This window comes from Algibacter sp. L4_22, assembly GCF_023473045.1.
Lineage (GTDB): Bacteria > Bacteroidota > Bacteroidia > Flavobacteriales > Flavobacteriaceae > Algibacter.
In genome coordinates, this window is sequence record NZ_JAMCOK010000001.1 from 692,059 (window position 1) to 749,729 (window position 57,671).

Annotated in this window: 44 protein-coding genes (1 of these 44 running past the window's edge); 20 read left to right on the forward strand and 24 right to left on the reverse strand. The window is 33.5% G+C overall.

Annotated features, from left to right (window positions below):
* Both M4I23_RS02945 and M4I23_RS02950 read right to left on the reverse strand, forming a co-directional pair.
* Positions 1–1,243, reverse strand: the 5' portion of a protein-coding gene (locus tag M4I23_RS02945; RefSeq protein WP_249753403.1) for an OmpA family protein. Its footprint begins 152 nt before the window's first position; 1,243 of the gene's 1,395 nt are visible here — the first part of the coding sequence; the start codon lies at positions 1,241–1,243; the stop codon falls past the left edge of the window.
* A 435-nt stretch (positions 1,244–1,678) separates the two neighbouring features.
* The gene (locus tag M4I23_RS02950; protein WP_249753404.1) at positions 1,679–4,819 is read right to left on the reverse strand and encodes an exodeoxyribonuclease V subunit beta; all 3,141 of its coding nucleotides are present in this window, start codon (positions 4,817–4,819) and stop codon (positions 1,679–1,681) included.
* Positions 4,820–4,944: 125 nt separating this feature from the next.
* On the opposite strand from M4I23_RS02950, the gene M4I23_RS02955 reads away from it, so the two are divergent.
* Positions 4,945–5,553, forward strand: coding sequence for a superoxide dismutase (locus tag M4I23_RS02955; RefSeq protein WP_249753405.1), 609 nt, complete (start codon positions 4,945–4,947; stop codon positions 5,551–5,553).
* Positions 5,554–6,220: 667 nt separating this feature from the next.
* Here M4I23_RS02955 and M4I23_RS02960 read toward each other — a convergent pair.
* The 4 genes from M4I23_RS02960 to M4I23_RS02975 all read right to left on the reverse strand — a co-directional run bounded on the left by M4I23_RS02960 (position 6,221) and on the right by M4I23_RS02975 (position 10,631).
* Positions 6,221–8,119 carry an amidophosphoribosyltransferase gene (locus tag M4I23_RS02960; protein ID WP_249753406.1) on the reverse strand — a complete coding sequence of 633 codons (1,899 nt, stop codon included), beginning with the start codon at positions 8,117–8,119 and terminating at the stop codon, positions 6,221–6,223.
* A 139-nt stretch (positions 8,120–8,258) separates the two neighbouring features.
* Positions 8,259–9,185, reverse strand: coding sequence for a PfkB family carbohydrate kinase (locus M4I23_RS02965; RefSeq protein WP_158846689.1), 927 nt, complete (start codon positions 9,183–9,185; stop codon positions 8,259–8,261).
* A 189-nt stretch (positions 9,186–9,374) separates the two neighbouring features.
* The gene (locus M4I23_RS02970) at positions 9,375–10,013 is read right to left on the reverse strand and encodes a viroplasmin family protein (RefSeq protein WP_249753407.1); all 639 of its coding nucleotides are present in this window, start codon (positions 10,011–10,013) and stop codon (positions 9,375–9,377) included.
* 51 nt (positions 10,014–10,064) lie between these two features.
* Entirely contained in the window at positions 10,065–10,631 is a 567-nt protein-coding gene (locus M4I23_RS02975; RefSeq protein WP_249753408.1) for a phosphoribosylglycinamide formyltransferase, read from the reverse strand.
* A gap of 185 nt (positions 10,632–10,816) precedes the next feature.
* Here M4I23_RS02975 and M4I23_RS02980 point away from each other — a divergent pair, with 185 nt between their 5' ends.
* The 5 genes from M4I23_RS02980 (at position 10,817) to pyk (ending at position 15,118) form a co-directional block, all read left to right on the forward strand.
* A complete protein-coding gene (locus M4I23_RS02980) occupies positions 10,817–11,050 on the forward strand; it encodes an acyl carrier protein (RefSeq protein WP_007647141.1) in 234 nt (77 codons plus the stop codon).
* Positions 11,051–11,062: 12 nt separating this feature from the next.
* On the forward strand, positions 11,063–12,313 hold the full coding sequence (gene fabF, locus M4I23_RS02985) for a beta-ketoacyl-ACP synthase II (protein WP_158846695.1): 1,251 nt from the start codon (positions 11,063–11,065) through the stop codon (positions 12,311–12,313).
* A gap of 7 nt (positions 12,314–12,320) precedes the next feature.
* On the forward strand, positions 12,321–13,061 hold the full coding sequence (gene rnc, locus M4I23_RS02990) for a ribonuclease III (protein WP_158846697.1): 741 nt from the start codon (positions 12,321–12,323) through the stop codon (positions 13,059–13,061).
* A 129-nt stretch (positions 13,062–13,190) separates the two neighbouring features.
* Positions 13,191–13,676, forward strand: coding sequence for an IPExxxVDY family protein (locus tag M4I23_RS02995; RefSeq protein WP_158846699.1), 486 nt, complete (start codon positions 13,191–13,193; stop codon positions 13,674–13,676).
* On the forward strand, positions 13,676–15,118 hold the full coding sequence (gene pyk / locus M4I23_RS03000) for a pyruvate kinase (RefSeq protein ID WP_158846701.1): 1,443 nt from the start codon (positions 13,676–13,678) through the stop codon (positions 15,116–15,118). Before M4I23_RS02995 ends, pyk begins: the two co-directional genes overlap by 1 nt.
* 80 nt (positions 15,119–15,198) lie before the next feature.
* Here the strand turns inward: pyk and M4I23_RS03005 are convergent, their stop codons facing one another.
* The 3 genes from M4I23_RS03005 to dinB form a co-directional block, all read right to left on the reverse strand.
* The gene (locus M4I23_RS03005) at positions 15,199–16,539 is read right to left on the reverse strand and encodes a hypothetical protein (RefSeq protein ID WP_249753409.1); all 1,341 of its coding nucleotides are present in this window, start codon (positions 16,537–16,539) and stop codon (positions 15,199–15,201) included.
* Positions 16,540–16,554: 15 nt separating this feature from the next.
* Entirely contained in the window at positions 16,555–18,981 is a 2,427-nt protein-coding gene (locus tag M4I23_RS03010) for a TonB-dependent receptor (RefSeq protein WP_249753410.1), read from the reverse strand.
* 276 nt (positions 18,982–19,257) lie between these two features.
* Positions 19,258–20,355, reverse strand: a complete 1,098-nt coding sequence (dinB, locus tag M4I23_RS03015; protein WP_249753411.1) for a DNA polymerase IV — start codon at positions 20,353–20,355, stop codon at positions 19,258–19,260.
* A gap of 82 nt (positions 20,356–20,437) precedes the next feature.
* Here dinB and M4I23_RS03020 point away from each other — a divergent pair, with 82 nt between their 5' ends.
* The 3 genes from M4I23_RS03020 (at position 20,438) to M4I23_RS03030 (ending at position 22,337) form a co-directional block, all read left to right on the forward strand.
* Positions 20,438–20,917: a CYTH domain-containing protein gene (locus tag M4I23_RS03020; RefSeq protein ID WP_249753412.1), complete on the forward strand. Its 480-nt coding sequence runs from the start codon at positions 20,438–20,440 to the stop codon at positions 20,915–20,917.
* An 11-nt stretch (positions 20,918–20,928) separates the two neighbouring features.
* Entirely contained in the window at positions 20,929–21,465 is a 537-nt protein-coding gene (locus tag M4I23_RS03025; RefSeq protein ID WP_249753596.1) for a YciI family protein, read from the forward strand.
* Positions 21,466–21,617: 152 nt separating this feature from the next.
* Positions 21,618–22,337 (forward strand): endonuclease/exonuclease/phosphatase family protein, encoded by a 720-nt coding sequence (locus M4I23_RS03030; protein WP_249753413.1) that lies wholly within the window; start codon positions 21,618–21,620, stop codon positions 22,335–22,337.
* A gap of 18 nt (positions 22,338–22,355) precedes the next feature.
* Here M4I23_RS03030 and M4I23_RS03035 read toward each other — a convergent pair whose 3' ends face one another.
* Positions 22,356–22,703: an arsenate reductase family protein gene (locus M4I23_RS03035; protein WP_158846713.1), complete on the reverse strand. Its 348-nt coding sequence runs from the start codon at positions 22,701–22,703 to the stop codon at positions 22,356–22,358.
* Positions 22,704–22,837: 134 nt separating this feature from the next.
* On the opposite strand from M4I23_RS03035, the gene M4I23_RS03040 reads away from it, so the two are divergent.
* Entirely contained in the window at positions 22,838–23,302 is a 465-nt protein-coding gene (locus M4I23_RS03040) for a DinB family protein (protein ID WP_158846715.1), read from the forward strand.
* On the opposite strand, the gene M4I23_RS03045 is transcribed toward M4I23_RS03040, so the two are convergent.
* Positions 23,279–23,965 (reverse strand): DUF3298 and DUF4163 domain-containing protein, encoded by a 687-nt coding sequence (locus M4I23_RS03045; protein WP_249753414.1) that lies wholly within the window; start codon positions 23,963–23,965, stop codon positions 23,279–23,281. The two genes, M4I23_RS03040 and M4I23_RS03045, sit on opposite strands and share 24 nt — an antisense overlap.
* Before the next feature lie 235 nt (positions 23,966–24,200).
* A complete protein-coding gene (locus M4I23_RS03050; protein ID WP_158846719.1) occupies positions 24,201–25,004 on the reverse strand; it encodes a glutamate dehydrogenase in 804 nt (267 codons plus the stop codon).
* 201 nt (positions 25,005–25,205) lie between these two features.
* On the opposite strand from M4I23_RS03050, the gene gdhA reads away from it, so the two are divergent.
* From gdhA to M4I23_RS03070, 4 genes are all read left to right on the forward strand, one after another.
* Positions 25,206–26,549: an NADP-specific glutamate dehydrogenase gene (gene gdhA, locus M4I23_RS03055; RefSeq protein ID WP_158846721.1), complete on the forward strand. Its 1,344-nt coding sequence runs from the start codon at positions 25,206–25,208 to the stop codon at positions 26,547–26,549.
* A 207-nt stretch (positions 26,550–26,756) separates the two neighbouring features.
* The gene (locus M4I23_RS03060; RefSeq protein WP_249753415.1) at positions 26,757–29,177 is read left to right on the forward strand and encodes an ABC transporter substrate-binding protein; all 2,421 of its coding nucleotides are present in this window, start codon (positions 26,757–26,759) and stop codon (positions 29,175–29,177) included.
* On the forward strand, positions 29,177–29,896 hold the full coding sequence (gene recO, locus M4I23_RS03065; protein WP_158846723.1) for a DNA repair protein RecO: 720 nt from the start codon (positions 29,177–29,179) through the stop codon (positions 29,894–29,896). The genes M4I23_RS03060 and recO overlap by 1 nt, the downstream gene beginning before the upstream one ends.
* A 2-nt stretch (positions 29,897–29,898) precedes the next feature.
* A complete protein-coding gene (locus M4I23_RS03070) occupies positions 29,899–32,307 on the forward strand; it encodes a TonB-dependent siderophore receptor (protein WP_249753416.1) in 2,409 nt (802 codons plus the stop codon).
* A gap of 17 nt (positions 32,308–32,324) precedes the next feature.
* Here M4I23_RS03070 and M4I23_RS03075 read toward each other — a convergent pair whose 3' ends face one another.
* A complete protein-coding gene (locus M4I23_RS03075) occupies positions 32,325–34,790 on the reverse strand; it encodes a T9SS type A sorting domain-containing protein (protein ID WP_249753417.1) in 2,466 nt (821 codons plus the stop codon).
* Between the two features lie 242 nt (positions 34,791–35,032).
* Here M4I23_RS03075 and M4I23_RS03080 point away from each other — a divergent pair, with 242 nt between their 5' ends.
* Positions 35,033–35,509: a regulatory protein RecX gene (locus M4I23_RS03080; RefSeq protein ID WP_158846729.1), complete on the forward strand. Its 477-nt coding sequence runs from the start codon at positions 35,033–35,035 to the stop codon at positions 35,507–35,509.
* A gap of 84 nt (positions 35,510–35,593) precedes the next feature.
* Here M4I23_RS03080 and M4I23_RS03085 read toward each other — a convergent pair whose 3' ends face one another.
* From M4I23_RS03085 to M4I23_RS03100, 4 genes are all read right to left on the reverse strand, one after another.
* Positions 35,594–36,091 (reverse strand): DUF6646 family protein, encoded by a 498-nt coding sequence (locus tag M4I23_RS03085; RefSeq protein ID WP_158846731.1) that lies wholly within the window; start codon positions 36,089–36,091, stop codon positions 35,594–35,596.
* Between the two features lie 63 nt (positions 36,092–36,154).
* Positions 36,155–37,009 (reverse strand): cupin-like domain-containing protein, encoded by an 855-nt coding sequence (locus M4I23_RS03090; protein ID WP_249753418.1) that lies wholly within the window; start codon positions 37,007–37,009, stop codon positions 36,155–36,157.
* A gap of 236 nt (positions 37,010–37,245) precedes the next feature.
* Positions 37,246–38,406 (reverse strand): 4-hydroxyphenylpyruvate dioxygenase, encoded by a 1,161-nt coding sequence (gene hppD, locus M4I23_RS03095; protein WP_249753419.1) that lies wholly within the window; start codon positions 38,404–38,406, stop codon positions 37,246–37,248.
* Between the two features lie 26 nt (positions 38,407–38,432).
* Entirely contained in the window at positions 38,433–38,918 is a 486-nt protein-coding gene (locus M4I23_RS03100) for a CCC motif membrane protein (RefSeq protein ID WP_249753420.1), read from the reverse strand.
* A 28-nt stretch (positions 38,919–38,946) separates the two neighbouring features.
* Here M4I23_RS03100 and M4I23_RS03105 point away from each other — a divergent pair, with 28 nt between their 5' ends.
* Positions 38,947–39,138 (forward strand): hypothetical protein, encoded by a 192-nt coding sequence (locus tag M4I23_RS03105; protein ID WP_158846737.1) that lies wholly within the window; start codon positions 38,947–38,949, stop codon positions 39,136–39,138.
* A 32-nt stretch (positions 39,139–39,170) separates the two neighbouring features.
* Here the strand turns inward: M4I23_RS03105 and M4I23_RS03110 are convergent, their stop codons facing one another.
* From M4I23_RS03110 to uvrC, 3 genes are all read right to left on the reverse strand, one after another.
* Positions 39,171–40,328 carry a homogentisate 1,2-dioxygenase gene (locus tag M4I23_RS03110; RefSeq protein ID WP_249753421.1) on the reverse strand — a complete coding sequence of 386 codons (1,158 nt, stop codon included), beginning with the start codon at positions 40,326–40,328 and terminating at the stop codon, positions 39,171–39,173.
* Positions 40,329–40,563: 235 nt separating this feature from the next.
* Entirely contained in the window at positions 40,564–42,795 is a 2,232-nt protein-coding gene (locus M4I23_RS03115; protein WP_249753422.1) for a patatin-like phospholipase family protein, read from the reverse strand.
* Between the two features lie 54 nt (positions 42,796–42,849).
* Positions 42,850–44,649: an excinuclease ABC subunit UvrC gene (uvrC, locus tag M4I23_RS03120; RefSeq protein ID WP_249753423.1), complete on the reverse strand. Its 1,800-nt coding sequence runs from the start codon at positions 44,647–44,649 to the stop codon at positions 42,850–42,852.
* Positions 44,650–44,990: 341 nt separating this feature from the next.
* On the opposite strand from uvrC, the gene M4I23_RS03125 reads away from it, so the two are divergent.
* From M4I23_RS03125 to M4I23_RS03140, 4 genes are read left to right on the forward strand one after another with little or no spacing between them, the layout of a single operon-like run.
* Positions 44,991–45,416, forward strand: coding sequence for a RimK/LysX family protein (locus M4I23_RS03125; RefSeq protein ID WP_249753424.1), 426 nt, complete (start codon positions 44,991–44,993; stop codon positions 45,414–45,416).
* Between the two features lie 2 nt (positions 45,417–45,418).
* Positions 45,419–46,294: a 30S ribosomal protein S6--L-glutamate ligase gene (gene rimK, locus M4I23_RS03130; RefSeq protein WP_158846745.1), complete on the forward strand. Its 876-nt coding sequence runs from the start codon at positions 45,419–45,421 to the stop codon at positions 46,292–46,294.
* The gene (locus tag M4I23_RS03135) at positions 46,295–47,269 is read left to right on the forward strand and encodes a succinylglutamate desuccinylase/aspartoacylase family protein (protein WP_158846747.1); all 975 of its coding nucleotides are present in this window, start codon (positions 46,295–46,297) and stop codon (positions 47,267–47,269) included.
* 48 nt (positions 47,270–47,317) lie between these two features.
* Positions 47,318–47,881, forward strand: a complete 564-nt coding sequence (locus tag M4I23_RS03140; RefSeq protein ID WP_249753425.1) for a 5-formyltetrahydrofolate cyclo-ligase — start codon at positions 47,318–47,320, stop codon at positions 47,879–47,881.
* Between the two features lie 19 nt (positions 47,882–47,900).
* Here M4I23_RS03140 and M4I23_RS03145 read toward each other — a convergent pair whose 3' ends face one another.
* From M4I23_RS03145 to M4I23_RS03160, 4 genes are all read right to left on the reverse strand, one after another.
* Entirely contained in the window at positions 47,901–48,521 is a 621-nt protein-coding gene (locus tag M4I23_RS03145) for a lipoprotein signal peptidase (RefSeq protein ID WP_158846751.1), read from the reverse strand.
* A gap of 63 nt (positions 48,522–48,584) precedes the next feature.
* Positions 48,585–48,962 (reverse strand): TraR/DksA C4-type zinc finger protein, encoded by a 378-nt coding sequence (locus M4I23_RS03150; protein ID WP_158846753.1) that lies wholly within the window; start codon positions 48,960–48,962, stop codon positions 48,585–48,587.
* Positions 48,963–48,966: 4 nt separating this feature from the next.
* Positions 48,967–52,551, reverse strand: coding sequence for an isoleucine--tRNA ligase (ileS, locus tag M4I23_RS03155; protein WP_249753426.1), 3,585 nt, complete (start codon positions 52,549–52,551; stop codon positions 48,967–48,969).
* A 120-nt stretch (positions 52,552–52,671) separates the two neighbouring features.
* Complete coding sequence (locus M4I23_RS03160) at positions 52,672–57,345, reverse strand: LamG-like jellyroll fold domain-containing protein (RefSeq protein WP_249753427.1); 4,674 nt, start codon at positions 57,343–57,345, stop codon at positions 52,672–52,674.
* Positions 57,346–57,671: the final 326 nt, after the last annotated feature.

Consider the following 57,671-nt stretch of genomic DNA (forward strand, 5'->3'; position numbering starts at 1 on the left):
CTCTAGAATCAGATAATCTTTGGTTTAATTTATCGCTACCAACACTATCAGTATGACCTTCAACTGTAAATTTAGAAGTTGGGTATTCTTTTAAGATATTGATGATATCAGTCAATACAGCAGAAGATTGTGCTTTGATTGAAGATTTACCAGTATCAAATAAGATAGTTTTAGCATACTCATTCAATTGTTTTTGAACAGCAGCAGTAACTTCTGGGCAACCATTATTTGCAACAGTACCTTTTACTTCAGGACATTTATCATCTTTGTCTAAAACACCATCACCATCAGTATCAGTGTAAGGACATCCTTTGTTAGCTGCAGGACCTGCAACATCTGGACATTTATCATCAGCATCAGTAACACCGTCACCGTCAGCATCAGGACATCCACCTAAAGATTTTAAACCTGCAACAGTTGGGCAGTTATCATCTTTATCAGCAACACCGTCACCGTCAGAATCAGGACAACCGTTAAATTCAGCAGTACCTGCTTCGTTTGGACAATCATCTTTACTATCTTCGATACCATCACCGTCAGTATCAGGACAACCGTTGAAAGCTTCTAAACCAGCAACATCTGGACAAGCATCATCTTTATCAAATATACCATCACCGTCAGTATCAGTTCCACCAAATTTGATAGAGATACCAGCAGAATGTTGGAAATGAGAATCTAAGTAATCTTCAAACGCATGTTTGTAAGATGTTTGAACTGTTAAACCGATGTTATCGTTAAACCAAACGTTTAAACCGATAGTACCATTTAAAGTACCAGCACCAATTTCATCAATCCAAGTGTATCCACCACCAATTCCTGCGAAAGGATCAATTGTAGTGTTTTCTAAAAAGTTATATTTAATTGTACCATCAACACCGTAGTATGATAAATCATCAACGCTATTTTCTACATCTGGGTCAGAACTAATATCTCCCCATTTTTCAATTTTATTTAAAGAACCAGTAACTCCAAATGAGAAACCATCGCTTAAATATTTAGATACCGAAATAGTAGATAAAGAAGGTAAAATGTTCCAGTGATCAGAAGCATTAGCGAACTCATCTGCGAAAGAGTCACTCGCGAAACCACCTCCAGTAAAAAGACTACCGTCTCCAGAAGGATAAGCATCAACTGCGTTTACACCAATGGTGATTTGCCAAGGGTTGTTTTTGTCTTGCGCATTAGCGTTGCTATAACATAGTACAAGCAACATAGCGAACAATAATCTGCTAAGATTTTTCATATTCAAAATTTTAAATTTTAAGTGTTAATTGTGAACAAAAGTAAGTTGTTATATCTTATTAACAAAGACAAATATATAAAAAATATTTAGACACGTGTATTTCGTCGATTGTTCAAGTCTTTTTTTATCAAATTTAACAGTTATGTATAACGTGTCGTTGCCGTATTAACATTGTCTCGCCTTGTTTTGGAGTGTTTAATCATTCAAATTTTACTTTTTTAAAGTTTTATAAAAAAAAGCAGTGAATTTTGCTTTTTTTCAGCAAAATGAGATAGTTTGAGACAGTTAAGCGTTTAGAATTTGCAACAAAAGAAGGCGTTATTGTCTTTTTTAAGAATAAAATATTTTTATTTGTAAGAAATTACATTTAGATTAAGTGTGCTGCTATTTTTAACAATTTAACACCCTTAATTCATGTGTAATTTAACAGTTTTTCTAAAAATAAAGTTCTTTAATATTAATTTCTTGGTTAATATATACAAGGAATTTCTGTTTAACAGAGAAATTCATGCTTTCTAAAATATCTTGATAAACCTGAAGTTGTTGTTCATGTTTTTTGTCTTCAATACCAGTTTTGTAGTCTAAAATTACGGCTTCTTTATTTGCATTTACAACTACGCGGTCTGGACGTAAAATAACACCTTCTTTCGTTATAATGTCTCGCTCATTATATATGGTATTGCTTTTTGTGAAAAATGTAGCGAGTTTTTTGTGATTTACGATTTCAAAAACTAGCGGTTTAAGTTCAAAAGCTTGCTCTTGATTTATAGTGGACGATGAAACAAAATCCTTAATAACACTATCAACATCATCTTTTGTTTCAATGTGCGACATAATATCATGTATTAAATTCCCTTTTTCAATTGCTTCCTCTTGGTTGGTATCCCAAAGAAAACCAGATTTGGTAATAACTTTTATGTTGTGATGTTCTTTTGAGGTTGAAATAAATTCGTGTTGAATATTAGTTTCTTTTGAAGTTGAAGTTTCCTTTGATGTTTTTGTAATGTCGCCAAAACTGTAAATCAATTCACTATCGTTCCAAAGATTGCAATGTTGTAAATAATTGATAAGTAAGCCGGAATATTTTTTAGATTTTGCCTCTTCTTTCAAAGCGCTATCGTTTTTCGATATAATATATAGTTGTTCTACTGGGCGTGTAAGTGCAACGTAAAGCAAATTAATATTATCCAATTCTTGCTCTGCTTTATGGTTCTCAAATATTTGCTGGCCTTGTTTTCCAAAGAACTCAAAATCTTTATTGAAATTTAAAAGCGTATGCGAAAACCCATTATATTTTTCTTTATCAATTTCCAACCATTCTTTAGGTTCTATTTCTCGGTAAATATCCATATCTGCATACGGAAAGATAACTACCGGAAATTCTAGACCTTTAGATTTATGTATGGTCATTATTTGCACAGCATCTTGCCCTTTCGGGGAAATAATACTCAGGTTTTCCTTTTTCTTGTCGAAATATTCTACAAAGGCCGAAATATCCGATCCTTTTTTCTGTGAAAAGTCTAAAACAATATCTAAATAAAACTGCACATAAGCGTTTGATGTTTTTACTAAATTGAAACTTCTAACAATAGTTTCAGCTAAATCATAAAGCGGTAATTGTAGTAAAGTTTCACTATTTATTGAAATATTGAAGGCTTCAAAGCTCTTGAAAAAATCTGAAATATTAAGCGTAATATGATTTGCGAAGAAGCCATGTTTGTCTTCAATATTAAAAAGCGTCGCTAAATAATCCAAAACCTCCATTTTAAGCTCATCATTTTTAGGCTGCATTAAATAGCCTAAAACGGCATTTGTAAAAACCACTTCAGGAGCATTGTTGATTAGTAAAGTTTCCGATGATATAATCGGGATATTTTGCTGACTTAAATAATTTGCAACTGCTACACCTTCTTTTTTCTTTCTAACTAAAACGCAGATGTCTTCTAGTTTATAACCGTTTACTAAGCAGTTTTTTATGTTTTCGTGTACTTTTTTTGGGAAAACTTCGTCTTTATCATCTTCTTTTTCAAAATCTAGAAAAGAGATTTCAACATAACCTGTTTGATCTTTTTTTATGTTTTGACTTGCGTTTTCATATAAATCTTTATAATCTTCTTTTTTAAAAATTTGACTCGAAAGAAACTTAAAAAAACTATTATTGAAATCAACAATTTCTTTGAAGCTTCGGTAATTGTCTGGTAAATTGTCTACCAGTTGTTCGATTGGAAAGGGATGACTTTTTTTGTTAAACAAATCTATAAATTGTTCTGCTTTACCACCACGCCATCTGTAAATAGCTTGCTTTGCATCGCCAACTATCATGGTGCTACCGTTTTCGGAGGCTACTGAGTTTTCGAGTAACGGAATTAAATTACTCCATTGGCTTTCGGAAGTATCTTGAAATTCATCAATAAAATAATGATTAAACTTTTCACCAATACGCTCATAAATAAAGGGTGTAGGTTGGTTTTTAATTTCTTTGCTAATAATGCTATTAAATTCTGAAATCAGCATTTTGTTTTGATCCTCTTTAAGTAAAGTAAGTTCTGTGTTTATAGCATTTAAAACAGATAGTGGCGTGATGTTTTTATAAAAAGCTTTCAAAAACTTATGGTTAAATACCGCTTGCTTAGTTATGTTGAAAACGAGGTTTATCTGTGGTTGTAAACTATCAATAATTCCGGCTATTTCTGCCGTAACTCGTTTTGGGTACAATGTGCCGTTTTCAAGATTTTCTTGCCACTTATTCCCAAAGGCGACATTTAGATTGTTGTTGGCTAGTTTTTCAAAATGTTTTGGTAAATATCCGCTAGTAAAATCTTTAAATTCTAGTCCAGATGCTTCAAGCTGTACTAAAAATTGTTTTGCTTTTTCTGCAATAAAGGCTTCTTCTTGTATGATATCTTTTTTTAGCTGATTTTTCAGTGTTTTAAAATCTTCTAAAGTTTTATCTTTTATTTTTTCAAAAAAAGGGATATCGTTTTCATTAACTAATAGTTTGGCTATTTTATTAAAATCGAAAGCTACATCGTAACTTTTATCGTCGTCTGCCTTTTCAATAGCAAAATCCACCAATACCTTGGTAAGTATATCATCGGTTCCTGCTTTAGAAATTAGGCTGTCTACGGCTTCCCTTAATAGAGAATCTTGGTCCAATTCGACCTCAAAATTTAATGGTAATTTTAAATCGTGTGCAAAAGTTCTAATCAATTTATGGGTAAAACCATCTATGGTAGAAATATCGAAAGCAGCGTAATTATGTATTATACTTTCTAAAAGTGTAATAGCTTTATTATGAAGTTGTTCTGGTTTTAAATCTAATTCTTTACAAATTGATGAAAACATGGCATTGTCAGATTTCAGGATTTTTTCACTCGAAAATTCCTTTAAAGTATCTATAATGCGGCCTTTCATTTCTGCAACCGCTTTATTTGTAAAAGTAATTGCTAAAATATTCTTAAATAAATAAGGTTTATTTGAACTAAATAGGATTTTTAAATAGGCTTTTACTAGGGTGAATGTTTTTCCGCTGCCTGCTGAGGCGTTGTAAATAGTAAAAGGTTGGTTGCTTTGCATGAATTTTAATTTGCATACAAGATAAAAACTATCGATGAGTTGATAACAATTTATTATTTTTAATTAACCTGATTTATGTGTAGATTTGAAATAAATTAAATATTAATTAAATAAAAATAAAAATTATGGCTTTTGAATTACCAGAATTAGGGTACGCTTACGACGCTTTAGAACCACATATGGATGCACGTACTATGGAAATACACCATACTAAGCACCACCAAGGATATACAAATAATTTAAATAATGCTATTGCAGGAACCGATTTAGAAGGGAAATCTATTGAAGATATTCTTACAAATTTAGATATGGATAATGCAGCGGTTAGAAATAATGGAGGTGGGTTTTTTAACCACTCTTTATTTTGGAGTGTAATGAATCCTGAAGATAAAGGATATTTATCTGGAGAATTAAAAGATGCTATAGATGCAACTTTTGGATCTAAAGATGAATTTATTGCTGAGTTCAGTAAAGCAGCAGCTACTCGTTTTGGATCTGGTTGGGCATGGTTATGTGTTCATAAAGGAGGGAAGCTAGAAATCTGTTCTACGCCAAACCAAGATAACCCATTAATGCCTGGTGTAACTTGTGAAGGAACTCCAATTTTAGGTTTAGATGTTTGGGAACATGCATATTACTTAAACTACCAAAACCGTCGTCCAGATTATATTAAAGCATTTTTTAGTGTTGTTAACTGGAATGAAGTTGAAAAACGTTATGCTGAAGCAAAGTAAGTAAATAACATATAATATTTTATAAAGCCGTTTCTGTTAAAGGAGACGGTTTTTTTTTAAATAATTTCTATTCGGAAATTTAATAGATTTTATCTTCGGAAAAATATGGCGATGAAATCTAGCTTGATCGTTACTTGATTAAGATTTGTAGAATGTATTTGTTTAGTTAAAGAAACAGCATCATTAGAATTTTATATGGAAGTAGAATATAAGGGGGTTTAAAAGGAATTGATTCTACTTGAAGTTTATTTAAAGAAAACACGAGATTTTATAAAATGAAAAAGGTGAACAGATGTTCACCTTTTTGCCCCAAATCTACCATGAACTTAACCTACTTATGTTATGGTGAGACAAATATATGTTTGTATGCTTAGTTACTAAAATTTCTTAGTTAAACTACTGATATATTGGTTTAAGAGTTATATTAATTATTGTTGGGGTTTAATCGAAAATAAATTGGAAACGAAAATATTGTGCATAAAAAAAGGCGAACAGATGTTCGCCTTTTTTTGCCCCAAATCTACCATGAACTTAACCTACTTATGTTATGGTGATACTAATTTATGTGTATTTGCCGTAAATTTGTTATATTTTAGATGAAATACATTTTTTTTAGGATGAAATACGTTTTTCGTAATTAAATTTAAGAAAAATGATAATTTAAAAATTAATATGCACGTTCATTATTGCCTTCGTAAAAATTGATAAATGCACGATTAACTACACGATTTCCGCCATTGGTTGGGTAGTCTCCTGTAAAATACCAGTCTCCTAAATGTTCCGGGCAAGCTTTGTGTAAATTATCAACCGATTGGAAAATAACTTTAACTTCTGCTTTCATACTATCGTCGCTTAACAACTCTGATATTTTATCTGAAATTTGCTCATCTGTAAACGGATCGTAAACTTCTTTTACAAAGTTTTGTACGTGTTTATCTTTTAAATCAGTTTGTTCTATACATTTTTTGTAAACATCTTCGATAATATGATACTGATTGTTGTCTTTTAACAACGCTAAAGCAGCTTGAAAAGCAACTAAACTTTCTAAGTTTGCCATATCAATTCCATAACAATCTGGATAACGGATTTGTGGAGCCGATGATACAACAATTATTTTTTTAGGATTTAAACGATCTAGCATTTTTAAGATACTTTTCTTTAAAGTGGTACCTCTTACAATACTATCGTCAATAATTACCAAATTATCGGTTGGCTTTATAACCCCGTAAGTTACATCGTAAACATGAGCTACTAAATCATCACGACTGCTATCCTCCGTAATAAACGTTCTTAACTTTACGTCTTTAATTGCTATTTTTTCAACACGAGCACGTTCTGATAAAATTTCGGTTACTTCTTCTGCTGAAATAGAGCGTTTTCCGTTTAAAATAGCATCCGTTTTCTTTTTATTAATATAGTCTTCTGCAGTTTCAATCATCCCGAAAAACGATGTTTCGGCAGTATTTGGAATAAAAGAGAATACCGTGTTTTTTGTATCGTTATCAATAGCTTTTAAAACCTTCGGCATAAGTAATCTACCAAGCATTTTACGTTCTTGATAAATTTCGGCATCACTACCTCTTGAGAAATAAATACGCTCGAATGAACAAGATTTACGCTCTAAAGGCTCTAATATTTGTTTCAATCTAAATTCTCCAGATTTTTTGATAATAATAGCTTGTCCTGGTTCTAGTTCCTTAACATCTTCAAACTTCACATTAAATACGGTTTGAATTACTGGACGTTCTGAAGCTACAACAACAATTTCATCATCTTGATAATAGTAAGCTGGTCGAATTCCTGCTGGATCACGTAAAACAAAAGCATCACCATGGCCAATAAGTCCAGCCATAGCATAACCACCATCCCAACTTTTAGCAGCACGTTTTAAAATTTTACCAACTTTTAAACGTTCAGCAATTAAAGGAGAAGCTTGTTGTTTATTATAACCTTCTTTTTTTAAATCACGATATATTTTACTAACTGCATCATCAAGAAAATGACCAATTTTTTCCATTATAGTAATGGTGTCAGTATATTCTTTTGGATGTTGCCCTAATTCAATCAAGCTATTGAATAATTCTTTTACATTAGTCATGTTAAAGTTTCCGGCCATAATAAGGTTACGGTGCATCCAGTTGTTTTGTCTTAAAAATGGATGTACACTTTCGACACTGTTTTTTCCGAAAGTTCCATAACGCACATGTCCAAGTAACACTTCGCCAATATAAGGAAGGTTCTTTTTTTGCGCAGCCACATCATTCATATATTCCGGGTGTGCTTTAAACTCGGCATTAACACGGTCGTTTATTTGAGCAAAAATGTCCTGAATAGGTTGCTGAGCAATAGAACGTACTCTACTAATGTAGCGTTCACCTGGTTTTGTATCTAATTTAATACTTGCAAGCCCAGCTCCGTCTTGACCACGGTTGTGCTGCTTTTCCATCATTAAATACATTTTATTTACGCCATAAAATGCGCTACCGTATTTTTCCTTGTAAAATTCTAACGGTTTTAATAGTCTAATAACTGCTATTCCACATTCGTGTTTTAGGGCATCACTCATAGTCTAAATGTTTTCGCTTTGTTCTTTAAGTTCACTTTAAAAATAAATTTTTTAATTTCTCATCTGATAACTATCAGGCTTTGTGAGAATAACAATATCTGTTAAACTAAAAACGCGCCCAAATTTTGAGCGCGTTAGTTTATGTTAATTCTATTTCAAATTGCGTTAAATGCTTAAACTGCATCAGTCGTTGTTGTACTTCGCTATGCGATAGATTTTCCATGCGTTCTGTGCCAAATTTCTCGACACAAAAAGAAGCTAGGGCAGAGCCATAAATAACAGCATTTTTCATGTTTTCAAAAGATACATCGCCTGTTTTTGCTAAATAACCTGCAAAGCCACCTGCAAAGGTGTCTCCGGCTCCTGTTGGATCAAATACTTCTGCTAATGGTAAAGCTGGTGCATAAAACATTTGTTCGTTATGAAATAATAATGCGCCATGTTCTCCTTTTTTAATAACCACATATTTTGGTCCCATTTCATGAATTTTTTGCGCTGCAACAACTAACGAGTATTCGCCAGTTAATTGTCGTGCTTCTTCATCATTAATGGTAATCACATCAATACGTTTTATTACATTGTGTAAATCTTGGAGTGCAATATCCATCCAAAAATTCATAGTATCTAGAATTACTAATTTTGGTTTAGTAGTCATTTGATCTAATACACTAGATTGGACGAGTGGGTGTAAGTTTCCTAACATAACCACTTCGGCATCCTTATAGTTTTCTGGAACAATAGGATTGAAGTCTTCTAAAGTATTTAGCTCAGTGACTAAAGTGTCGCGAGAATTCATATCGTTATGATATTTTCCGCTCCAAAAGAATGTTTTGCCTTCTTTCACTATTTCAATACCCGAAATATCGATATTTTTACTAGAAAGTAAGTCTAAATATTTTTGTTCAAAATCGCCACCAACAATAGATACAATGGCAGAGTCTACATCAAAATTAGATGCAGATAAGCCGATGTACGTACCAGCGCCACCTAAAATTTTATCGGTTTTACCGAATGGCGTTTCAATAGCATCATAAGCTACTGTGCCAACTATTACTAATTTACCCATGAAAGTTCTTGATAATTTTCTGCAAATATATGGTTTTTTTAAGCACCATTTCCCTAATAAATTGTTAGAATTTACGTGTTTTAAATTCTTAATTTATTGGGTGTTTATTGCAAGAAAATTTAATTATTATAGATTAATTCTGTGAATCTATCAATAAGAGAAGTCCTTTAAGTTTTTTATTGAAAACAATTATTTTCGTCCAAAATCTGCTGGAATTTCTCCCCAAGCCTTAGTTTCCCATTTTACAATTACGGTTTTGTAACTATTGTTTTTCAACCAATCTATGGCACGATCTACCAAATCGAAAACGGGTTTGTTCTTGGCGCTACGTTCTAGTTTAGTATTGCATATTTTTTTGCGTACCCAACTCATCGCAGTGCGCGAATCTGTATATAAAATACGGTCGCTGTTATTTTTTTTAAGAATAGCTAAACCGTGAACTAGTGCGAGAAATTCACCTAAATTATTGGTGCCTTCCGGAAAGGGGCCTTGAATAAATAGTTGTTTTTTCGTTTTGGTATCTACACCGCGGTATTCCATAATACCTGGGTTTCCGCTAGAAGCAGCATCAACCGAAATGGAATTATAATTGGGTTGCCCTATTTTTCTAAGCTGTTCGGGAGTTAATTCGCTTTTAAAACCTTTGTTTTTTCCGATGTAATCAAAATAATTACCTTCTAATGCCGTTTCTGCTGCTTCTAATGTTGTAAAGGATTTATATTGTGCGCCATCAAAATTGGTTATTTGTGCTTTACAGTCGTTCCATTTTTTAAAAACGCCTGTTTTTTTGCCTTTCCAAACGGTATAGTATTTCTTTTTTTTAGACATGTTTGGTTATTCCCACGAAAGTGGCAATCTATATAAATTAAAGTTTAGTATTTATTTCGACAATATATCATTTATAACCTTCGGAAAGTGTTCCATTTCCAATTCATGAATTTTCGCTGCAACATCATCAGCCGAGTCTGTTTCATTCACATCGCATTTCGCTTGAAAAATAATAGCGCCTTCATCATAATGTTCATTTACATAATGAATGGTGATTCCAGTTTCCTTTTCTTTATTGTTAACAATAGCATTATGAACATGCATTCCAAACATCCCTTTTCCGCCGTAATTTGGTAATAATGCAGGGTGCACATTAATTACCTTATTAGGAAAGGCTTTTAATATGTTTTCGGGAAATTTCCATAAATAGCCCGCCAATACTATTAAATCGGGCTTTGATGCCTTTAAAATATCAAGAACGTCTTCCGTTTGAGAAATCGCAATTTTATTAAAAGAAAGTGCACTAACCTTAAGTTTTTTGGCGCGATCCAAAACTTTGGCATGAGGATTGTTAGTTAGTATCTGAATAACAGAAGCATTTTCTCTGTTGTGAAAAAACTTAATTAGATTTTCAGCATTAGTACCACTCCCGGACGCAAAAATTACAATTCGTTTCATTTACAGACATTGTGTTTAATAATTATTCAAACAAAAAAAAGAATAAATATTAACAATAAGAAGGTAAAATAGAAATACTTAAAACTTTTTTTAGTAAATTACACACACATTTTTAGAGTAAAGGTGTGTTTTAAAAATAAAGTTTTTTATTTTTGCCAACTAATAAAATTAAAAAATTAAAAATTATGTCAGACATTGCATCAAGAGTAAAAGCTATTATCGTTGATAAATTAGGAGTAGACGAAAATGAGGTTGTAACTGAAGCTAGCTTCACAAACGATTTAGGAGCAGACTCTTTAGACACTGTGGAATTAATAATGGAATTTGAAAAAGAATTCGATATCCAAATTCCAGATGATCAAGCTGAAAACATTGCAACAGTAGGTCAAGCTATATCATACATCGAAGCAGCAAAATAAGCAAAATATTTTATGGAATTAAAGCGAGTTGTAGTCACAGGATTAGGGGCTTTAACACCAATAGGCAATACCAAAGATGAATTTTGGGAAGGTTTAGTTAGTGGTAAAAGCGGTGCTGCGCCTATAACATATTATGACACCGAAAAGTTTAAAACGAAATTCGCTTGCGAATTGAAAAACTTTAACGCGACTGATTTTTTTGATAGAAAAGAGGCTCGAAAAATGGATAAGTTTGCACAATATGCTATGGTAGCAGCAGATGAAGCCATTGGAGACTCAAAATTGAATTTAGATTTAGTTGACAAGTTAAGAGTAGGTGTTATATGGGGAGCAGGAATTGGTGGATTGGAAACCTTCCAGAACGAAGTTTTAAACTTTGCTGCAGGAGATGGAACACCAAGGTTTAACCCGTTCTTTATTCCTAAAATGATTGCGGATATTGCACCAGCAAACATCTCTATAAAACATGGTTTTATGGGGCCAAACTATACAACAGTTTCTGCATGTGCATCTTCGGCTAACGCTATGTTTGATGCTTTAAACATTATTCGTTTAGGGCATTGTGATGTGGTTGTTACAGGCGGAAGTGAAGCGGCAGTAACTATTGCAGGTATGGGCGGATTTAATGCTATGCACGCACTATCAACTAGAAATGAAAGTCCGGAAACGGCCTCACGTCCATTTGATGGAACGCGTGATGGTTTTGTTCTAGGCGAAGGTGCAGGCGCACTTATTCTAGAAGAATATGAGCATGCAAAAGCAAGAGGGGCTAAAATTTATGCGGAATTTATTGGAGGAGGTTTATCTTCTGATGCTTACCACATGACAGCACCGCATCCAGATGGAATTGGAGTTGTAGCGGTTATGAAAAATTGCTTGCAAAATGCAGGACTTAAACCGGAAGATGTAGACCATATTAATACACATGGTACATCAACCTCTTTAGGAGATGTTGCAGAATTAAAGGCAATTTCAGAGATCTTTGGAAGTCACGCTAAAGACATAAATATTAATTCAACAAAATCTATGACTGGGCACTTATTAGGTGCAGCAGGCGCTATTGAAGCGATTTCGGTTATTTTGGCGATGGAAAACGGAGTTATACCTCCAACCATAAACCATACTACGGTAGACGAGAATATAGATCCAGAATTAAATTTAACCTTAAACAAGGCACAAAAGCGAGATATAAAAGTAGGAATGAGTAATACATTTGGATTTGGCGGTCACAACGCCTGTGTAGTATTCAAAAAATTAGATTAAATCCCGAATGAAATACATTCGTAACATATTAAATTCCCGTTTTAAACGCAGCGGGAATTTTTTTATGGAAATAAATCAAATTCTTGGTTTTAAACCTAAGGATATAAAATATTTCAGAAAGGCTTTTACACACCGTTCTATGAACATAAAAGATAGCGAAGGAAATGCTATTAATTATGAACGATTAGAATTCTTGGGTGATGCCATGTTAAGCGGAGTTATTGCTTCTCACTTATATCTAGAAGTGCCTAGTGGCGATGAAGGTTATCTTACCAAAATGCGCTCTAAAATAGTAAGTAGAGAACATTTAAACGAGTTAGGTAAGGATTTAAAACTTATTGATTTAGTAGAAAGCAAAATACCAAAAGGCCAATTTGGCGATAATATTCACGGTAACTTGTTTGAAGCTTTAGTAGGAGCTATTTTTTTAGACAGAGGCTATAAGTATTGCGAAAAATTTATTTATAATCGCGTAATTTTGCCTTATGTTGATATTGCGACCTTAGAAGGTAAAGTTATTAGTTATAAGAGTCTGCTTATCGAGTGGTGCCAGAAAGAAAAGAAGACTTTTGGGTATAACGTTTATGAAGATACGGGAAATGATGATGTTAGGCATTTTTCGGTTAAGCTATCTATAGATAATAAGGTTGTATCGAAAGCGCGAGCAACTTCAAAGAAAAAAGCAGAAGAAAAAGCTTCAAAGCGTGCTTTTTTCGTTTTTCAAAATAAAATTACTAAAACAGTTTAGCTAAACTTAAGCTCTACTAGAAAATAAAATTAACTATAACGTTTTAGTACCGATTCTTATTAAGATTCGTTATAAAATGTATTTAGTAATTGTTATATATACTATATTTACAAATATTAAAATGAAGTTATGGCTGTTCATAAACTGATACTTGATGATGTTTTTGACGATGTATCATACATATTAGTAGCAATGCATTGCTCGATTGAGGACTACCGTCTGGCCTTTCTTCTTAATAAACACTTAAAGATAAAACTTGCTAGAAGGTCTAAGGATTTAGATTTTAACAAGGGTAAATCTAACTATTCTATATTTGAATGGGAAGATAAAAAGCAGCTAACCACATGGAGTTTAGTGTCTAATACTTGTAAAACCGAGAGTTTTCAACAAATTAGTTATGAATCTTTATTTGATAATCAAGAAAAAATAACAAAAACAATTCATTTAATACCAGAATATAAGCGTGTTAATTATTTTTTAAAAATAGAAAACGAGTTCAGTTCAAGTAAAGAAAAATATATTTTAGATAATATTTTAGAAATATCTTTAATTGCAACTGCTTATAGTATTGATACAAATCAATTAAAATCAAAAGACAATTTAATTTTTAGCTAATGGCAACAAGAAAAAAAACCAAAATAGTAGCAACCCTAGGGCCAGCTACAAGCACGAAAGAAGTACTAAAAGCGATGCTTGAAGAAGGTGTTAATGTATTTAGAATTAACTTTTCTCATGCTGATTATAAAGATGTGACTGAGCGTATCACCATGATTCGTGAGTTAAACGAAGAGTTTGGTTTTACTGCCGCCATTTTAGGTGATTTACAAGGTCCGAAACTTCGTGTAGGAGTTATGGAAGAAGATGTTTTTGTAAACCCTGGTGACGAAATTATTTTCGCTACGGGTGAACGTTTTGTAGGAACTAAGGAGCGTGTTTACATGACTTACGATAGGTTTCCGCAAGATGCGAAACCAGGTGAACGTATTCTTTTAGATGACGGAAAATTACTTTTTGAGGTTGTTTCTACAGACGGAAAATCTGAAGTTTTAGCAAGAGTTGTTCAAGGTGGACCATTAAAATCTAAAAAAGGAGTAAATCTTCCAAATACAAACATATCTCAACCTGCACTTACAGAAAAAGATATTGAAGATGCTATTTTTGCTATAGGACTAGATGTAGATTGGATGGCATTATCGTTTGTGCGTCATGCTGAAGATTTAATACAATTACGTGATTTAATAGCAAAACATGGTACACATAAAATTCCAATTATTGCTAAAATTGAAAAACCAGAAGCTGTAGAGAATATTGATAAAATTGTTACGCATTGTGATGGTATTATGGTAGCTCGTGGAGATCTAGGTGTGGAAGTTCCTGCAGAAGAAGTACCGTTAATCCAAAAACAATTGGTTTTACGTGCTAAAAAAGCGAGAATTCCGGTAATTATTGCTACGCAAATGATGGAAACTATGATAGATAGTTTAACACCAACAAGAGCAGAAGTAAATGATGTTGCCAATTCTGTTATGGATGGTGCCGATGCTGTTATGCTTTCAGGTGAAACATCAGTTGGTAAATATCCTGTGGAAGTTATTAGACAAATGAGCAACATTTTAAAAAGTGTTGAAGATTCTGAATTAATTAAGGTGCCGCAATTACCACCGCATATTAGAACAAATAGGTATATTACAAAATCAATTTGTTATCATGCGGCGCTTATGGCAAACGAAATTGATGCTAGAGCTATTTCTACCTTAACAAATAGTGGTTATACTGCATTTCAAATTTCAGCTTGGAGACCTTCATGTCATATTTTAGTTTTTACATCAAATAAACGAATTTTAACACGTTTAAGTTTACTTTGGGGTGTTCATGCGTTTTATTATGATAAGTTCGTTAGTACCGATGAAACTATCGAAGATGTTAATGAAATAGCTTGTAAAAAAGGTCATTTAGAAGTTGGTGATATGTTAATTAGTTTAGCTGCTATGCCAATTCAAGATAAAGGTATGGTAAATACTTTAAGAGTTACAGAGATTACTTCTTGTAGCATTTAAAACTTAAATTTTTTATATTAAAAACGCCAATAGATTTAAATCTATTGGCGTTTTTTGTTTGTAATTATATGGCTTGTTTATTAGAAAGTTCCTATAAAGTGGCTTCCTTCTACATTAACTAATTCTGCACCTTTTGTTACAACACCAGTTTCGGTATCTACAACATATATGTTTCCATTTTGTCCAACAGGAGCTTGAGTTAGGTATATTTCTGTTCCATCAACTGCAAAACCTTGGTATTGGAATAAGTAGAAATCTTCGTGATATGGGATATCTTCAATTTTTTGAGCTGTTTTAGTATTTAAATCAACAAGAGCAAAAAATCCTTGAGCTCCAGCAACGCCTTCCGCAGAACCATCATGACGGTAAGCTAATACAGCTTTTCCGTTAGAGGCAGGTCTCCAAGCAAGAATATAAGCGCCTTCGATACCTAAAGCTTCATCTAAATTAAAATCATAAGAATCATCATAGGTATTATCTGCATTGATTTTTAAAATATGAGAACCTTCAGGGTCATTCTGGTTAGCTTGATAAACACTTCCGTTATAAAGAAATGCGTTAATACTACGGTATCCATTAGTGTTTCCGTGTCCTACAGTTGATGTAATTACAGTTGGATTTAAAAGTGAAGGATAATCTAAAACAATCGTTTTAGATCCTAAAATTTCATAATCGCTATCGCCTTCAGTAGTGGCAGGGTCAACTTTACTTAAACGTGCACCAATATATAATTTATCGCCAGCAGCATTTAAAGTTGGCATATCAATTCTAGAAACATAGTAACCTAGAGCTTCTTCTTCAGCTGTTAAAGGCACATCGTGCTCTTGGAAGTTGTTTATTAGCGAGTTTTCTAAATCTAAAGTTACTACACCAATAGTAGCATTAGTTCTAGTATAGTTACCATCAGCATCAGCTTCATGTTCTGTAGAAACGTAAACGGCAGCACCTGTTTGGTCGCCATCGAATAATTTAATCCATCTTGGAGCTGTTCCTACGTAAGGCGCAATACTAATTTCTGTTCCGGTTTGTGTAAAGGTTTGTCCGCCTTCTACAAGATATTTAGTATAGTTACCACCAGTATCACCGGCGTAGCTAATGTTAAAAATAGTACTACCATCTTCAGATGATTGTAAACGCGCCGTTCTGTTTGATGGTGCAATAAATCCATTTTCAAAAGCTTCAATAGATACTGTTGGGTCTTTAGCGTCTTCACTACTAACGGAGTAAATTAAAGTACCGCCATTACCATCGCCAGGTTCTTCACCCATTCTAGCGGCTGCAACTGTTATCCATCTACTTCCTTCTTCACTTATTTCGTCTATAACTTCTTTTGGAGCATCGTCATCACTACAACTAAAGGCCAATAATAAAATACTAAATAGCAAGGCTAAGGTTTTAAGGTTTAAAATTTGTTTTTTCATGTTTTTAGAGTTGATTTAAAATTTGTTGATTGTATAATTCAGTTTAAGATAAAAAGCACGTCCTGGTTTTTGTACCGAAAGGTTATCGTAAACGGGCTCGTCAAAAATGTTTTTAATATCGAAGCTCATCGTTAATCTTTTATTAGGGAAAGAGTAGGTAAGGCCTAAATCATGAACTAATTGTTCGGGTACTTTAAAGAAATCGTCACCAACGGTGTTAGAGCCTTGAGACACTAAGTATGAAAACTCGTCTGTGAAATACACAGAGTAGAAAAGATTTAATAAAGATTTTTTCTGAATAAGTTCTTTGAATGAATACCTCAAACTACCATTCATTGTGAAAAAGGGTGTGTTCGGAATATCGAATTCTGTTCCGTTGGCGGTTTCACTTGTTAAATCGAAACGAGATATATTAAAATTAAAACCTAAGTTTTTATTGTACGTGTAGCTAAGTTGTGTATCTATACCTTTAGATTTTGCATTACCCTGATTAACGTATAAAATTAATTCGTCATCTACGTTTAAAGATGTTTCTATAGGTAATCCAATTCTATCTTTTATGTCTCTTATAAAAGCATTGGTCGAAATGGTAAAAGCATGTTTTTTTATTTTGAATCTACCAAATCTAAAACCCAAGTTGAAATTGTTGCTAACCTCTGGGTTTAAGCTTGGGTTTGCAACAACATTATCACCATCGTTACCAAATACTTCCGTTTCGTTAGGTAATCTAATAGCTTTTTCGGCCGATGTTAATAAGCTAACCGTTGGTGTAATAGCATAAGAGGCTGCAAAACCAAAACCTTCGTACTTATTGTTAGCGCTTACAACTTCATCAACTACGGTATCATTTCCTTCACTATCTGTTGCAATGGTAGGATCGATACTCAAAGTTTTTTGGCTATAGTGTTTACCAAATATGCTCGTTTTTAATTGGTTGTTAATAGCAGATAACTCGTAGGTTAAAGCAAAAATATTTTTATATAAATCTCTAGTACCCATAAAGGTGTTTTCTAAAACCGTCCTTAAGGCATCGCTATCTTTTCTGTCAATACCAGAGTATGCATGGTTGAATAGTACTTTATGATGCTCGTTTATGGTATAAGATAAACCGGTTCTAACAGCGGCGACGTTCCTTTCTATTTTTGCTAGAGTTGGTCCGCCTTCTTGCTGAGAACCCCAAGTATATTCGTGTTCATCTCCTCTAAAATCTACTGCTCTTTCTCCATTCCAACTGTATGCAGCAGCGATGGTATCATTTACAGTTCGGTGTCGTTTACCGTACAAAGCATTTATATTTACATCAAAGCCTTCTGTAAAAAGGTCTCTCTTTTTGTAAATTAAATTACCTATCAATGCATCAGACTCTAAAAAACGATCTTTGTATGGTGTGATGGTCATAAAAGCGCCGTGTTGCACTTCTTTGTAATCATCGGAACTTGTTACTCCAACAAAAAATTGATCTGCCCATTTTACGTTTGTGAAACCAATTTGTGCCATGCCACCTGTAGATCTATATGCATCATTAAATCGTCTTGCAGTAATTGGGGTTTGCACACCACCTAAACCAGTAACCACAACACTGCGTCCGGAAACTTTATAATCATTGTCAGAATAATTATGAAACACAGAGGCCTTAACCGTAAAACCAGATTTTTCGAATCTATATAAACCGTTTACATTAGTTTGAAATGTATTAAATGATCCATAAGAAGCAGAAGCATTCAAGTAGTTTTGAGTAGAATTATGAAGTACAATATTAATGGCGCCACCTAAAGCATCGTCTGCTAAATGTCCAGGAACAACACCTTTGTAAACCTCTATATTTTTAATCATTGAGGCTGGAATACTGTTTAGACTAAAAGAAGAACCATACATGGTGATTGGAACACCATCAATAAAAATTCTAACAGAACTACCAGATAAGCCGTTTAAACTATATTCTACATTGGAACCTAAACCACCATTCTGGCGAATTTTTACACCAGCTGTGGTGTTCAGTAAATCGTTTGTTTGAATGTTTCTAATACTAGCTTCCTTTGTTTGAATAACATTTACAGCAAAGCCTTTATCTTCAATTTGTCTTTTTACGGTTTTACCTGCAATTTTTATTTCTTTTAAATCTTGATAAGAGGCAAATGTTAATGAAATATCTACTTTTTTTTCTGAAGTATTTATGGTAACATCTACAGTTTTAACTTTAGCATCTAAAGAATGAAATTGAAGCGTGTAATTTCCGTAAGGGATACTTTCGAAGTAAAAATCACCATTAAAATCTGAGTTTGCTTCCTTTTGAAAATTAGAACCTTTTAAAATAATATAGGCTCCTAAAACCGGCTCGTTGCTGTCAAATTTAACTTTACCATATAGATCTCCGTCTTGGCTAAAAGTAAGAATACTGAAGAAGAACAATAAGAAAGTTGAAAATATTTTTACTGATGGCATGAGTAATTTTTTTACAAAACTACTCTTATTTATATTTAGTCCAAATAAAAATAACAGATTTGATGATAATTTAATGCAATGGTAGATTTACTTTTTATTTACAAGAAATTCTATACTCTCATTAAGAATATTTGAGTTTTATCTACTTATTTTTAATTATTCTAAATAGTAAGGTGGGTTGAATTTGTGTGTTTATTCGTGTAAATACAGTTAAAACATGTTGTAAAGTGTTAAAAAAGTTAAATTTCAGCGCTTTTTAATAAAGATCTTAAATTTTTAAAATCCAAATTTTAGCTGAGCGCTAACACTTTTCGGTTCTGGGACTTTTTTGGTTTCTGTATTTAAATTAGAAAGAGAAATACCTAATAATCTCACCGAGTTACTCATTTTTTCTTGATACAGTAAATCTTTGGCTGTTTCTAGAATAATGTTTTTATCACTTATAAAGTAAGGGAGTGTTTTGCTACGTGTTTGTAAACTAAAATCGCTGTATTTTATTTTTAAAGTCACTGTTTTGCCTGCAACTTTACTTTTTAACAAGCGTTTGGTAACTTCTTCAGATATTTGTTCTAATCTTTCCATCATAAAAACTTCCGAAGATAAATTTTCACTAAAAGTACGTTCGGCGGCTAAGCTTTTTCTAATCCGGTTTGGCTTCACTTCACTAGTATGTATACCGCGAACAACGTTGTAATAATAGCTGCCCGATTTCCCAAAGTGTTCTTCTAGAAATTCTATAGATTTTTGTTTCAAATCCATGCCTGTGAAAATACCTTTTTGATACATTTTTTCGGCAGTAACCTTACCAACGCCATAAAATTTTCTAATATCTAGTGTTTCTAAAAACGGAATAACCTCTTCTGGATTTACTGTTTTTTGTCCGTTAGGTTTATTGTAATCGCTGGCAATTTTGGCAATAAATTTATTAATCGAAATTCCTGCGGAAGCTGTTAAGCCTACTTCATTAAAAATACGCGCTCTAATTTCTTCAGCAATCATAGAGGCGCTTGGATTACCTTTTTTATTTTGCGTAACATCGAGGTAAGCTTCATCTAAGGAAAGCGGTTCTACTAAATCGGTATAATCGAGAAATATTTTTCTAATCTTTTTGGAGATAGAGGTATAGCGTTCAAAATCGGTTTTTACGAAAATTAATTCCGGACAAAGCTTAATGGCCAAGTTTCCAGACATGGCACTTTTTACACCAAACTTCCGGGCTTCGTAACTGGCTGCACTAATTACGCCACGCCTGCCGCTTCCGCCAACAGCAATGGCTTTACCAATTAATTCAGGATTATCCAATTGCGCAACAGACGCATAAAAGGCGTCCATATCCACATGAATAATTTTTCTTATTGGTAAATCGGTTAACATAGTGTAAATTTATCAATTCATATTTAAGGGCAGTTCTTAAACTTAATATTTTTAAAATATTTTCGCTTTCGCGGAATTTCCTATGGTAGAAATAGAACGTAAATTTTTAGTAAAATCGGAAGCGTTTAAAGAGGAGGCTTTCAAACAAACACGAATAAGTCAGGGTTTTTTAAACACCAATAAAGAGCGCACGGTTCGTGTAAGGTTAAAAGGAGAACATGGTTTTATAACGGTAAAAGGTATATCTTCTAAAAATGGAGTATCTCGTTTTGAATGGGAAAAAGAAATTCCAAAAGTTGAAGCGGAAGCGCTATTAGATTTATGTGAACCTTCAATTATTGATAAAACCAGATATGAAATAAAAAAAGGAAACCATATCTTTGAGGTAGATGAATTTTATGGCGAAAATTCTGGTTTAATTGTTGCAGAAATAGAACTGAATAGTGAAAACGAAACGTATATAAAACCAGATTGGTTGGGAGTAGAAGTTACCGGAGATGTTAGATATTATAATTCGCTATTAAGTAAACAACCTTTTAAATCTTGGAATAAAGAACTTTAATATTATTTATGATGAAAAAAATAATACTACCATTGTTATGTGTTTTATTGTTAGGGTCTTGTAAGAATGAGACAAAACAAGGAAATCAATCTGTTGATGAAATGGGTTTAAAAGAAACTGACACCATTATTGTTGAAGTTCCTGTAGTGCCTGTTAAAAAATCAATTAAACAAATAAAAGAAGAATTAGCAGCCAAAGGTTTTAAAACTTTTGATTACGTTGATGAAAAAACAAAGGATACCATACTTATGCAACAGTATTTTATGGCATTTTTGAAAAAAAGTGAGATCCATATGCAAAACGAAGAGGAGAGTGAACGTTTGCAAAAGCTCCATCTAGAACATTTATCTAAAATGTACGAGTTGGGTTATGCAGATATTTCTGGACCTTTTGGTGATGATGGTGATATTAGAGGTATAACCATCTATAATGTGCCAACTTTAAAAATGGCAGATAGTTTAGCGAAATCCGATCCAATGGTAGAAGCGGAACGATTAGAAATTGAAATACATCCATGGTGGGCAGCAAAAGGGTACCGTTTAAGATAATACTTAGGGTTTTAAGTAAAATTCTATTTATTGGAAACATTATAACTGTTTCTGTATTATTAATACTTCATTTTATTTTAAAAGATAGTATACAAAAGTTAGAATACTGGTTTTACCTATTTCCTTTACCTATCATAATTGTTGTTATTTTAATGTTTTCTATTTTTCTTGGAAAGCGTAGAAAGTACAATTTAATCCTAGCAGGGTTACTATTATGTTTATGGTTTATTAGAAGCTTTAGTATCAGTTTTCCTGAAGATGTGATAGAGAATGATGTTGAAGTTGTGTTTTGGAATTGCGCTAGAGCTAATAGTTTTAAAACAGCTTTTTTAGAGAACGAAGGGATTCCGGATATTATGGTTTTAAATGAAGCTAAAGCAATTAGCTTAGATAGAGTAAAGAAAAAATACCCTGAATATTATTTTTATAAATCTGATTTTCAGATTGATATTTTTTCAAAAACACCTATTGATATAGAAATAGAGCAGGTATCGAAATTTAATTCAGCAGTAATTAAGTTTAGTTCTGCGGGTATTAATTTCTATGTTGTGGACATGACAGCAAGTCTAGATGTGCCTAAAACTTGGGAGTTTAAATTTGAAAACAAAATTGTAAAAAACACCGAAAACACTATTGTTTTAGGTGATTTTAATGTGCCTTACGAATCTAGGTTTTTAAATGATTTAAAAGATCATTACAATCACTTTTTTTCCAAAAAAGGTAATGGTTTTAGAGAAACTTGGCCTTGGAATATGCCGTTGTTATCTATTGACCATATTTGGGTGTCTAAAGATTTGAAAATCATAAATTCTGAAAAGATAAATACAAGAAATTCCGATCATAGTATGATTAAAACTGTGATTAGAAAATAAGGGATTTCAAATAAAATATTAAAGGCTTTGTTTTGCAGCCTCAACAGTTTTCTTAGAGTTTCCTATAAAAATAGCGGCTTCATTTATAATTACTGGGCGGCTTAAAAAAGTGTAATGCTCCAAAATGTATTGTTTGTAATCACGTTCAGTTAAGTCTTGGTTTTTTAAATCCATTTCTTTGTAAAGCTTAGCGCGTTTGCTAAATAAGGCTTCGTAACTTCCAGAAAGAGCTTCCATTTCCTCTAATTGAGTTACGGTTATAGGTTCTGTTTTAATATCTTGAAGAATATAATTGGAAGGAAGATCCAATTCTTTTAAAATTCTAATACAAGTGCTACACGTTTTTAAGTAATATACTTTTTTCATAACTTTTTATTTAAAGCAAAATAAAGCTAATTTTCAGTTTTATGCCAATTGATTTAGAAAATGTTATTGAATAAAATGAATTTATTTTAGCCTGTATTTTGTTTTAGAAGTATATTTATGCAAAAATTAAAAATATGCAATTTACATTCGGCATCTTAGCTAATATTCGTGCTATGGCACAAAAACATATTGAAAATAATACTTTAGAGGATTTAAATAAAATTCCAGAAGGATTCAATAATAATATTATTTGGAATATAGCTCATATGGTAGTTACTACTCAAGTCTTAGTTTATAAGCTTTCTGGCTTACCAATGGTTGTTAGTGATGAGATGATTGGTAAATACAAAAAAGATAGCAAACCAGAAGGTGATGTTACTCAAGCTGAGGTTGATGAAATTAATGGTCTATTAATTTCTACTATTACGAAATTAGAAGCAGATTATAAAACAGGCGTTTTTAAAAATTATACCGAGTATACAGTATCTACCACAGGAAATACATTAAGAAGTATTGATGATGCATTACAGTTTGATTTGGTTCACGAAGGGATGCATTTTGGTTATATTCTTGCACTATCTCGCGCCGTTAAAGGTTAAGTAGCTCTCAATTTCATTAAAAGGAATTTCGAATTCTATAATACCTGTTGAATATGGGGCGATTTCGTATGCATTATAAAGTAAAACAATGCCTTCGTCGTTATAACCCATGTTTTCTGGTAAATTAAAAATGTCTAATTCCGATTCAAATATATCTTTATCTTTTGTGGCTTCTTTAAAATAGGGTGAGGCTATTTGTTTAAAAGCTTCGATATCGTTTATTAAATTTTCATTAGAAATTGTTTTTCCAGTTGAAGCTTCAAAATTTAGAAATGAAATTTTTAGCATACCATGCGCACCACCTGTATTCGTATATGATGTTAGGGCAATACTTATAATATCTGGTGAAGTAAACATGATTTCACCATCAATTTGTGCTTCCCATACTTGAGTCGTTTCAGGAAAATCGGTTTGAAAGTTATCAAACTCTTTATTAAAAGTTGTAATACTTTCTTTAATAGTAGTTGTGCGAATACTTTCTGGTTCTCCAATATGCAAATCTGCTATAACCTCTTTATTAATTGCTGAGTTAATAGCATTAGAAATTGATGTGTTTCCTAGAGCTTTCGGTATGTTAACTTCAACAATGGTATTTTCTTCTGTTGTAATATTTATATCTTCAAAAGTAGTGTCTATATCGTCTTTACAGCTGAATAATAGCATGAGAGAGCAAATAAAAAAGAGTGAATTCGTTTTAAGCATGGATGGTGTTATTTAGCAACATTAAAGATAATTATTGCATTTGAATACACCGAATTAAAAGGTAATAATATTAAGAGAAACATTAGTGGGGAATATTTCAAAAATAGGTATGGAACCTTATGTTGATTCTAAAAGGGAAAAGGCAGATATTTTATTTAAATACCTGCCTTTTCCCTTTTATATAAATTGAGTTTTATTAATCTAAGTAATAAATATAACCAACGTTAAGCCAAATAAGCCAATCGTTGTTTTTATTATAGTCTAATTGATGGTTAAGTCCATCAACCCAGTCACTAAAATAAAATTGTCCTCTTAAATCTATCATTAAATCTGATACGCGATCTAGCTTATATCGTATTCCAATACTAGATACTGTAGACCAAGTGCCACCTGCTGTAGCATCTACAGAACCAGGATCCCATTGAGAATAAAAATTACTAGCATCTGTGACATCACCTATAGCTGTAGGATCTGGGTTTGCGTAAGTAGTGCTTACACTTGGTGAAAAGGCCGTATAGTGAATTCCTAAACTAACAAAAGGAGCTATTCTAGGATCAAAAGATTGAAATGAGCGTATGCTTAAAGGATAAAATTCAAGTTGGGTACCAATATCAAAATTTTCTGCAACGCCTTTATGGCCTCTTAATTGGTTGGCTTCTGCTGAGTTTTTACTCGCATCAACCCAATGTCCAACATGTTCTAAATTACTTTTGTTGTAAGATATTTCGTTTCGTAATTTGAAATGATCATTAAAATAGGTGTCTGTCGTGTAGCAATTACAATCGGCTTCGTAAGAAAAGTTTAAATAATGAACAATTCCAATTCCAAAGCCTGAATTACCAAAATTTGTACTTGAGTTATCGCGTTGTCCAAAATCCGATCTAAATTGAACTGGGCCTGCTATAACACCAATTTCGTGAGAAAATCCCAGTTGGGCAAATGCTGTTTGGTAGGTAGCAAACACGCAAATAAAACAAGCTAAACGCTTTAAGTTAAGCATAATTAATATACTGTTTTTGAGGCATTAATAAAAGCAAATATAGAAAATCTCATCGAACTAACAAATGTTTATAACCTTAGAGCTAATAAAGTGTAAACTTGTATTGCGAATTTTTAAAAAATAACACTATATTTTTAAAGATAACGTATATTTGCATCCGATAATTGTATATTATATAATTTTTAATACATTTTATATTAAATGAAAAATAACATTAAAGCATTTTTAGATCTAGTAAAAGAACGAAATGGCAATGAGCCTGAGTTTTTACAAGCTGTAGAAGAGGTTGCGGAAACTGTAATTCCGTACATTGTTAAACACGATATATATTACGGCAAAAATATTTTGTTAAGGATGGTAGAGCCGGAGCGTGTCATTACATTCAGGGTTTGCTGGGTAGATGACGCTGGCGAAATTCAAGTAAATCGTGGATATAGAATTCAAATGAATTCTGCCATTGGTCCTTATAAAGGCGGATTGCGTTTCCATCCAACTGTAAATATGAGTATTTTAAAGTTTTTAGCTTTCGAGCAAGTCTTTAAAAATAGTTTAACCACGTTACCAATGGGTGGCGGAAAAGGCGGAAGTGATTTTGATCCAAAAGGGAAAAGTGATAACGAAATTATGCGTTTTTGCCATGCCTTTATGGGTGAATTGTTTAGACATATTGGCGCAAATACAGATGTTCCTGCTGGTGATATAGGTGTTGGAGCTCGCGAAATTGGATTTCTGTTTGGTATGTATAAAAAGCTCTCAAATGAGTTTACGGGCGTGTTAACAGGAAAAGGAATGTCTTGGGGTGGATCGTTAATTAGACCTGAAGCAACAGGCTATGGCAATGTTTATTTTGCACAAAAAATGCTTGAAACTAAAAAAGATAGTTTTGAAGGAAAAACAGTTGTAGTTTCTGGTTCTGGTAATGTGGCGCAGTATGCTGCAGAAAAAGTGCTTCAATTAGGAGGAAAGGTGCTTACACTTTCTGATTCTTCTGGATATATTTATGATGAAGATGGTATAGATGCTGATAAACTAGCCTTTGTTATGAACCTTAAAAACGTTAAACGTGGCAGAATTAGTGAATATTTAGAGAGCTACCCGAACGCAACTTTTGTAAAAGGAAAAACGCCTTGGGGAGTTAAATGTGATATTGCATTACCATGCGCTACGCAAAATGAATTAAATGAAGACGATGCTAAAACTTTAGTTTCAAATGGTTGTATTTGTGTTAGCGAAGGTGCTAATATGCCATCTACAAAGGATGCTATTACGGTATTTCATGAAGCAAAAATATTATTCGCGCCAGGTAAAGCCTCAAACGCTGGTGGTGTAGCAACTTCTGGTTTAGAGATGACTCAAAATTCATTACGTTTTAAATGGACAAGAGAAGAAGTAGATAGTAAATTAAAGGATATTATGTCCGATATTCATAAATCATGTTTAGAGTTTGGAGAAGATGAAGATGGATATGTAGACTATGTTCGTGGAGCAAATATTGCTGGTTTTGTAAAAGTGGCCGATGCCATGTTAGCACAAGGAGTGGTATAAAGTCTAAAAAATAGGTTTTAAAAAAAAGCTTTCTGTTTTTGCAGAAGGCTTTTTTTGTTTTAGAATAAAAAATTTAGCTGTTAATCTTAACTTTAAGGGCTATAATATATTTTTTTGAAGCAAAACTCGTTAGTTATAAATATATTTGAATCAAATTAAATTACTAGTGGTTTTATCAAAGGATTCTATCTAAAATTAATAATTTTTTTGAAATTTCATAAATTATGGAATAATCCGATAAATATTTTGGAAAACGGAAAACCTTGTTTATACTTAAAAATGATGCTTAAAAAATTAATAATTTTTCTAATTTATATTTTGCCATTGGTGCAGTATGCTCAAGATTTTTCGAATATTTGGGATGGTTATTTTTCATACAATCAAGTCAATGATGTTGTAGTTGGAAATAATAAAATATATGCAGCTTCAGAAAATGCTATTTTTAGTTTCGACCCACAAACTAAAGAATTAGAAGAAATTACCACAATTAATGGCTTATCGGGTGAAACCATTTCAACCATATATTACAGTGATGTCTATGCGTTGTTAGTGGTTGCTTACGAAAATGGTTTAATTGAAATTGTTTTCGACGACGACGATAATGTATTAACCGTAGTAGATATTGTAAATAAATCTACTATCGGCGATGGCGATAAAAAAATTAATCATATTAATGCTTATGAAAATTTTATTTATTTGTCTACAGGTTATGGTATTTCTGTATTCGATCTAGAGCGTTTAGAGTTTGGAGATACTTATTTTATTGGAGACCTAGGAAGTCAGATAGAAGTAAGTCAAACCACTGTTTTTGGTGATTATATTTATGCAGCTTGCCGCGATGGTGGTGGTTTGAAAAAAGCTGCTATTGCTAGCCCAAATTTAATCGATTATAAAAATTGGCAGCTAGTAACTGGTGGTGATTTTTTGTCTGTAGAAGCAAACCAAAATAAATTATATGCTATAAATACAAGTAAAAGAATATACGAGGTTAATAATGATGTGTTAAATAGTTTGTTTGTGTTTACCGATACACCTTTAAAAGCGGTTACTGTAGAACAAAACTTAATTATAACAACTAAAAATAATGTTTTTGTTTATGATATCGATTTTAATTTAGTATCCCAAGCTTCAAAAAGCACAGATTATGATACCGATTTTAATGCGGCCATAGTTGCTAGTGATAATATCTATATCGGTACAGATAATTTTGGTGTTTTATCTACATCTTTATCAAATCTTGCTAATTATGAAGAAATTCATCCAGATGGTCCTTTGTTAAATGCTCCTTTTTTAATTCAATCCGAACCTAATGGTATATGGGTTACTTATGGAGAGTATTCTTTGTATTACAAGCCGCTTTCTGGTAGTAAAGGCATCAGTCATTTAAACGATGGAACTTGGATAAATACAGCTTATAGTGATTTGTTAGGAGCTACTCATTTAAATTATGTTTCTGTTAATCCTTCAAACAACAATCAAGTGTTTGTGAGTTCTTTTTTTCAAGGTTTATTGGAGTTTAATAACGACGAGCCTACTGTTTTGTATGATGAAACAAATAGTGCGTTAGAATCGCTTCAATTACCAGGGAATTCAAACTATAGAAGTATAAGAGTTGGTGGGTCTGTATTTGATAATAATGGTTTGTTGTGGACTATAACGAGTTTAGTCGAAGAACCTTTGAAATCATATAACCCGGTTGGTAATCAATGGGTTTCTTATAGTTTTGAAGATATAATTGATGATGCAATAAATGATAATTTAGGGTTTAGCGATTTAATTGTAGATGATAATGGTACAAAATGGATAGCAAGTTTTTCTAAAGGTATTATTGGTTTTAATGAAAATAACGGAAGTCCGTTAATTAAAAATATTAGTGAACTCGATGGTAATTTACCTATTAAAACAGTAAGAGCATTAGCTTTAGATAATAGAAATCAGTTATGGATAGGTACTGATATTGGTTTAAGAGTTTTATATAATACATCTGGATTTTTTACAGATGAAAATGTTGCTACCGATGAGATTATAATTATTGAAGATGGTATTGCAAAAGAACTCCTATCAGATCAATATATTTCAGATATAAAAGTGGATGGAGGAAACAATAAATGGATTTCCACTATTGGAGCCGGTGTGTTTTATCTATCTTCAGATGGGCAGGAAACTATATATCATTTTACAACCGATAATTCACCATTGCCTTCAAACGATGTCAATGATATTTCTATCGATGAGACTAATAGCCTCATTTATTTTGCTACAAGTAAAGGTTTAGTTTCATTTAAGTCGGGAGGCTCAAGTACAACGGAAGATTTAGAATCAGTTTACGCTTATCCAAACCCAGTGCGTCCAAACTTTAATATCGTTGAAAAAAAGGTAACTATTAAAAATATTTCCGATAACGTAAATATCAAAATTACGGATATAGAAGGTAATTTGGTAGCCGAAGCGCAATCTCGAATTAATCTAAGATATAATAACTACAACCTTGAAATAGATGGTGGAACCGTATTTTGGAATGGAAAAAATATGGCAAATAATATTGTGTCTTCTGGAGTGTATTTAGTTATGATTTCCGATTTAGATACTTTCGAAACTAAGGTTGTTAAACTAATGGTAGTTAGGTAATGTTAGTTAAAACCAACGCCATAGTGTTGTCTAAACTAAAATATAGAGACAGCGATTTAATAGTAAAATGCTATACCAAAGAATTAGGTGTTGTTAGTTTTTTACTTCGTGGTGTTTTAAAAAGTAAAAAGGGGAGCACCAAAGTTGCATACTTTCAATTGTTATCTCAGTTGCAAATTACTGTTAATTATAAATCAAGTCGCTCGCTGCAAAGTTTAAGCGAGGTGAGGTTAAATCATCTATATGGTAGTTTACATACGCATGTTTTAAAAAGTGCTATTGTCATGTTTCTATCCGAGGTTTTAAGCAGTGCTTTACGCGAAGAAGAATCTAATGAAATCCTATTTAGCTATTTAGAGACTACTTTATTATGGCTAGACGAACAAAGTGATTACGCTAATTTTCACTTATTATTTTTACTAAATTTAACGAAGTATTTAGGCTTTTATCCTGATGTCATCGATAGAGAATTAAATCATTTTAATTTAGTTGAAGGTAAATTTCAAATTAAGCAAGACTTCAGAAATACTATAACAGGTGAAGATTTAAACCTGCTTAAAAAACTATTGGAAACAACATTTGATACCTTACAAGACGTGAAAATTAATGCGAGGCAAAGGCAATCGTTTTTAAATATGATTTTGCTATATTTCGAACTACAATTGGGAAGTTTTAAAACACCAAAATCATTAAAGATTTTTAATCAAGTTTTTAATTAAGCATGAAATTTTTTTATAGCATATTTTTCTTTTTTTTAATTTGGGCATCCTGTGCTCAAAATGTAAAGGTGCTTAATAAAAGAACCCAAGAGCCTATTTTTGGAGTTGCTATTTATAATGTCGATAAATCGAAATCGGAAGTTACTAATTTTAGAGGCGAAGCCTCGTTGAGTGAGTTTCAAGATACCGAAGTTATTTATTTTAAACACCTATCCCACGTTTTAAAGCAAACTACCAAAGTAGAGATTGGATCGTTAAAAAAAATATTTCTTGAATCGAATACCGAAGGACTTCAGGAAATTGTTATTTCAGCTTCAAAATTCGAACAAAGCAAAAGAGATATTCCGCAAAAAATAGTAAGTCTAAACGCGGAAAACATACAATTTACAAACCCACAAACTAGTGCAGATTTATTAGAAACCACGGGGCAAGTTTATGTGCAAAAAAGCCAAATGGGAGGAGGTAGCCCAATGATTCGAGGATTTTCAACCAATAGATTATTAATTACCGTTGATGGTGTACGTATGAACAACGCTATTTTTAGAGGCGGAAATCTTCAAAATGTAATTGCAATAGATCCTTTTTCAGTACAAAACACAGAAGTAACTCTAGGCGCAGGATCGGTAATTTATGGAAGTGATGCTGTTGGTGGTGTTATGAGTTTTTATACCCGAAAACCTCAATTATCTTACACCGATTCCCTTTTAATTAAATCGAATATTGTTGCACGATACGCCTCCGCAAGTAATGAAAATACAGGGCATTTCGATATTAATTTGGGTTATAAAAAACTGGCATTTGTTACCAGTGCCAGTTATACCAATTTTGGCGATTTAAAAATGGGTAAAAACGGCCCAGACGATTATTTAAGGCCAGAATATGTTGTAACAAGCAGTGATGGCGATGTTATTGAAGAAAACTCGAATCCATTACAGCAAAAGTATTCGGGTTACAATCAATTAAATTTAATGCAAAAAGTGAGGTATGAACCTTTGGAGAATTTAAGTTTCGATTTAGGTTTGTTTTACACCACATCGTCTAATATTCCTAGATACGATCGTTTAATTCGATATAGAAGTGGCACTTTACGCTCTGCAGAATGGAATTATGGACCACAAAATTGGTTTATGTCTAATTTGCAGATCACTAAATTGAGTAGTAATTCTAATCTTTACGATAAAATAAATGCGACAATGGCGTATCAAAATTTTGAAGAAAGTAGAATGGATCGCGATTTTCAATCATCCATCAGGAGCATTCGGGAAGAAGCTGTAGACGCTTACTCATTCAATTTAGATTTAGAAAAAACTATAAACTCTAAAATGCAATTCTTTTACGGTTTCGAGTATGTTTATAATAAAGTATCATCAATTGGTTCCGAAGAAAACATAGATACAAACATATTAACATCAACAGTTTCTCGCTATCCCAATGGTGCTACTTGGCAATCTGCTGCGGTTTATTCTAGTATAAAATATAAACCAAATACCAAGTTTGTATTTCAATCTGGGTTGCGTTTTAATCATGTTATTTCTAAAGCAGATTTCACCGAAAACAATGTGTATTTAAATTTACCTTTTACAACTTCTAAAAATGAAGCTGGTGCGCTTACAGGCACAGCAGGAATAAGCTGGTCGCCAAATAATATCATACAATGGAAGCTTAATGCTTCTTCGGCCTTTAGAGCACCAAATATTGACGATATTGGTAAGGTTTTCGATTCCGAACCTGGTTCGGTGGTAGTTCCAAACAATAATTTAAGACCCGAATACGCTTATGGTGGTGAACTCGGTTTAAAATTGAATTTCGACGACACAGTTATTTTAGATTTAAACACCTATTATACGTATTTAGATAATGCTTTGGTGCGCCGAGATTATAGTTTAAATGGTGAAACCGAAATTATGTACGATGGCGAATTAAGTAACGTACAAGCCATTCAGAATGCATCAAAAGCATGGATTTATGGTTTTGAAGTTGGATTTAAATACCATATATCAAAACAGTTAAAACTAACTTCGCAATATAACGTTATTGGTGGCACAGAAGAAGATGAAGGTATTGAAGTTCCAATTAGGCATGTTGCTCCATATTTTGGAAATACGCACATTACGTGGGCTAAAAACAAGTTGAAACTAGATGCTTTTGCTAATTATAATAACGAATTATCGTATAATCAATTAGCGCCTTCAGAAATTGAAAAAGATTATATATATGCTCTGGATGCTAACGGAAACCCTTATTCTCCGGCTTGGCACACACTTAATTTAAGAGGCCAATACCAAATACATAAATCTACATCGGTTTCGGTAAGTATAGAGAATATAACCAACAAACGCTACAAAACCTATTCTTCTGGAATTGCAGCGGCTGGAATAAATGTTATTTTAGCATTAAAGTACACTTTGTAATTTCGGTGTAAACCTAATTATCTTTTTATTGCTTTCTTTGTGATTACAGCATTGTTAGAAAGTTGAACTTGAGCAATGTAAACTGCAGTATTTATGTTTGAAAGCCTAAACGTTTCAGAACTGTTTTGTCCTTCAAATTGGTATAGTTTTCTACCGTATAAATCGTAAATAATAATCGATTTAATAGTTTCGCTAGTTCCTGTTTTAAAGTTTACTTGGTCGTTATCTAATTGAATAATTTGTAACGTATTTTCGTTAGTAGCTATATCGCTTACCGAAAGCGTAGTGTCCTCTTTAAAAACAATTTGAAAACGTTCTTTAAACTCTCCTGTTTCAGATGTGAAACTATAATCACTATCCGATAAGTTATGTGAGATGTCAAGCAAATCATCTTTTAAATAGACCGTGTTATTGTCAAGAAAATCACCCTGTAGTTTGTCTATAGATATTGTGTATTCTGTTTCTACATTGATAAACGAGTTGAAGCCTAAATTGATAATCTCATCTTCACTTATACTTTCTGAAGACTTCCCTTGAATGGCGAATTTTTTAATAGAGCCTTCTATGGTAGAGTAAAGTGCAGCACCGCTAGTTGGATATTTATCAGCATCAAAGACTAAACCATCATCGTCATTAGTTGCGCCATTTACATAAGCTATTAAAATTTGATTGTAAACACCATTATCAGATGTTAAATCAAGCCATAATTTATCTGCAATAGTTGTACTGCTAGATGTGTTTTTAGAATTAGTGCCTTTAAAAAATTCGCTATTTGCCGTTATATCAGTTAATCGCATTGCATTGTTAAAAATAACTTCGCCCGTTGCAATAGCTCCAGAAACAGATGTTGTTGGAGATGAGTTTGAATAGCCTACAAAAAAGGCTTGACCCGACGGAATTGCTCTATGTCCTGTTGATGTTATTACAATTGGTAAAGTTCCATCGCCTCCAGCAGTTTCGCCAGAGCCATTTATAATAGCATAATCATTATTTGAAAAATTGAGTTGTTCGTTACCGTTAGCAGTAGAGGCAGGCGGTGTGTTGTGAGACCATAAAAATATGGCTCCACCTAAATCAGCTGTACTAGTAGTGCCATCGTTGGTTGATAAAAACAAATCGGCATCAATAGCAGAAGGATAAGGGTTTCCAATAAAATTCCAGTTTGTGTCGTTAAGTTCAGAATCATTTCTGTAAACTTCTACAGGAATAACACCATTATTAAATTCACCTTCAAAATTGTAACTAAAATTAAAAGGACCTGGAAAAGGACCAGAAAAACCTGCAGGATCGTGCATAGATGCATAACCTATACCTGCTTCCATAATCGTCGTGCCGCTTACATTAGCCCAATCGTCACCATTATCATCAATATCATCTTGTCCGGCAATAGTTGCATTGTTGTTGTTAGTTTCTGCCGTAGCATCTAGAAAATTTTCGCTAAGAAATTTATAGCGTCTGTTCGATTTAGATTCATATAAACCATTATCAATATCTTCTCCTACTACAGGCGAACTCCAAGCCGTGTATTCGTACCAATTGTTTGTTGGGGCCGTTACTTTTTCAACTTCAATGGTGCCATTGTAGGTAATAGTTCCTAAATCGTCATTTTGTACAAATGCGCCTTGAGATGCGACTAAGATGGTTCCATCTACAGTTAGGTCTGTTTCAACTTCAACAAAAGTATTGTTTGCAATGGTTAAAGTGTTTCCAGTACTAACTGTTAAGCTACAGGCCTGAAAACTACCTTCGACGCTAGTGTCGTAGTTTCCATTAATAATAACTCCTGTGGTAAGGTCTGCTGTCCCACTCCAAGTACCATTCCATGTTACGGTTGTTGGGCAAGGAACAAGTGTTCCCCAAATTTCAATATTATCTATTGCAATATCTTCATCTCCTGCTTCAAGTCTAAATACAATTTCGATATCTAAAAGAGTTCCTGTTCCAGAAATGTTTTCTGTAAATTGTGTAAAAGTGTCTGTTATTTCTAACCCATCACCAATTCCATCAAAATTAGTGTCTATAAATGGAGCTGTATTAAACCCTCCGGTTCCTTCTATCCATAACATGGGAGAGAAGCTGGCCGTATTATCAATATCATAACCAAAATGTACATAATCAGCATCATCATAATCTTCTTTTCCATCAGCAGCTTCATCTTCGGCCAAATGGACTCTAAATTCAAGATTAGTATATCCAGTAATGTCAATATCGTTAATAAGTAATGAGACAGGTAAAGCGACTCCATCTCCGTTTATATCTTGTGCGCCAAAATAATAAGATCCTTGTTGGTTAAAAAAAACTTCACCATTACTTATATTTGAACCATTAGTTCTTGTGAAATAGTCGCCAGACCCATCTGTGAATTCAGGAGTAGAGGTCGTGTAACCTCCAGGAGATTCAAACGTGATTTCGGTAATTTTAACTTGCCCAAAGCCAAAATCAAAGGCTAAAAGCATTAATATTAAAAGAGAGAATTTTTTCAAAACATTTGGGGTTTAATAATTATCTTTTCATTTTTAGTAGTAACAACACCGTTAGAGACTTTCAAAATTTCTAACGGTACTGTAATTACAAGGGCAAAATTACATGTTTTTTCTGCTAAAGGGTATTTGTATAGACGCAATGCCTAATTAATACGTTGAATACCTTTTGTTTATCGATAAACTTTAGTTTTAAACTATGTAAATTTCAATTTTATTTAATCTAATTGTTATTTTTGTTACTTATGCAGCGTTCCATAAAATCTTATACTTTACAAGAAGCCACCAAAAAACTGGAGCATTATTGCGCGTATCAAGAACGTTGCCATCAAGAGGTTAGGCAAAAGCTAATCTCTATGCACATGATTCCCGAAATTGTAGATGTCGTTACCGTTCATCTTATCGAAAATAATTATCTTAATGAAGAACGATTTGCGAAGGCTTATGTTCGCGGCAAGTTCAGAATTAAGCATTGGGGCAAAGGTCGATTATCTTTTGAACTCAAGAAAAAGGACATTAGTAAATTTAATGTAAATCAGGCACTTGCCGAAATTGAAAATGAGGATTACATCGAGATTTTCAATGAGTTAGCCGAAAAAAAGGTTGAAACCATAAAAGAGAGCAACGTTTATAAGAAACGTAAAAAATTTGTAGACTATTTTCTATATCGCGGTTGGGAGTCTTACTTGGTTTACGAAAAAGCGCACGAATTAATAAAATAAGGCATAAAAAAAAGCTGATAGAAATAATTTCTATCAGCTTTTTTTGTGAGTTTCATCCTTAAAAAAATAAGGATAAACTAAAAATTATATGTTAAATACCATACCTAAATTAACCGTAAATTGGTTGTTTAAAGATTCCGCAGCTGTTAATTTTCCAGTATCATATTTTGCTAAAGGCGTATTAAATTCTGTGTAAACACCAAACCCATCAGAAAAAAAGTAACGTGCTCCTAAGTGCCCACCAAAATTGTGTAATCCAAGACTTAAACCAGGGTAAATATCAAAATTATCGTCAACATTAATTACGTTTCCAAGATTTGCATTAAAACGCGCTTTAAGATCTGCACGATCACCAAAATCGGCATCAATATCATTATTAACACCTAATACGTAAGTTCCCGATAGGCCTATAGAAATATTTTCGCCAATACCATAATCGTAACTTAAGTTAAGTCCTGTTCCATTATCTTGCAAGTTAGCACCAACTTGAAATTTATTATCTCCCTTACCTGTAAATGCTTGCGAATGCGCAAACGATACGCTAAGTATAACTAATGCTAATACTATTAAATTTTTATTCATGATTTGAGTTTTATTTTAAGTCGGCAAAGGTATTACCAACTTTTTTAAAATCAAAGGTTTAATTCATAAATGCTTATTTGTACGCAGTATGGCTTGTTCGTTTTTCCAATCAATCCAATTTTGCCCCTTAATTCTGCGCATTAAGTTATCGTAATTTCTCATAATAAAGAGGTTGTATAAGGCTTGTCCGAGGTTTTTTGGGTTTCTAGCAATAGCGCGTAAACTCATAGAGAAACCAGGTGTAATGTAGCGCATATAGTGCCAATAACCTTCGGGCATATAGAGTACTTCACCATGGTTAAGTTCTGTTTTATAACCCTTTGCTTTTTTTAATGCGGGCCATTTGGTGAAATCGGGATTATTAAAGTCGATATCCTCGCGAGAAATTAATGAATGTGGGACTTTATACAAAAAATCATTCTGTTTTTGGTCGAATAAAATACATTGCTTTTTACCCTCGAAATGAAAATGGAAAATATTAGCCAAATCAATATCATAATGCATAAAGGTATGCGAGTTTTCACCACCAAAAAACAACATAGGGACACCTTTTAAAAGGCGTAAACCAAAATCGGGAAACGTGAAATCCTTCTGTAAAGCTGGGATCTCTTTTAACGCATTCCATAAAAATATTCTAAATTTAGTAGGCTCACGCTTAAGTAAATCAATATACTCGGCAAGTTTCATTTTAGCATGTGGCTCGTTAAAACCATCCTTAAAATCCACAGGCCTATCATCGTAAAGTGGTACGGTAATATCGCCGCCAACTTGCTTCATGTATTCTAAATTCCACTTAGAATAAGCAGGCCAGTCATCGATAAAATGTTCGATAACCACAGGTTTTTGCGGAATAAAATACTGTTCTAAAAAATCCGCTTTCGTAATGTGTTTTACGCGCGGAATATCCTGTAAGTTCAAGGTTAAAGCTAATTTTGTATTCGGTGTCAAAGTTAACAAAACGCGACCGATTTAAAAACACTAATTTGGGCGTTACCCAAAAGGGTCGCGCTTTCACTACTCGCTCCTCCTTAGGTCGGGAGCTCAAACAGGCCGTTCAATCGCTAACGCAAAAGAAAACCCGCCTTGTTTTTTACAACTCGGCGGGTTTTTATAAATTATAATTATCAATAATATTAAAAAAAATGTAGTAAAACTTAAAGCGTTCCTCGTTTAGCTTGTTCACGCTCAATAGATTCAAAAAGCGCTTTAAAATTACCCGCACCAAAGCCTTTAGCGCCCATGCGCTGTATAATTTCGAAAAATAAAGTAGGTCTATCTTCTACAGGTTTTGTGAAAATCTGGAGTAAATAACCTTCCTCATCAGCATCAATCATAATGCCTAATTTTTTAAGCGCTTCAATATCTTCGCGCAGTTCGTGGCTGTATTCTTCTAATCTTCCAGGTACGGCTCTGTAATACTCCTCGGGTGGTGTAGATAAAAACTCAACACCTTTAGATTTTAATTGGCTCACTGTTTTTATAATATCATCTGTTGCAACTGCAATGTGTTGCACACCAGCACCTTCGTAAAAATCTAAATATTCCTCAATTTGCGAACGTTTTTTTCCTTCCGCAGGTTCATTTATTGGGAATTTTATGCGTCCGTTACCATTACTCATCACTTTACTCATTAAGGCCGAATATTCGGTATGGATTTGCTTATCATCAAAAGATAAAAAATTGACAAAGCCCATAACATCTTCGTAAAACTTAACCCAAACATTCATTTGATTCCAACCCACATTGCCAACCATATGGTCTATGTATTTTAAACCTGCAGGTTCTGGATTATAATCCGATTTCCACTCCACGAATCCAGGCAAAAATGTACCCTTATAGTTTTTGCGTTCTACAAACATGTGCACAGTTTCTCCGTAGGTGTAAATACCAGCACGAACTACTTCGCCATGTTCGTCGGTTTCTACGGTAGGTTCCATATACGGTTTTGCACCACGGCTTGTAGTTTCAGCGTAAGCTTTTCGAGCATCTTCCACCCAAAGGGCAACTACTTTTACGCCATCGCCATGTTTTACAATATGGTCGTTTATTTTCGACTTACTATTTAAAGGCGTGGTTAAAACAAGTTTAATTTTATCTTGTGTAAGTACATAACTCACAGAATCTTTAGAACCAGTCTCTAAGCCTTTATAGGCGTAAGACTGAAAACCAAAAGCGGTTTTATAAAAATGGGCCGATTGTTTTGCATTTCCAACGTAGAATTCTACATAATCGGTTCCTAAAAGCGGTAGGAAATCTTGTGCGCCTTCAAATATTTTTTCTAATCCGTAATTCACTGGTTTTATATCTTTACTCATGATATCTTATTTGTTAGTTTTGCTTTTTATTGGTCTTCCTCAAAAGTATCTTTAAGCTGTTCAACATCAATGGTGTCTATAATAACTTCGGTGTCATCGTATTCTGTGTCATTAAAAATGCTATCGTTTTCATATTCATAAATTTCTTCGGTTTCAAAGTCTTCAAAATCTTCGAAGTTTTTAAATTCATCAAGAAACCCTGAGGATATCATGGTTCCGTAAAATACTAACGCACCTATAAATATTAGGACAATAATGCCGTTAAAAACAATAGCAATAATGTTTATTACTTTCCCCGTAGATACATTGCTTCGTGTTTGTGGTGTGTAGGCTTCCGGGTTATTGGCGAATTCTTTTAAACTTTTATTAGCGCTAACTAACCCAATAATTGCAATTATTAATGGTATAATAGCGAAAATACCATAGCAACAACATCCTGCAAAGCCAAATACGAGTGCTACAATTCCTAAAATTAGTGTAGCTGGATCGGCTGGTAATTTACTGTAATTCATATAATAAACCCATAATTAAACTTCTGGTTTGGAAGGTGCTCAAACTGGGGATTTGAGTGTTTTTAGGTTAAGCGTTTTGTTGGCAGGTTGGTTAGCCCTGATTGCAGCGGCATCCTTTTTAAAAAGCCTTAATATAGACTTTATTTTAATTTTAGCTAAACCTTTATTAAAACTCGAAACCCTGAAATTTGGTAGGGATTGGCTTTGTAAAAAGATATAGCGGAAAGCAGGATTAGCTTCTTAGTCCTTTTATTATTCTAACCAGGACTTATAATAATTTTCGTCGGCAATTTTCATGGCTTCCTCGGTTAGCATAAGTGGTTTAAAAGTATCGACCATTACAGCGAGTTCGTTAGTTTTGGTTTTGCCAATACTGCGCTCGGTTGCTCCTGGGTGTGGACCGTGAGGAATGCCTGCGGGATGTAAGGAAATATGACCTTGATCGATATCATTACGGCTCATAAAATCGCCATCAACGTAGTATAGAACTTCATCGGAATCGATGTTACTGTGGTTGTATGGGGCCGGAATTGATTGCGGATGGTAATCGTAAAGACGCGGTACGAAACTACAAACCACAAAGGCATCGGTTTCGAAAGTTTGGTGTACTGGAGGTGGTTGGTGTATGCGGCCGGTTATGGGTTCGAAATTGTGAATGGAAAGGGCGTAAGGATAGTTGTAGCCGTCGTAGCCTACAACATCAAAGGGATGCGAGGCGTAAACCATTTCTATAATATCATCTTGTTTTTTTACTTTTATTAAAAAGTCGCCGTTTTTGTTATGGGTTTCTAGTTCTTGTGGACGGCGAATATCTCGCTCACAAAATGGAGCGTGTTCCAAAAGTTGCCCAAACCAATTGCGATAGCGTTTTGGTGTGTAAATTGGACGACGCGATTCTACTATAAAAAGTCTATTATCTTCGGTATCGAAATCCATTTTATAAATTACACCACGCGGAATTATAAGGTAATCTCCATATTTAAAATCTATGTTTCCTAAGTGCGTGCGTAATTTTCCGGTGCCTTTATGGATAAAAATAAGCTCGTCGGCATCGGTGTTTTTATAGAAATAATCTTGTGTGGATTGTTTTGGTGCGGCTAAAATAATAGCACAATCGCTATTTACTAAAACCGTTTTTCGGCTTTCTAAATAGTCGTTTTCTGGTTTTACTTGAAAACCTCTTAGACGATACGATTTTATGTTGTTTTTTAAAGCAATTTTTGGAGCTACGCTGTATTGGTTTTTTATTGCTTTTACTTGCGTTGGTCGCTGCTCGTGGTAGCTATTAGTTGCCATACCATCGAACCCAATGGTACCAAAGAGTTGCTCGGCGTATAAACTGCCGTCGGGTTTTCTAAATTGTGTGTGTCGTTTAGGAGGAATGCTTCCTAATTTATGATAAAAAGGCATACTTTTTAGAATTATAAGTTAATAATTAAAAGCTTTGAAGCGTGTGGCTTTAAACTTTAAAAAAAGTGGTTTAAAGATATAATATTGCCTGCCTATTCAGGATTTCTCTTGATAAGGAAATTAAGGTGTTGAAGTAAATTTGCCCAAAAAAGTGTCATATTACTACGAATATCGTGAATTTTTAAATTATATATAGATAAATGGAATTTATTTTGAATAAATCGTAGTGTTCGGGCTAGAACCAAAAACCTAAATTGAAAAACCAAATGCTTTGTTTAAGATCGGGCGAATAGCTGTATTTTACTTGAATTGGGCCAACTAAGGTTTCCATGGCGTAACCTAATGCGTAACCACGGTTATCGGGCAGAGAGAACCATTCGCCAGATTCGAAAATATCATCGTCTACGTTAGCCCAATTGGCTTCGAGTGTAATGTGATGTTTTTTTACAATTTCATAATCGGCACTTGCAAATGCCTTTACGTAACTATTACCCGTAAGGGAAACATAATCGTGACCAAGGAAGGGAATAAAATTATTAATAAAATTATTACCGTAACCACCAAGAGCAAAATCGAGTGTTTTTGTCGATTTATCTCCGGTTTTAAATCCGCCACTTGTTTGGAGGTTAAACGACATTTTATCTGAAGTGCTAAAGGCGTAACCTATATCGGCCTTTGCTATAGAGAACTTTTCAAAGCTTTTATTGAAATTCGATGCAAATAAATACATGTGTAAATCCCCATTAAAATAAACTCCTTTTTTAGGAAAGTATTTATTATCGTACGTGTCAAGTTTTAAGTTTCCAAATACGCTTAGGTAATCTGTTTTTTCGAATACAAACTCTTCATCACTACTGCCGGTTAAAAAGGTTTCCGAGCTAAGTTCTAAACGTTTGTGCTCTGCGCCTATACTAAAGGCGAAATCTTTTCTAAACAGTGTTTGTAGGTAAAGCTGATTAGTTTGGTCATCTAGTTCTGTGTTTACTTTATTTAATCCTGTGGCGTCTATTTCGCTGTCTTCTAGTAATAATTGTGCACTTATGTTTTTAGTAAATGTGTTAAATCTAGAACGGAATCCAACACTCCAGTAAAAACCTTTATCTATTAAATAGTCGAAATTATAACGGACATTATCTCCTAAAATAAAATCGAAAGATGCGATGTCATTTTTAAAAAGCAATTGTTTTTTTGTGATATTTACAAGGACTGCACTTTTATATAAATCATCATAATGGATGCCTAACTTTAAAAATGTAGTATTTTTTGTTTCGGTTAAGTGAGTTTCTAAATTATAAGTTTCAGAAGTTCCTGTTGGTTTTAATTTATATTGAAATGAATCGAAATTATTAGTCGCTACCAAATTATTAACGCCTTTAACAAGGTCTTTATAGCTTATTTTTTCATTTGGTTTTAATTTTAGTTTTCCTAAAACATAGGCGCGGGTATAGTTGTTATTTCCCTTAACAGAGAAGTTGTTTATGGTAATACTATCAGGAATTTTTTCTTTAAGGTAATGCGTCTTTTTTCGTATTGGTAATGCTTTAAAATCTTCTAAGTTTTCTAAAGCTGCTTTTTTTCCGCTTTCAATAATTTCTCGACCTTCATTGAAGGATACCACGTTGTATTCTTTAATATTCGGCTTTATGTAAATATCGGTATGCTTTGTTTTTAATTTCATATCATTTATGGTTCTGAAATTATTTATTTGGAACAAAACATCGGGAGCCGAAAGAAGCTCATCACGATTTAAAAGTCCGTCTTGCACATCGACACCAATAATTTTATCCATGCCTTTAGCGCGTAGTTCTTCAATTGGATAATTATTTGTTACACCACCATCGATAAGTACATTGTTATTAATTATTACAGGCTGGTATAATGATGGTAACGCACTACTCGCCATAATAGACTGTGTTAAGTCGCCAGTATCTAAAACCACTTGTTTACCTGTTTCTACGTTTGTAGCAATGCAAAAAAATGGAATATGTAATTTATTGAAATCACTAATTCCGTTAAAGGGTAATGTTAATGATGAAAATAAGTTATAAGTATTTTGCCCACGAGAGAGAGCCGATGGTAATTTTATTTTAAAATTATCGAATGGTAGTTTTACAGCATAGCGCTCGGCATTATCACGTTCGTAAAAGGCTTTGGAACTTCGGGGTAAATCGTCGCTTATAAGTTTATCAAAATCTACTTCATGAAAAATTGAATCGAGTTGATTACCAGAATATCCCGCAGCGTAAAGTCCTCCAATTATGGCGCCCATACTCGTTCCTGCAACATAATCTATTTTTATGCCTAAGCTATCAATTACTTTTAAAACACCAATATGCGCGAGTCCTTTTGCGCCGCCACCACTTAACACTAAGCCAACTTTTGTTTTGTGTGTTTCTGTTTTGTTTTGCGCTTTCGCGGAAAAAGTAATGAACAGAATTAGAAGTAATATGAAGGTTTTTTTAATCACTGCTTTTGTTTTAACTATTCTGTAATTCCTCTAAATATTGAAATGATAATCGATTTAATCTTGCTTTTCATGATAATAGCTATAAATTTTAGAAGCTCTAGATACGCCAACAACATCTTCCAATTCGTCTAGTTTCGCATTGGCTATGCGTTTGGCAGATTTAAAATGTTTTAAAAGTTCTACAATTGTTTTATCACCAATTCCTGGAATGGTTTCTAACTCTGTATTTAATGCCGATTTACTCCGTCTATTTCGGTGATGTTCAATACCAAAACGGTGGGCTTCATTTCTTAAAAATTGTATCACTTTTAAGGTTTCGCTTTTTTTATCTAAATATAAGGGAATTGGATCGTCTGGATAGAATAATTCTTCTAAACGTTTTGCAATACCAATTACCGTAATGGTCTGTCTTAAACCTAAAGCATCTATACTTTTTAAAGCTGATGATAATTGTCCTTTTCCACCATCTATAATTATAAGTTGAGGTAAAGGTTGATCTTCTTCAACTAGGCGTTTGTAACGGCGGTACACCACTTCTTCCATAGAGGCAAAATCGTCTGGGCCAACAACGGTTTTTATATTAAAATGACGGTAATCTTTTTTACTTGGCTTCCCGTTTTTAAATACTACGCAGGCGGCAACAGGGTTTGTGCCTTGTATGTTCGAGTTATCGAAACATTCTATGTGCCGAGGTTCTTCAGAAAGACGTAAATCAGCCTTCATTTGTGCCATAATTCGGTTAGCATGCCTATCGGGATCTACTATTTTTATTTGTTTGAAACGCTCCATTCGGAAATATTTGGCATTCCGAAGTGATAAATCTAAAATGTGTTTTTTATCGCCTAATTGCGGAACCGTAACTTTTAAGTTTTCTCCTAAATTGACTTTAAAAGGCACGTATATTTCTTTAGAGTTCGAATCGAAACGTTGTCTAATTTCTGTAATAGCAAGCTCTAGTAGTTCTTGATCGGTTTCGTCTAATTTCTTTTTAATTTCTAAAGTATGCGAACGAATTATGGAACCATAAGATAGTTGTAAAAAGTTAATGTAACCGTAACCTTCATCGCTCATTATTGAAAATACATCTACATTGCTAATTTTTGGATTTACAATGGTAGATTTAGCTTGGTAGTTTTCTAAAACCTGAATTTTCTCTTTCATTTTATGCGCTTCTTCAAACTGCATATTATCGGCCAAGTCCCGCATTTGTTGTTTAAATTGCTGTAAAGAATCTTTAAAATTTCCTTTTAAAATTTCTTTTATCGCTACTATATTTTTGTTGTATTGTGCTTCGGTTTCTCGGTTTTCGCAAGCGCCTTTGCAGTTGCCTAAATGATATTCTAAACAGACTTTATATTTGCCAGAGTTTACTTTTTCTTGAGATAAATTAAAGTTGCAGGTACGCAAACTGTAAAGTCCTTTTATTAAATCTAAAAGGGTGTAAACGGTTTTTCCGCTGGTGTATGGTCCAAAATAATCGCTACCATCTTTAAAAACACGTCGGGTAGAAAACACACGTGGGAAACGTTCGTTTTTTATGCAAATCCACGGGTACGATTTATCGTCTTTTAGTAAAACGTTATATCGCGGTTTGTATTTTTTTATAAGATTGTTTTCTAGTAAAAGCGCATCGGTTTCTGTATCGACTACAATGTGCTTGATATTCACTATTTTTTTTACCAACACACGGGTTTTACCATTATCGTGGGTTTTAGTGAAATAGGAGCTTACTCTTTTTTTTAGGTTTTTGGCTTTACCTACGTAAATTATGGTATCATCTTTATCGAAATATTGATAAACACCGGGTTGGTTTGGCAGGGTTTTTAATTGTATGTCTAAGTCAGGGGTCTCCATTGTCTCAAAGGTAATTATTTTATTGATGTTTTTTAGGTAGTAATCTCACGAATTTATAGGAATAGATGTTATAACTTATGCGTGTAATATTATTGATTGAAAATAATTTTTAAAAATGTTTTTTGAATTGACTAATTGTATACTTTCGCCACTTTTAAAAATGCTTCTATTTAATTAGATCGTATTTTATTTAATGAAGAAAATGTATGTTGGCGGCCGAGACCGCGTTAGGGATTGAGGCATTGTTGAAGCTCTTTTTGTGTTGTTGCGCCTATGCAACACAAAAAAGCGACTGCTGAAAGCCCGGCCCTTGTGGTAACGCCCAAAGAAATAATTGAAAAATGAGTAAAAAAATTTTAGGTAGAACCGATGTTGTGGATTTTCCAGGATTAGGTTTGTTTAATATTGATGTAAAAATGGATACGGGTGCTTATACATCGGCTATACATTGCACAGAGATTATTGAAGAAAATAATGTGCTTAAATGTGGTTTTAATAGTGATGTACACGAAAATTTTGGTGATACAGAGATTATTTTTACTGAATTTTGGCGCACTAATGTGAAAAGCAGTAACGGTTTTAAGGAAAATAGATATAAAGTAAAATCGGATGTCGTAATTTTTGGAAAAACGTACAAGATTAACTTAACTTTAAGCACGAGAAGCGATATGAAATATCCCGTATTGATTGGTAGACAATTTTTAAAGCAAAAATTTTTAATCGATGTGGATTTGGAACAGGTTTCTTTTAAAATGAAAAAACAATAACAATGAACATAGTAATTTTATCGCGTAATGCGGAATTGTATTCGACCGATCGTTTGGTGGAGGAAGGAGAAAAAAGAGGCCACAAAATTGAGGTTATAGACCCGTTGAAGTGTGACCTTATTATTGAGAAAGAAAAGCCAACGATTTTTTATAAAGATCGGTATTTGGACTATGTTGATGCTATTATCCCTAGAATAGGAACGTCGGTTACGTTTTTTGGGTGTGCAGTGGTGCGCCAATTTGAAATGATGGGTGTTTTTACTACGGTAACATCGGACGCTATAATTCGTTCGCGTGATAAATTACGTAGTTTTCAACGTTTATCTAAAGCGGGGATTGGTATGCCAAAAACGGTATTTACTAATTATTCGCGCGATGTGGAACGTGTTATTAAGCATGTTGGTGGAACGCCTGTTATTATTAAGCTTTTGGAAGGTACTCAGGGTTTAGGTGTGGTTTTAGCTGAAACTAAAAATGCTGCCGAATCTGTTTTAGAGGCTTTTAATGGTTTGCAGGCTCGTGCTTTGGTGCAAGAGTATATTTCGGAAGCGAAAGGGGCAGATTTACGTGCTTTAGTTGTAGATGGACAAGTGGTTGGTGCCATGAAGCGTCAAGGAAAAGAAGGCGAGTTTAGATCTAATTTACACCGTGGCGGATCGGCAGAGATTGTTAAGCTAAATCATGATGAGTTGAAAGTTGCTATGAATGCAGCAACGGCTTTGAAATTGCCTGTTTGTGGTGTTGATATGTTACAGTCTGAACGTGGACCGTTACTTTTAGAAGTAAACTCTACACCTGGTTTAGAAGGTATTGAAAGGGCTACTGGACGAAACATTGCAAAAAATATTATTGTTTATATTGAGAAAAACACCAAATAAATGGCAAAATTAAGTAGCGACATTTTAACTATTTTAGGAGAGGATATTAAACCTGGAGAGCGGAGAGAAGTTAATTTTGATGTCGCTAACTTACATACATCCACACCGGTAAATGTACCTGTTATTATTGAACGTGCTAAAAAGCCTGGGCCAGTAGTGCTTTTTACTGCAGGAATACATGGCGACGAAGTTAATGGTGTTGAAATTGTAAGGCAAATTATTGCTAAGGGTATTAATAAACCCAAAATTGGAACTATTATTTGTATTCCGGTTATTAATGTTTTTGGTTTTATCAATTTAAAACGAGAATTTCCTGATGGACGTGATTTAAACCGCGTGTTTCCTGGGAGTCCGTCGGGCTCATTGGCTGCTCGTGTAGCATTTAAATTGGTGAATGAAATTTTGCCGCACGTGGATATTATTTTAGATTTCCATACAGGTGGTTCTGGCCGCTTTAATGCGCCTCAATTACGTTATGTTAAAGAAGATTTAGAGCTTAACAATTTAGCGAAGGCCTTTGGAGCTCCTTTTGTTTTGTATTCTAAAAACTTATCCAAGTCTTTTAGAACAACTTGCTTTAAGCTTGGGAAACCCATGTTGCTTTTTGAAGGTGGAAAATCTAACCATATCGATGATGCAGTTACCAATGTTGGTGTAAATGGCTCTAAACGTGTGTTGAAATATTTGGGTATGTTAGGTGTTAATTTTAAATCTGCTACTCCTAGAAAAAGCACTGTTTTTATTGATGATAGTAAATGGCAGCGTGCTAAATATTCGGGTATGTTTAAGCCTGATGTTGCCATTGGGTCTTACGTAGATAGACGTGATGTGCTGGGGAATATTACAGATCCATACGGGAAGTTTGATTACGCTGTAAAAGCACCAAATTCTGGATATATTATTAATGTGAACGAATCGCCAATTGTGTATCAAGGTGATGCATTGTTTCATATTTCTACGACTTTAAAACATTAATTTTGAAAAACTTTTTTGATTATAAAGGTTTGAAAATCTGTATTTAGTATGACTAAAAATGAGTTGCGAAAAACATATAAAAGTCTACGGAATAATTTATCGACGACTCAAATAGACGATTTTAGTTTGGCTATTGCTAATCAACTTTTAAAATTACCTATTTGGGGACATTCGTTTTACCACGTGTTTCTTGCTATTGAAGAGCATAAGGAAGTAAATACCGATTATATTCTGAATATTTTATCGGGAAAAGATAAAAATATTTTAATTTCTAAAAGTGATTTTAAAGAGGGTGGAATGATTCATTTTCTGCTAACTGATAATACCATTATTAAAAAAAATAGCTATAATATTCCTGAGCCTGTTGATGGTATCGAAATTTTAGATGATAAAGTTGAGGTTGTTTTTATTCCGCTTTTAGCTTTTGATGAAATTGGTAATCGCGTGGGTTATGGTAAAGGCTTTTACGATCGGTTTTTGGCGAAATGTAAACCTGAAACTATTAAAATTGGATTGTCTTTTTTTGAAGCTAATACTGAAATTACGGATGTTTTTGAAAGTGATGTACGATTAGATTATTGTGTGACTCCCGAGCTTGTTTATGAGTTTTAGTTATAGAAGTTACTTTCTTTTAGCTTTTACTAAATGCTTTTTTATTAAAAACAATCAACATTATAAAACCCGTGCTTATAGCCATGTCGGCAACGTTAAAAACGGGTTCAAAGAAGTTAAAGCGTTGTCCTCCATATAGAGGAAGCCATTGTGGTAAATCGGCTTGAAATAGAGGAAAGTAGAGCATATCTACTACTTTACCGTGAAGTAAACTATCATAACCTCCTGTTTCTGGTAAAAATGAAGCAACTTGATTCATGCTATTTTCAAACAAAACACCATAAAATACAGAATCGATAATATTTCCTAAAGCGCCTGCAAAGATTAAAGCAATAGCAGCTATCAATATATTTGAACTCTGTTTTCTTGTAGCATCAAATAACCAATAACCAATACCGAAAATGGCAAATACTCTAAATAGGGTTAAAGCTATTTTAGCAGTTCTATCATTAATAAATGAAACGAAATCACTAATTTTTGTACCCCAAGCCATACCATCGTTTTCAATAAAATATATTTTAAACCAGCTAAACACCTCAACACTATCGTGAAGAGCAAAATGGGTTTTAATATAGATTTTACTAATCTGATCGATTAATAAAATAGAAATAATAAGTATGATGGATTTTTTTAAAGACATGTTCAAAAATAAAAACGTCTCATAAAAGCATGAGACGTTTCAAATATAAAATTTTAATTGTGATTATTGCATGTTTTTAGCTTCGATACTTAATGTAGCGTGTGGTACAAGCTCTAAACGTTTTTTGTTTATTAATTTTCCTGTAACTCGACAAACACCGTAAGTTTTGTTTTCGATACGAATTAATGCGTTTTTTAAATCACGTATAAATTTTTCTTGACGTATAGCTAGCTGCGAGTTAGATTCTTTGCTCATTACCGCGCTGCCTTCATCAAAAGCTTTAAATTGAGGCGATGTATCTTCAGTACCATTGTTATGGTCGTTCATATACGCACTTTGTATTAGTGCTAAATCGTGTTGTGCTTTTTTTATTTTTTCAGATATTAACACTTTAAATTCTGCTAAGTTAGCATCCGAATATCTCTCAGTATTTTCAGCCATAGTTTTAGTTTTTTTGGATATACAATCTGGTATTTACCTCATCAAAAGCAATTTCTATACCATCTTGTAAATTATCAATAATATTTAATTCGTTTGTTAGTGTTTCAGACTTAATATACGCAATATTTGCTTCTACAGCCTTAACAATATGTTCGTCTTTTTGAAAAGTTACATTAATACGATCGGTAACTTCGAACCCTGAATCTTTTCGTAAATTTTGTATGCGGTTTATTAATTCTCTCGCAATACCTTCTTTACGTAATTCTTCAGAAATCGTTACATCTAAAGCTACAGTTAAAGAACCTTCGTTTGCAACCAACCACCCTTCGATGTCTTGTGATGTTATTTCAACATCTGTACGTTCTAAGGTAATACTTTTTCCGTTAACTTCGATGTCCAAAATACCATTTTGCTCAATGTTTTTTATGTCACTAGCAGTGAAGTTATTAACTAATTGCGCAATGGCTTTCATGTCTTTTCCAAAACGTGGGCCAAGAACTTTAAAGTTTGGTTTTATTTGTTTTACTAAAATATCCGAAGCATCTTCTAAAACTTCTATTTCTTTTACATTAACCTCTGATTTTATAAGGTCTGCAACCGCTAATATTTCATTTTTTTGAGATTCACTATCAATAGGAATCATGATTTTTTGTAATGGTTGTCTTACTTTTATTTTTTCTTTAGCTCGTAATGAAAGTACTAAAGATGAAATAATTTGAGCGCTTTCCATCTTGTTTTCGAGCGACTTATCAACAAAATTAGCATCGAATACTGGGAATTCTGATAAGTGAACACTCTCGAAAGATTCTTTTTTAGTAACCGAATTTAAATCTAAATACAACTTGTCCATAAAGAACGGTGCAATGGGTGCGCCTAATTTCGCAATAGTTACCATACAGGTGTAAAGTGTTTGGTATGCTGAAATTTTATCTTGTTGGTAATCACCTTTCCAGAAACGTCTTCTGCTTAAACGTACAAACCAGTTGCTTACGTAATCTTGTGTAAAGTCTGAAATAGCTCGCGCTGCTTTTGTTGGCTCGTAATCGGCATAAAAAGCATCTACTTTTTGGATTAATGTGTGTAATTCTGAAAGAATCCATCGGTCTATTTCCGGACGTTCGTTTAAAGGAATATCGGCTTCACTATAATTAAAATTATCTAGATTAGCATAAAGCTGGAAGAATGAATAGGTGTTGTAAAGTGTTCCGAAGAATTTACGTTTTACTTCTTCTATCCCTTCTAAATCGAATTTTAAATTGTCCCAAGGATTTGCATTGGCAATCATGTACCAACGTGTAGCATCGGCACCATATGTTCCTAAAGTTTCAAACGGATCCACGGCGTTACCTAAACGTTTAGACATTTTTTGTCCGTTTTTGTCTAGTACCAATCCGTTAGAGACTACGTTTTTGTAGGCTACAGAATCGAAAACCATAGTGGCTATAGCATGAAGCGTATAAAACCATCCACGGGTTTGATCGACACCTTCAGCGATAAAATCTGCTGGAAACGATTTGTTTTCGTCAATTTTATCTTTATTTTCAAAAGGGTAGTGCCATTGTGCATAAGGCATAGAACCAGAATCGAACCAGACATCAATTAAATCGCTTTCGCGTTTCATTGGTTGTCCGCTTGCTGAAACTAAAGTGATTTCATCAACTATATTTTTATGTAAATCTATTTTCGAGTAGTTTTCTTCGGAATTATTTCCAACTTCGAAATCTGCAAATATATCTTCAGCTAAAACACCGGCTGAAACCGCTTTTTGCATTTCGGCTTTCAGTTCTTCAACAGAACCTATGCAAATTTCTTCTTTACCATCTTCGGTTCTCCAAATTGGTAATGGAATTCCCCAATAACGTGAACGTGATAAATTCCAGTCGTTTGCATTTGCTAACCAGTTTCCAAAACGGCCTTCTCCAGTCGATTTTGGTTTCCAGTTAATACCTGTGTTTAACTCGTGCATACGGCCTTTTATGTCCGTTACTTTAATAAACCAAGAATCTAATGGGTAATAAAGAATAGGTTTATCTGTTCTCCAACAATGTGGGTAACTATGCTTATATTTTTCAACTTTAAAAGCTTTGTTTTCATTTTTTAATTTAAGAGCTAGTCTTTCATCAACACTCAAATAGCTTTTTAAATCTGCAATAACAGGCTTTAATTTTTCTTGTTGTTTTGCTAGTTCTATAATAAACTCCTCTTCACTTAAGTATTCAGATTTTACATATTCTTCTGAAAAACCGTAAATATCATCTTTAATTTCTGGTCTAAAACGACCTTGTAAATCCACAAGTGGTACTAGGTTGTCATTTTCATCTTTTACTAAAAGTGGCGGAATTTCTGGTGTAGCTTGTTTTGCAACCAAAGCATCATCTGCTCCAAAAGTTGGTGCTGTATGCACTATTCCAGTACCATCTTCGGTAGTTACAAAATCTCCGGCTATAACTCTAAAAGCATTTTCTGGATTATCATTTGGTAAGGCATATGGTAATAATTGTTCGTATTTAATGCCAACAAGATCGTTTCCTTTAAATTCCTTTCGAGAAAATGTTTGTTTTGGAGCTTTTTTATCACCTATTATGCTCTCTTTTTTATATGTGTTTTTAATTTCTTCATATTCTTCGTCAGAATAATCCCAACCAACATCTACTATATAAAACGGAATCTTCTTGTCTCCTTCTTTATAATCTAATAACTCTGCTTTAGTTTCTACTTGAGTATTATTTTTTCCTCCAAACTGTTTTCCAACTAAAGCTTTTGCTAAAATAACCTTAATAGGTTTGAATGTGTATTGATTATACGTTTGAACTAAAACGTAGTCAATTTTTGGTCCCACAGTTAATGCTGTATTACTTGGTAATGTCCAAGGAGTTGTTGTCCATGCAGTAAAATGTATATCACCTTCATTTTTTAAAAAATCTGGCAATGTACTTTCTATAGCTTTAAACTGAGCAACGATAGTAGTGTCGGTTACGTCTTGATACGCTCCTGGCTGGTTAACCTCATGAGAACTTAAACCAGTTCCTGCTTTTGGTGAATAAGGCTGAATTGTGTAGCCTTTATACATTAGTTTTTTAGTGTATATTTCTTTTAGCAACCACCATACGGTTTCCATGTATTTTGGTTCGTAAGTAATGTATGGATCGTCCATATCAACCCAATATCCCATTTTTTGAGTGAGGTCGTTCCAAACATCTGTATAGCGCATTACTGCTTTTCTACATGCAGCGTTATAATCCTCTACTGAAATGGTTTTACCAATATCTTCCTTGGTAATACCTAATTCTTTTTCTACACCTAACTCAATAGGTAAACCGTGTGTGTCCCAACCAGCTTTACGCTTAACTTGGTAACCTTTCATGGTTTTATAGCGTGGAAAAATATCTTTAATAGCACGTGCTAAAACATGGTGTACACCAGGTAAACCGTTTGCCGAAGGCGGACCTTCGAAAAACACAAAAGGTTTATTACCTTCTCTAGTGGTTACACTTTTTTCAAATATGTTGTTTTCTTGCCAATAGTTTAAGATCTGGTCTGCAACATTTGGTAAGTCAAGTCCTTTGTATTCAGGAAATTTAGCGCTCATTTATCATTAATTCTAGTAAGGATGCGAATTTAAGCAATAATACTTAAAACATTAATTTTTTAAAATAAAAAAAGACCACTAGAGTTGTGGTCTTTTAAAATACGCTTATGTAATTAACTGTTAGTTTATAACTATCTTTTTAGTAAGCACCTCATTAGCTTCTGTTCTTAAGCAAACAATATAAGTTCCTGTCGCAAAATTATTAAATGGAATACCATTGCTTAGTTCGCTAGACGATACGTTTTGTTGCTCTAAAACTGTTTGACCTCTCATATTAATTAAGGCTAGTTTAGTCACTTCGCTATTTAGCTTTTTAACGTATAATGTGTTTGCGCTATTTTTGAAATAGATAAAGTTTTCTGTAGTAGCTAACTCTTCGTTACTTAGTGTTGTTGTTTCATTTTGAAATACAATTTCGAATCTTTCATTAAATATACCTTGGGCAGAGGTGAAGCTATATCCATACTCTTGATTTAAATTGAAATACAACCCTAATAAATTATCATGTAAATAAACCTCTTGATCTTCATCTAAATTAATTTTTTCAGAGATTTTAATTTCAAAAGAATTATCACCAGATGATCTGAAGTTTAGCGGAACAACTTTGTCTTCAGTGATTTCGCTATAAGCTTGCAGGTTCATGTTTTTACCGTCTAAAACTAAATTTAAATCGTTGTTGTTTACATCATCAGATTCTGCATCGTATCCGTAATCATAGGCGTCAGAGGTTTGCTCGCTAAACCCAAGTAAAAGCTCTCTTTTTGTTTCTGGTCCGGTAATCGAGTTAAATTCTAATCTAATTTTTTGAATAACGTTTTCTTCAGAAGTGATATTAGTTGTAGTGGTAGTTTTTCCTTGTGCTCCTTTAAAAAATACCGAACCATTATTTTCTGTCCCGTCGACATCAGATTCTTTTATAAAAATACGCTGGCTATTATTAAATTCTATTTTTCCTGTTGCTATAATTTCTGTAATAAAACCTTGAGCTACAGGTAAATATTTTGTAGGGGTAAGTGTTCCGACTTCACCACCTGTAGTCCCTCCGTTTCGTCCTGCAAATTGGCGTGCTCTACAAGCCCCTAGTTTATTAACTTGTGCGTATCCTGCATTGTAATCTCTTAAATTATGAGAAGCACCGCTCCATTGTTGCCATAGTTGCAGTGTTCCATCAATTAAACCTTCATTGTCATCTATAAACTTGTGTATATCCAGTGCTGATGCATAAGGGTTTCCTAAAAGATACTCTGTTTTTGAAACACTAACTACCGATCCATCTCCTCCTTTGTCAATAACATCGATTAAGATTGTTCCATTATTAGGTTTGCCTTCGAAAATATATTCCTGTTCTGTGCCTACATTTCCTGTTCCTTTTTGTGTATATCCTACTCCGGTTTTTATAGGAGTTGATGTGGATATTTTTTCCCAGTCCCAATAGGTTAATCCATTGATAAAAGTATATAGCCAATAGGTGCTAATACTTCCTGATCCGCTATAGCTAGAGGTGAACTTTCCTTCTAAACCAGAATTGAATTTTATCATATCTATTTCGAAGTCAGTATTATTGTTATTATTGGCAGAGGTGTTATTATCTGTTAACGATGTGATACCTGTAACTCCGACGGGTGACGACCAACTGTTGTACCAATATACATTGGATGTTCCTTCTTGTCTACGTAATATTTTGCCGTTTTCCCATGTTACTAAATCACTGTTTTTAGTTTGAATAAGTTGAGAATCGTTCATTAAATCGAGTGTTCCTCCTAGCTCTAAATACCAATTATTTTGCACAAGATTGTCTCCGTTTATAGTCAGGGTTTTACCTGAATCTATAATTAAACCTATGTTTTCTATAGAATGATTGGCATCGATATCATTTTGTATACTTACAATACTCCATGCTTTATTTGTGTCCGTATCTGTTATATCCCAGACGTCTCCATGTAACCATGTGCTTTTGCTAGTCCAATCGCCATCGTAATTTGAAACATAAGGCATGGGTGCAGTTTGCTCGTTAATGGTAGTTATGTTATGCATAGTAAGAGCATGGTTGTTATTAGAATAATCTGTAATGGTTGTGCCTATTATATCTGTCATTGGGTAATAAGCTTGAAGATCACTCCATAATATTTTTTCGTTAGTTTGTGAATCTTGAATATCCTTAGGGATTATTGTTCCTATTAAGTTTCCGCTATTATCCTCAATTTCTTGATAAACCATTTGTTGTAATTGCTCTTCACTCAAGGCTCTATTAAACACGCGAACTTCGTCAATATTTCCATGAAAATGAGCGTTTCCTGCTGTACTAGTATTGGTTGGGTATCTACCAATAACAAAGTCTCGGTTTGCATAGGTGTGTGGTGTGCCATTATCAAATGTGGATAGTATTTCTGAGTTTAAATCCGAGTCGGTTACCGTATTTAGTAGTTCGCCATTAAGATAAAGTTTTATTGTTTGAGAACTCGAATCAAAAACACCGGCAACATGATACCAAATATCATTGTCTAGTTTAATATTTTCTGTAGCCTTTGGCTGTACTTGAATATTGCTTGATGGGTATGTTTTTGAACTAGTTACTTGGGCTTGTGTATAAACTAAAAAAGCTGGAGTTCTTCCCGAAGTAACATATAGTCTAATAGTTTCTTGCCCGGCAATGCTATAATTTCCGGTTAAATTTCCAGTATTGTCACTTTCTAGTTTAACCCAACCCATTATGGTTGCAGAGTCCCAGTTAGTAATAAAAGAATCTACATCAAGATAGTCGTCTTGACCATCAAAATATACTGTAGCTTCGTTGATATAATTATATACGGAAATATTAGCAGAAGGACTGTCTGTAGTAATATTATTATCTGTTTGGTCTTGATAATTATATGCTGTATTAGTTAAATCTGTAATTAGAGTGTTTATTTCATCGGCTTGAACTTGTAATTCTATAGTTTCTTTACTTCCAGAGCTTAAAGTTCCTATAGTCCATGTGTTGCCACTCCAAGTTCCTATAGAGGGGTTAGAACTTATTAGAGTTAGTCCGCTAGGAATATCATCTACAACGGTTAAATTGGTAACTGGATTTACACCAAAGTTCTCTACTTCAATAGTAAATATTGCTGTTTCACCTTCGATAAGACTTTCTTTGTCAACCGTTTTGTTTAGTAAAATATCAGGATTACAATAGTATGCCGAAAGTGGTTGTGAATCATAAGTACACCCACCTTTAACAACTCTTACATAATAGTCTGCAGATTTTGTTGGTGTATAAGTAGGGTCTGTAGCTCCTTCTATTGATACGCCATCTTCAAACCATTGATAAGAATCAAATGTCTCATCATACACTTCTACAATAGCGCCTGGCAAGCAACCTCCGCCTCCTACTTGTAGATCTACTTCTGGTACAGTATCGAAACCAGAAAAGTACCCTGCAATACCTCTAGCTCCATTGTAGCCTAAAAAGCCGACAGCAATAGGTCCTGAGGATTCAACGGACACATTTCCTGTAAGATCTGAAATATAAAAGGTTTTCCATGAAGAAGTGCCTGCTACGGTTAATGGTTCAGGCAATGTAACTGTTCCTGTTTCGTCTTCCACTATTATATTTGAATTAGGCGTTGTAGAAGATGCTATTAAAAACAATCCACCAGAAGCAGTAATTCCAGAAATATCTTTAATGTCGTAAATATAATCCATAGAGTCTGGCATTAAGCAGTTTACTGGAGCGACAAAGTTAAGGCTTACTGTGTGAATACCTGAGCTTCCAGAAATTACTTGATAAGCATATGCATCTTTAGAGGTGGTAACCAGCATATTCTCGCCAACTGAACTTCCTGAAAAATATGAACTTGGTATTTCGGCATATTCTCCTTCATCTATATTGGCAAATGGTGTTGTATTCCCGTTTACATAAACATTAGTGTTTGCTTGAGTTCCGATTATAATAACATATTCATTCGTAGTACCTCCGTAGCCTCTTACGAAAACATATTCTTTACCCAACTTATCTTCTGGAACTGGTTGGTCTGCTCCAGCATCTCTACTTGCGCTAGAAGAACTTACTCCAAAATTTAACATTCCATTACTGATAACAATATCTTTATCAGAGTCTATTGAGGCTCCAATCCAGCCATCAATATTTTCATCTGTAGCATCTTTAGGGGCTTCTACTACATAAGACTCTCCTTTTTGTAGGGTAACGCTAATTGAATTTGATGTAATGCCATCTAAATCACTGCCTAGACGGAACTTACAGTTTGGGTTGTAACCCGAAATAATAATATTTGTATCATTTTCTGAAGCCATAATACCTAAGGTAGCACTCATGGAGCTATGGTTTGCCTCTATAGGTGCGCCACCCCATTTAAATTTTTGCCCCATAGCCGCTCTACCTTTAGATGTTATAGATGCTGCTTGTGCACTAGATCTACCTCTATAGTTTACATAAAATTTATTGCTTGATGGAGCTTCAAATCTTAAACCAGCGTTACTTAACACAATTCCTGTATTAGCATTGGTTACTAAGGTGATATTATTGTCTCCATTAGCTAAATCATAAGATACAGGAGTAGATTTGGATAAAGAAAAACTTTTAATAGGCGTTGTACTCGTGCCTATATATATATTTACAGTAAATGAACTTGTAACCGGAGTTGACAAATAAATTGTTTGCTGTTGAATAGCTTGATTGTTACTATCTTGTTTTAACGGAGGTAAAAAATGTAAATCACTTAATTGAGCATTTGCAGTGTTAAATAAAACAAATGAAATTAATAGAATAAATCTGGACTTAAAATTATTGAGGTGCATTGTTGAATTAATTTGGGTGATTATAAATTTGTATGTTTTTTTGAGGTAAAGATTTTTTCGAATTATTTAAAAATCAAATCTTCTACTCTTAAGGTTTTGTGTAAGTATGGTATTGGTTTCTTATACTTTGCGACACTAAATCGAGTATGCCTATGCTAGCTATGCTAGGGGTTGTATAGTGTTGTCTAGATTGGAAAAAAGAATAGGTTATAAATAAAAAAATGTGGCTAATACTAGTGAAAGTAAGAGTTGAGATGAATGAACTGTTTTGATTACAAAAAATTAGATCATAAAATATTTTAGCTAATAAACATAAAACTATACAA

What these genes read in the sequence shown, in the direction of transcription:
- M4I23_RS03145 (WP_158846751.1), bottom strand. Translation starts at nt 48,521, where the DNA reads ATGTCTTTAAAAAAATCCATCATACTTATTATTTCTATTTTATTAATC.
- M4I23_RS03020 (WP_249753412.1), top strand. Translation starts at nt 20,438, where the DNA reads ATGGTAGAAATAGAACGTAAATTTTTAGTAAAATCGGAAGCGTTTAAA.
- M4I23_RS02975 (WP_249753408.1), bottom strand. Translation starts at nt 10,631, where the DNA reads ATGAAACGAATTGTAATTTTTGCGTCCGGGAGTGGTACTAATGCTGAA.
- M4I23_RS03025 (WP_249753596.1), top strand. Translation starts at nt 20,929, where the DNA reads ATGAAAAAAATAATACTACCATTGTTATGTGTTTTATTGTTAGGGTCT.
- M4I23_RS03010 (WP_249753410.1), bottom strand. Translation starts at nt 18,981, where the DNA reads ATGCCATCAGTAAAAATATTTTCAACTTTCTTATTGTTCTTCTTCAGT.
- M4I23_RS03160 (WP_249753427.1), bottom strand. Translation starts at nt 57,345, where the DNA reads ATGCACCTCAATAATTTTAAGTCCAGATTTATTCTATTAATTTCATTT.
- M4I23_RS03125 (WP_249753424.1), top strand. Translation starts at nt 44,991, where the DNA reads ATGAGTAAAAAAATTTTAGGTAGAACCGATGTTGTGGATTTTCCAGGA.
- M4I23_RS03150 (WP_158846753.1), bottom strand. Translation starts at nt 48,962, where the DNA reads ATGGCTGAAAATACTGAGAGATATTCGGATGCTAACTTAGCAGAATTT.
- M4I23_RS03040 (WP_158846715.1), top strand. Translation starts at nt 22,838, where the DNA reads ATGCAATTTACATTCGGCATCTTAGCTAATATTCGTGCTATGGCACAA.
- pyk (WP_158846701.1), top strand. Translation starts at nt 13,676, where the DNA reads ATGGCAACAAGAAAAAAAACCAAAATAGTAGCAACCCTAGGGCCAGCT.
- M4I23_RS03100 (WP_249753420.1), bottom strand. Translation starts at nt 38,918, where the DNA reads ATGAATTACAGTAAATTACCAGCCGATCCAGCTACACTAATTTTAGGA.
- M4I23_RS03080 (WP_158846729.1), top strand. Translation starts at nt 35,033, where the DNA reads ATGCAGCGTTCCATAAAATCTTATACTTTACAAGAAGCCACCAAAAAA.
- M4I23_RS03140 (WP_249753425.1), top strand. Translation starts at nt 47,318, where the DNA reads ATGACTAAAAATGAGTTGCGAAAAACATATAAAAGTCTACGGAATAAT.
- M4I23_RS02970 (WP_249753407.1), bottom strand. Translation starts at nt 10,013, where the DNA reads ATGTCTAAAAAAAAGAAATACTATACCGTTTGGAAAGGCAAAAAAACA.
- ileS (WP_249753426.1), bottom strand. Translation starts at nt 52,551, where the DNA reads ATGAGCGCTAAATTTCCTGAATACAAAGGACTTGACTTACCAAATGTT.
- rimK (WP_158846745.1), top strand. Translation starts at nt 45,419, where the DNA reads ATGAACATAGTAATTTTATCGCGTAATGCGGAATTGTATTCGACCGAT.
- M4I23_RS03045 (WP_249753414.1), bottom strand. Translation starts at nt 23,965, where the DNA reads ATGCTATTATTCAGCTGTAAAGACGATATAGACACTACTTTTGAAGAT.
- hppD (WP_249753419.1), bottom strand. Translation starts at nt 38,406, where the DNA reads ATGAGTAAAGATATAAAACCAGTGAATTACGGATTAGAAAAAATATTT.
- M4I23_RS03110 (WP_249753421.1), bottom strand. Translation starts at nt 40,328, where the DNA reads ATGCCTTTTTATCATAAATTAGGAAGCATTCCTCCTAAACGACACACA.
- M4I23_RS02980 (WP_007647141.1), top strand. Translation starts at nt 10,817, where the DNA reads ATGTCAGACATTGCATCAAGAGTAAAAGCTATTATCGTTGATAAATTA.
- rnc (WP_158846697.1), top strand. Translation starts at nt 12,321, where the DNA reads ATGAAATACATTCGTAACATATTAAATTCCCGTTTTAAACGCAGCGGG.
- M4I23_RS02965 (WP_158846689.1), bottom strand. Translation starts at nt 9,185, where the DNA reads ATGGGTAAATTAGTAATAGTTGGCACAGTAGCTTATGATGCTATTGAA.
- M4I23_RS03085 (WP_158846731.1), bottom strand. Translation starts at nt 36,091, where the DNA reads ATGAATAAAAATTTAATAGTATTAGCATTAGTTATACTTAGCGTATCG.
- M4I23_RS02960 (WP_249753406.1), bottom strand. Translation starts at nt 8,119, where the DNA reads ATGAGTGATGCCCTAAAACACGAATGTGGAATAGCAGTTATTAGACTA.
- M4I23_RS03005 (WP_249753409.1), bottom strand. Translation starts at nt 16,539, where the DNA reads ATGAAAAAACAAATTTTAAACCTTAAAACCTTAGCCTTGCTATTTAGT.
- M4I23_RS03035 (WP_158846713.1), bottom strand. Translation starts at nt 22,703, where the DNA reads ATGAAAAAAGTATATTACTTAAAAACGTGTAGCACTTGTATTAGAATT.
- M4I23_RS03030 (WP_249753413.1), top strand. Translation starts at nt 21,618, where the DNA reads ATGTTTTCTATTTTTCTTGGAAAGCGTAGAAAGTACAATTTAATCCTA.
- M4I23_RS03050 (WP_158846719.1), bottom strand. Translation starts at nt 25,004, where the DNA reads ATGCTTAACTTAAAGCGTTTAGCTTGTTTTATTTGCGTGTTTGCTACC.
- M4I23_RS02995 (WP_158846699.1), top strand. Translation starts at nt 13,191, where the DNA reads ATGGCTGTTCATAAACTGATACTTGATGATGTTTTTGACGATGTATCA.
- M4I23_RS03135 (WP_158846747.1), top strand. Translation starts at nt 46,295, where the DNA reads ATGGCAAAATTAAGTAGCGACATTTTAACTATTTTAGGAGAGGATATT.
- dinB (WP_249753411.1), bottom strand. Translation starts at nt 20,355, where the DNA reads ATGTTAACCGATTTACCAATAAGAAAAATTATTCATGTGGATATGGAC.
- fabF (WP_158846695.1), top strand. Translation starts at nt 11,063, where the DNA reads ATGGAATTAAAGCGAGTTGTAGTCACAGGATTAGGGGCTTTAACACCA.
- M4I23_RS02950 (WP_249753404.1), bottom strand. Translation starts at nt 4,819, where the DNA reads ATGCAAAGCAACCAACCTTTTACTATTTACAACGCCTCAGCAGGCAGC.
- gdhA (WP_158846721.1), top strand. Translation starts at nt 25,206, where the DNA reads ATGAAAAATAACATTAAAGCATTTTTAGATCTAGTAAAAGAACGAAAT.
- M4I23_RS02955 (WP_249753405.1), top strand. Translation starts at nt 4,945, where the DNA reads ATGGCTTTTGAATTACCAGAATTAGGGTACGCTTACGACGCTTTAGAA.
- recO (WP_158846723.1), top strand. Translation starts at nt 29,177, where the DNA reads ATGTTAGTTAAAACCAACGCCATAGTGTTGTCTAAACTAAAATATAGA.
- uvrC (WP_249753423.1), bottom strand. Translation starts at nt 44,649, where the DNA reads ATGGAGACCCCTGACTTAGACATACAATTAAAAACCCTGCCAAACCAA.
- M4I23_RS03070 (WP_249753416.1), top strand. Translation starts at nt 29,899, where the DNA reads ATGAAATTTTTTTATAGCATATTTTTCTTTTTTTTAATTTGGGCATCC.